This window comes from Luteimonas viscosa (assembly GCF_008244685.1).
GTDB lineage: Bacteria > Pseudomonadota > Gammaproteobacteria > Xanthomonadales > Xanthomonadaceae > Luteimonas > Luteimonas viscosa.
The window spans coordinates 114469-172139 of the sequence record NZ_VTFT01000003.1; the positions used below are offsets into that span (position 1 = coordinate 114469).

The 57671-nt window shown below is 70.7% G+C and carries 47 protein-coding genes, 1 tRNA gene and 2 pseudogenes (2 of these 50 only partly in view); 40 read left to right on the forward strand and 10 right to left on the reverse strand.

Features of this window, described 5'->3' with window-relative positions:
* Positions 1 to 803, reverse strand: the beginning of a protein-coding gene (locus FZO89_RS17565; RefSeq protein WP_149104760.1) for a phosphoglycerol transferase I. 1312 nt of this gene lie to the left of the window's left edge; the window shows 803 of its 2115 coding nt (coding positions 1-803); the start codon lies at positions 801 to 803; its stop codon lies off the left edge, out of view.
* Positions 804 to 1024: 221 nt separating this feature from the next.
* Here FZO89_RS17565 and aspS point away from each other — a divergent pair, with 221 nt between their 5' ends.
* From aspS to FZO89_RS17600, 7 genes are all read left to right on the forward strand, one after another.
* Positions 1025 to 2785, forward strand: coding sequence for an aspartate--tRNA ligase (gene aspS, locus FZO89_RS17570; RefSeq protein ID WP_149104761.1), 1761 nt, complete (start codon positions 1025 to 1027; stop codon positions 2783 to 2785).
* A gap of 179 nt (positions 2786 to 2964) precedes the next feature.
* Positions 2965 to 3483 carry a GNAT family N-acetyltransferase gene (locus tag FZO89_RS17575; RefSeq protein WP_149104762.1) on the forward strand — a complete coding sequence of 173 codons (519 nt, stop codon included), beginning with the start codon at positions 2965 to 2967 and terminating at the stop codon, positions 3481 to 3483.
* Between the two features lie 133 nt (positions 3484 to 3616).
* The gene (locus tag FZO89_RS17580; protein ID WP_149104763.1) at positions 3617 to 4303 is read left to right on the forward strand and encodes an esterase/lipase family protein; all 687 of its coding nucleotides are present in this window, start codon (positions 3617 to 3619) and stop codon (positions 4301 to 4303) included.
* A 32-nt stretch (positions 4304 to 4335) separates the two neighbouring features.
* A complete protein-coding gene (locus tag FZO89_RS17585) occupies positions 4336 to 5058 on the forward strand; it encodes a YebC/PmpR family DNA-binding transcriptional regulator (RefSeq protein ID WP_149104764.1) in 723 nt (240 codons plus the stop codon).
* 83 nt (positions 5059 to 5141) lie between these two features.
* Positions 5142 to 5663, forward strand: coding sequence for a crossover junction endodeoxyribonuclease RuvC (gene ruvC, locus FZO89_RS17590; RefSeq protein WP_149104765.1), 522 nt, complete (start codon positions 5142 to 5144; stop codon positions 5661 to 5663).
* Between the two features lie 124 nt (positions 5664 to 5787).
* Positions 5788 to 6375, forward strand: a complete 588-nt coding sequence (ruvA, locus tag FZO89_RS17595; protein ID WP_149104766.1) for a Holliday junction branch migration protein RuvA — start codon at positions 5788 to 5790, stop codon at positions 6373 to 6375.
* Between the two features lie 32 nt (positions 6376 to 6407).
* Entirely contained in the window at positions 6408 to 8324 is a 1917-nt protein-coding gene (locus tag FZO89_RS17600; protein ID WP_149104767.1) for a potassium transporter Kup, read from the forward strand.
* 6 nt (positions 8325 to 8330) lie between these two features.
* On the opposite strand, the gene FZO89_RS17605 is transcribed toward FZO89_RS17600, so the two are convergent.
* Positions 8331 to 9014 (reverse strand): potassium channel family protein, encoded by a 684-nt coding sequence (locus FZO89_RS17605; protein WP_222928171.1) that lies wholly within the window; start codon positions 9012 to 9014, stop codon positions 8331 to 8333.
* A complete protein-coding gene (locus FZO89_RS17610; protein WP_222928172.1) occupies positions 9007 to 10338 on the reverse strand; it encodes a TrkH family potassium uptake protein in 1332 nt (443 codons plus the stop codon). Before FZO89_RS17610 ends, FZO89_RS17605 begins: the two co-directional genes overlap by 8 nt.
* 251 nt (positions 10339 to 10589) lie before the next feature.
* Between FZO89_RS17610 and FZO89_RS17615 the strand changes: the two genes are divergently transcribed.
* The 17 genes from FZO89_RS17615 (at position 10590) to FZO89_RS17695 (ending at position 24709) form a co-directional block, all read left to right on the forward strand.
* Positions 10590 to 11597, forward strand: coding sequence for an LLM class flavin-dependent oxidoreductase (locus FZO89_RS17615; RefSeq protein ID WP_149104769.1), 1008 nt, complete (start codon positions 10590 to 10592; stop codon positions 11595 to 11597).
* A gap of 243 nt (positions 11598 to 11840) precedes the next feature.
* Complete coding sequence (napE, locus tag FZO89_RS17620; protein WP_149104770.1) at positions 11841 to 12008, forward strand: periplasmic nitrate reductase, NapE protein; 168 nt, start codon at positions 11841 to 11843, stop codon at positions 12006 to 12008.
* A gap of 201 nt (positions 12009 to 12209) precedes the next feature.
* Complete coding sequence (locus tag FZO89_RS17625) at positions 12210 to 12512, forward strand: chaperone NapD (RefSeq protein WP_149104771.1); 303 nt, start codon at positions 12210 to 12212, stop codon at positions 12510 to 12512.
* Positions 12509 to 15010, forward strand: a complete 2502-nt coding sequence (napA, locus tag FZO89_RS17630) for a periplasmic nitrate reductase subunit alpha (protein WP_149104772.1) — start codon at positions 12509 to 12511, stop codon at positions 15008 to 15010. The genes FZO89_RS17625 and napA overlap by 4 nt, the downstream gene beginning before the upstream one ends.
* 1 nt (position 15011) lies before the next feature.
* Positions 15012 to 15524: a nitrate reductase cytochrome c-type subunit gene (locus tag FZO89_RS17635; RefSeq protein ID WP_149104773.1), complete on the forward strand. Its 513-nt coding sequence runs from the start codon at positions 15012 to 15014 to the stop codon at positions 15522 to 15524.
* On the forward strand, positions 15521 to 16162 hold the full coding sequence (locus FZO89_RS17640; protein ID WP_149104774.1) for a NapC/NirT family cytochrome c: 642 nt from the start codon (positions 15521 to 15523) through the stop codon (positions 16160 to 16162). The genes FZO89_RS17635 and FZO89_RS17640 overlap by 4 nt, the downstream gene beginning before the upstream one ends.
* Before the next feature lie 73 nt (positions 16163 to 16235).
* On the forward strand, positions 16236 to 17276 hold the full coding sequence (gene ruvB, locus FZO89_RS17645; RefSeq protein WP_149104775.1) for a Holliday junction branch migration DNA helicase RuvB: 1041 nt from the start codon (positions 16236 to 16238) through the stop codon (positions 17274 to 17276).
* A 49-nt stretch (positions 17277 to 17325) separates the two neighbouring features.
* Complete coding sequence (gene ybgC / locus FZO89_RS17650; protein ID WP_149104776.1) at positions 17326 to 17784, forward strand: tol-pal system-associated acyl-CoA thioesterase; 459 nt, start codon at positions 17326 to 17328, stop codon at positions 17782 to 17784.
* Positions 17781 to 18572, forward strand: coding sequence for a protein TolQ (tolQ, locus tag FZO89_RS17655; RefSeq protein ID WP_149104777.1), 792 nt, complete (start codon positions 17781 to 17783; stop codon positions 18570 to 18572). Before ybgC ends, tolQ begins: the two co-directional genes overlap by 4 nt.
* 12 nt (positions 18573 to 18584) lie before the next feature.
* Positions 18585 to 19028 (forward strand): ExbD/TolR family protein, encoded by a 444-nt coding sequence (locus FZO89_RS17660; protein ID WP_149104778.1) that lies wholly within the window; start codon positions 18585 to 18587, stop codon positions 19026 to 19028.
* Positions 19018 to 20001, forward strand: coding sequence for a TonB C-terminal domain-containing protein (locus tag FZO89_RS17665; RefSeq protein ID WP_149104779.1), 984 nt, complete (start codon positions 19018 to 19020; stop codon positions 19999 to 20001). The genes FZO89_RS17660 and FZO89_RS17665 overlap by 11 nt, the downstream gene beginning before the upstream one ends.
* 220 nt (positions 20002 to 20221) lie before the next feature.
* Positions 20222 to 21541, forward strand: coding sequence for a Tol-Pal system beta propeller repeat protein TolB (gene tolB, locus FZO89_RS17670; RefSeq protein ID WP_149104780.1), 1320 nt, complete (start codon positions 20222 to 20224; stop codon positions 21539 to 21541).
* Between the two features lie 114 nt (positions 21542 to 21655).
* The gene (pal, locus tag FZO89_RS17675) at positions 21656 to 22132 is read left to right on the forward strand and encodes a peptidoglycan-associated lipoprotein Pal (RefSeq protein WP_425480494.1); all 477 of its coding nucleotides are present in this window, start codon (positions 21656 to 21658) and stop codon (positions 22130 to 22132) included.
* Positions 22133 to 22141: 9 nt separating this feature from the next.
* Positions 22142 to 22954 carry a tol-pal system protein YbgF gene (ybgF, locus tag FZO89_RS17680; protein ID WP_149104782.1) on the forward strand — a complete coding sequence of 271 codons (813 nt, stop codon included), beginning with the start codon at positions 22142 to 22144 and terminating at the stop codon, positions 22952 to 22954.
* Between the two features lie 2 nt (positions 22955 to 22956).
* Entirely contained in the window at positions 22957 to 23637 is a 681-nt protein-coding gene (gene queE / locus FZO89_RS17685; RefSeq protein ID WP_149104783.1) for a 7-carboxy-7-deazaguanine synthase QueE, read from the forward strand.
* A gap of 280 nt (positions 23638 to 23917) precedes the next feature.
* The gene (gene queC / locus FZO89_RS17690) at positions 23918 to 24586 is read left to right on the forward strand and encodes a 7-cyano-7-deazaguanine synthase QueC (protein ID WP_149104784.1); all 669 of its coding nucleotides are present in this window, start codon (positions 23918 to 23920) and stop codon (positions 24584 to 24586) included.
* 47 nt (positions 24587 to 24633) lie between these two features.
* A tRNA-Lys gene (locus FZO89_RS17695) sits at positions 24634 to 24709 on the forward strand.
* A 102-nt stretch (positions 24710 to 24811) separates the two neighbouring features.
* Here the strand turns inward: FZO89_RS17695 and recQ are convergent.
* Together recQ and FZO89_RS17705 are read right to left on the reverse strand one after the other, a co-directional pair.
* On the reverse strand, positions 24812 to 26632 hold the full coding sequence (gene recQ, locus FZO89_RS17700) for a DNA helicase RecQ (protein ID WP_149104785.1): 1821 nt from the start codon (positions 26630 to 26632) through the stop codon (positions 24812 to 24814).
* Between the two features lie 135 nt (positions 26633 to 26767).
* The gene (locus FZO89_RS17705) at positions 26768 to 27364 is read right to left on the reverse strand and encodes a Dps family protein (RefSeq protein ID WP_149104786.1); all 597 of its coding nucleotides are present in this window, start codon (positions 27362 to 27364) and stop codon (positions 26768 to 26770) included.
* A gap of 87 nt (positions 27365 to 27451) precedes the next feature.
* On the opposite strand from FZO89_RS17705, the gene hrpA reads away from it, so the two are divergent.
* The 3 genes from hrpA (at position 27452) to FZO89_RS18600 (ending at position 35659) form a co-directional block, all read left to right on the forward strand.
* Positions 27452 to 31543: an ATP-dependent RNA helicase HrpA gene (hrpA, locus tag FZO89_RS17710; protein ID WP_149104787.1), complete on the forward strand. Its 4092-nt coding sequence runs from the start codon at positions 27452 to 27454 to the stop codon at positions 31541 to 31543.
* A 166-nt stretch (positions 31544 to 31709) separates the two neighbouring features.
* Positions 31710 to 33926 carry a RelA/SpoT family protein gene (locus tag FZO89_RS17715; protein WP_149104788.1) on the forward strand — a complete coding sequence of 739 codons (2217 nt, stop codon included), beginning with the start codon at positions 31710 to 31712 and terminating at the stop codon, positions 33924 to 33926.
* A gap of 200 nt (positions 33927 to 34126) precedes the next feature.
* On the forward strand, positions 34127 to 35659 hold the full coding sequence (locus tag FZO89_RS18600) for a hypothetical protein (protein ID WP_222928173.1): 1533 nt from the start codon (positions 34127 to 34129) through the stop codon (positions 35657 to 35659).
* A gap of 3 nt (positions 35660 to 35662) precedes the next feature.
* Here FZO89_RS18600 and FZO89_RS17725 read toward each other — a convergent pair whose 3' ends face one another.
* Both FZO89_RS17725 and FZO89_RS17730 read right to left on the reverse strand, forming a co-directional pair.
* Positions 35663 to 36979: a glycosyltransferase gene (locus FZO89_RS17725; protein WP_149104789.1), complete on the reverse strand. Its 1317-nt coding sequence runs from the start codon at positions 36977 to 36979 to the stop codon at positions 35663 to 35665.
* Complete coding sequence (locus FZO89_RS17730) at positions 36980 to 38179, reverse strand: glycosyltransferase (RefSeq protein ID WP_187471247.1); 1200 nt, start codon at positions 38177 to 38179, stop codon at positions 36980 to 36982.
* A 235-nt stretch (positions 38180 to 38414) separates the two neighbouring features.
* Here FZO89_RS17730 and mrcB point away from each other — a divergent pair, with 235 nt between their 5' ends.
* From mrcB to lepB, 7 genes are all read left to right on the forward strand, one after another.
* The gene (gene mrcB / locus FZO89_RS17735; protein WP_149104791.1) at positions 38415 to 40922 is read left to right on the forward strand and encodes a penicillin-binding protein 1B; all 2508 of its coding nucleotides are present in this window, start codon (positions 38415 to 38417) and stop codon (positions 40920 to 40922) included.
* A gap of 3 nt (positions 40923 to 40925) precedes the next feature.
* On the forward strand, positions 40926 to 41453 hold the full coding sequence (locus FZO89_RS17740; protein ID WP_149104792.1) for a hypothetical protein: 528 nt from the start codon (positions 40926 to 40928) through the stop codon (positions 41451 to 41453).
* 1 nt (position 41454) lies between these two features.
* On the forward strand, positions 41455 to 43575 hold the full coding sequence (gene yoaA, locus FZO89_RS17745) for a DNA repair helicase YoaA (RefSeq protein ID WP_149104793.1): 2121 nt from the start codon (positions 41455 to 41457) through the stop codon (positions 43573 to 43575).
* 64 nt (positions 43576 to 43639) lie between these two features.
* Positions 43640 to 44728, forward strand: coding sequence for an alpha/beta hydrolase (locus FZO89_RS17750; protein ID WP_149104794.1), 1089 nt, complete (start codon positions 43640 to 43642; stop codon positions 44726 to 44728).
* Positions 44729 to 44858: 130 nt separating this feature from the next.
* Entirely contained in the window at positions 44859 to 45302 is a 444-nt protein-coding gene (locus FZO89_RS17755; RefSeq protein WP_149104795.1) for a hypothetical protein, read from the forward strand.
* Between the two features lie 793 nt (positions 45303 to 46095).
* Complete coding sequence (tsaB, locus tag FZO89_RS17760; protein WP_149104796.1) at positions 46096 to 46791, forward strand: tRNA (adenosine(37)-N6)-threonylcarbamoyltransferase complex dimerization subunit type 1 TsaB; 696 nt, start codon at positions 46096 to 46098, stop codon at positions 46789 to 46791.
* A gap of 55 nt (positions 46792 to 46846) precedes the next feature.
* The gene (gene lepB / locus FZO89_RS17765; RefSeq protein WP_149104797.1) at positions 46847 to 47479 is read left to right on the forward strand and encodes a signal peptidase I; all 633 of its coding nucleotides are present in this window, start codon (positions 46847 to 46849) and stop codon (positions 47477 to 47479) included.
* 222 nt (positions 47480 to 47701) lie between these two features.
* Here lepB and FZO89_RS17770 read toward each other — a convergent pair whose 3' ends face one another.
* Together FZO89_RS17770 and gshB are read right to left on the reverse strand one after the other, a co-directional pair.
* A complete protein-coding gene (locus tag FZO89_RS17770) occupies positions 47702 to 48583 on the reverse strand; it encodes an energy transducer TonB (protein WP_149104798.1) in 882 nt (293 codons plus the stop codon).
* A 22-nt stretch (positions 48584 to 48605) separates the two neighbouring features.
* On the reverse strand, positions 48606 to 49556 hold the full coding sequence (gene gshB / locus FZO89_RS17775; protein WP_149104799.1) for a glutathione synthase: 951 nt from the start codon (positions 49554 to 49556) through the stop codon (positions 48606 to 48608).
* A gap of 184 nt (positions 49557 to 49740) precedes the next feature.
* Here gshB and pilG point away from each other — a divergent pair, with 184 nt between their 5' ends.
* The 5 genes and pseudogenes from pilG to FZO89_RS19115 all read left to right on the forward strand — a co-directional run.
* Positions 49741 to 50142, forward strand: a complete 402-nt coding sequence (gene pilG / locus FZO89_RS17780) for a twitching motility response regulator PilG (protein WP_149104800.1) — start codon at positions 49741 to 49743, stop codon at positions 50140 to 50142.
* 12 nt (positions 50143 to 50154) lie between these two features.
* Positions 50155 to 50526 (forward strand): response regulator, encoded by a 372-nt coding sequence (locus tag FZO89_RS17785; protein WP_149104801.1) that lies wholly within the window; start codon positions 50155 to 50157, stop codon positions 50524 to 50526.
* On the forward strand, positions 50523 to 51062 hold the full coding sequence (locus FZO89_RS17790; protein WP_149104802.1) for a chemotaxis protein CheW: 540 nt from the start codon (positions 50523 to 50525) through the stop codon (positions 51060 to 51062). Before FZO89_RS17785 ends, FZO89_RS17790 begins: the two co-directional genes overlap by 4 nt.
* 42 nt (positions 51063 to 51104) lie before the next feature.
* Entirely contained in the window at positions 51105 to 53126 is a 2022-nt protein-coding gene (locus FZO89_RS17795) for a methyl-accepting chemotaxis protein (protein ID WP_149104803.1), read from the forward strand.
* A gap of 295 nt (positions 53127 to 53421) precedes the next feature.
* A pseudogene (locus FZO89_RS19115) lies at positions 53422 to 55383 on the forward strand (FimL-related protein); the annotation flags it as partial.
* Between the two features lie 730 nt (positions 55384 to 56113).
* On the opposite strand, the gene FZO89_RS19095 reads toward FZO89_RS19115, so the two are convergent.
* Positions 56114 to 56968 (reverse strand): pentapeptide repeat-containing protein, encoded by an 855-nt coding sequence (locus FZO89_RS19095; protein WP_425480495.1) that lies wholly within the window; start codon positions 56966 to 56968, stop codon positions 56114 to 56116.
* 146 nt (positions 56969 to 57114) lie between these two features.
* Between FZO89_RS19095 and FZO89_RS19100 the strand changes: the two are divergent.
* Positions 57115 to 57671, forward strand: a pseudogene (locus FZO89_RS19100) (response regulator) (its annotated part continues 1726 nt past the right edge of the window); the annotation flags it as partial.

Genomic DNA, 57671 nt, shown 5'->3' on the forward strand with positions numbered 1-57671 from the left:
AAGCCGGCATCGGCGCCGCCGAGGAACACGTTGCGGTAGCCCTGGGTCCTGAGGTAATCGCCCAGGCAATGCGCGCTGGGCAGGAATTCGCGCATCCTGCCGAGGCTGTTCTCGTCGCCGCGGGCGGTGGTGAGCGGCACCCCGCACATCGAGGCGACGATGCCGGCGATCGTCCAGCCGGAACCTTCCGGCGAGGCGATGTCGCGGAAGTCCAGGCCCTGGCCCGCGAGCCGGGATAGGTTGGGCATCAGGCCGGGAAAGACGGACTGGTCGAGATAGGTGCGTTCCAGGCTCTCGACGTAGATCAGGACGATGTTCCTGCGCTGCGCCAGCGCGCCGACCGGCACCCGGTACTCGGCGGCGACGCGTTCGGCATCCACCGGCGCCAGCTGGCGCTGCAGGCGCTTGGTGTCCGCATACAGCGGGCTGGCGAGGATCGCGGTCACGAAGAGGGCGGCGAAGGTGGCGGTGACCGCCGGTCCCGGATGCCGGCGACGAAAGCCCGCCAGGCGTCCGCGCAGCGCGCCGACCAGGACCAGCGGCAAAAGCGACAGCAGCACCAGGCCGGCGAAGCGCAGCAGGTCACCGCTGAAATCCGCCACGCCCGCACCCTCGATCCCGGCCTGGAGGTGGTACAGGGTCGCCGCGTCGATGCCGTTGCCGCTGAGCCGGTCGACCAGCCACCAGCCGCTCAGCGCGAACAGCAGCAGCGAAAGCAGCGCGGCCTTGGCCCAGGCCAGCCGATCCGCGGCCACCAGCAGGTAGGCCAGCAGCATCAGCGACAGCAGCAGGATCGTCGACATGCGGCGCGGGTCTCGTGCTTGGCGGAGGAAGGGCCCGGTAACGCTGTCGCCCATGCAGCGACCGTATTGACACGTTGCTGTCATATTGCTGAACCGGGCGTCGACGGGGCCATGCAGGTCGGAATCCGCGGCGGGCGGCTGGCCGGGCCTGCGCCTGCCAAACCGTCTAAACTTGCCGGTTTGCCGGCCTGGCCGGCCCGTTTTCCTGGAGTTGGCGTTCCATGCGTACCCATTTCTGCGGCCTGGTCGACGAGGCCCTGGTCGGACAGACCGTGACCCTGTGCGGCTGGGCGGACGTCGCCCGCAACCTGGGCGGCGTGTGCTTCATCGACCTGCGCGACCACGAGGGCATCGTCCAGGTGGTCGCCGAGCCCTCCCAGGCCGACGGCAACGCCGCGGTCGTGGCCGCGGCCGAAAAGGTGGGCTACGAGGACTGCCTGCGCATCACCGGCAGCGTGCGCCGCAGGCAGTCGGTGAACGCGAAGATCCGCACCGGCCAGGTGGAAGTGGTGGCCGAGCGCATCGAGGTGCTGAACAAGGCCGAGCCGCTGCCGTTCCACCACCACGAGAACCCCGGCGAGGAGACGCGGCTCACCTACCGCTACCTCGACCTGCGCCATCCGGAGATGCAGCGCCGCATGCGCACGCGCACGAAGCTGGTCAGCGCGCTGCGCCACTGGCTCGACGCGCGCGGCTTCCAGGACATCGAGACCCCGATCCTGACCAAGGCCACGCCCGAGGGCGCGCGCGACTTCCTGGTGCCGGCGCGCATGCATCCCGGCGAGTTCTACGCGCTGCCGCAAAGCCCGCAGCTGTTCAAGCAGATCCTGATGATGGCCGGCTTCGACCGCTACTACCAGATCGCGCGCTGCTTCCGCGACGAAGCCCTGCGCGCCGACCGCCAGCTGGAATTCACACAGCTCGACATGGAGTTCGCCTGGGTGTCCGAGCGCGACGTGCAGGACACGGTCGAGGCGATGATCCGCGACGTGTTCCGCGAGGTGGCCGATGTCGAACTGGCGGCCGAATTCCCGCGCATGAGCTACGCCGAGGCGATGCGGCGCTATGGCTCGGACAAGCCGGACCTGCGCATCGCGCTGGAACTGGTCGACGTGGCGGAGCTGGTGAAGGACAGCGACTTCGCGGTGTTCAAGGGGCCGGCCAACGACGCCGCAGGGCGCGTCGCGGCGCTGCGCATCCCGGGCGGCGCCTCGCTCTCGCGCAAGCAGATCGACGAATACGCCGCGCATGCCGGCAAGTACGGCGCGAAGGGTCTGGCCTACATCAAGATCGCAGAGACCGGCGAGGTGTCCTCGCCGATCCAGAAGTTCTTCGACGAGGGCGCGTTCGCAGCCCTGGTGGCGCGCGTGGGCGCCGGCAACGGCGACATCGTGTTCTTCGGCGCCGGAAAGTACTCGACCGTCAGTGATTTCATGGGCGCGGTGCGCCTCAAGGCCGGCAGGGACTTCGGCCTGGTCAACGATGGCTGGGCGCCGCTGTGGGTCACCGATTTCCCGATGTTCGAATGGGACGAGGAGGCGCAGCGCTACGTGGCCCTGCACCATCCGTTCACCGCTCCGGCGGTGGACGACGAGGCCCAGTTGCGCGCGGACGCGGCGACCGCCGTGTCGCGCGGCTACGACATGGTGCTCAACGGCAACGAGATCGGCGGCGGTTCGATCCGCATCCACCGCTCCTCGATGCAGTCGGCGGTGTTCGAACTGCTCGGCATCGGCAGGGAGGAAGCGGAACTGAAGTTCGGCTTCCTGCTCGATGCGCTCAGGTACGGCGCGCCGCCGCACGGCGGCATCGCCTTCGGCATCGACCGCATCGCCGCGCTGATGGCGGGCACCGACTCGATCCGCGATGTGATCGCGTTTCCCAAGACCACCTCCGCGCAATGCCTGATGACCGGTGCACCGTCGCCGGTGCCGGACGCGCAACTGGCGGAAGTGCACATCCAGGTCCGACCGAAGGGCTAGCGGGCGATGGCTGGCCGTCGCCGACTCGACTCCTCCCAGACCCCTCCGCGGGCGGGGGAGGGAGCGCAGCGCACCGCCCGGTGTGCGCTTCACCGGGCGAGGCAGACGGCGCGCGCGTCGGGCCTCGAGCGGTACCCCCTCCTCCGCGTGCGGGGGAGGGCCGGGGTGGTGGCGGCCGGATGAGCGTCGCCATCCGCCGCGCCACCGTCGAAGACGCCGCGACCCTCTCGACGCTCGCCGCGCGCACCTTCACCGAAACCTTCGGCCACCTGTATCCGCCGGAGGATCTGGCCACTTTCCTGGGCGACGCCTACGCGGTGGAGAAGCAGCGCATCATCCTTTCGCACCCGGACTATGCGGTGTGGCTGCTGGAACGCGACGGCGAGGCGATCGGCCATGTCGCCGCCGGCCCCTGTGGCCTGCCGCACCCGGAGGTCGCGCCCGGGGACGGCGAGATCAAGCGTCTCTACCTCGTGCGCGGGACCCAGGGCGGCGGGTACGGCCGCCGGCTGATGGATGCGGCGATGGACTGGCTGCTGCGCGAGGGGCCGCGGACGCTGTGGGTCGGGGTCTGGTCGGACAACCTCGGCGCGCAGCGCTTCTACGCACGTTACGGCTTCGACAAGGTCGGCGAATACCTGTTCCAGGTCGGCGCGACCCGGGACCTGGAATTCATCCTGCGTCGGCCGGCCGGGTAGGGCGCTGGCAGCGCGGGTATTGCCGCCCGCACCGATGCCGGAAGGCGGCCGGCTCGGGGACCCGGCCAGGAGCACGCGCAGGCGCGCGGGGTGCCGACTTGCGCAATCCCCGCGGCCACGGCCCAATCCGCGCATGGCATCGCGTCGAGACCCCGCCCCCGCCCCTCCGGCTGCCTCCGCGTCATCGCCGCGTCCGGTGCTGCTGATCCACGGCATCTGGAACGCCGGCTTCTGGCTCTCCCCGCTGGCGGCGAAGCTGCGCGCGGCCGGGTTCGCGCCGCGCATCTGGGCCTACGACAGCGTGCGCGGTGGCGGCGCTGCCGCCGCGCGGGCGCTGGTGGAGCGGCTGCGCGACGGGCCCGAAACCGACATCGTGGGCCACAGCCTCGGTGGACTGGTGGCGCTGGAGGCCCTGCGTCTCGATCCTGGACTCCCGGTACGGCGGGTGGTCTGCCTCGGCTCGCCGCTGCGAGGCAGCGGCACCGCGCGCGCACTGGGGGCGCGACGCTGGGGTCCGCCGATCCTCGGCCGCAGCGCCGACCTGCTGCTGCGCGGTTTCGAACACTGGGACGGGCCGGCCGAGGTGGGCGTGGTCGCCGGCTGCGTGCCGCGGGGGTTGGGCCGCTTCCTGGCGGCGGTGGATCGCGCCTCCGACGGCACCGTCGGCATCGCCGAGACGCAACTGCCGGGCGTGTGCGACCACTGCCTGGTCGACTGCAGCCATACCGGCCTGGTGCTGTCCGCGGATGCCGCTCGCCAGGCCGCGGCGTTCCTGCGCAGCGGGCGCTTCGAGCATGCCGGCGGGCCGCAAAACGTATAATCCGCGGTTTCCGCACGAGACCAGCTGCAGCCATGGGACGCGGTCCTTCCATCGAAGCACGCAAGAACGCCGTCGACGCGCAGCGCGGCAAGATCTTCACCAAGATCATCCGCGAGATCGGCGTCGCCGCCCGCGCCGGCGGCGGCGATCCCGGCGGCAACCCGCGCCTGCGCGCGGCGATCGACAAGGGCCTGTCGGTCAACATGTCCAAGGACGTGATCGAGCGGGCGATCAGGAAGGCGACGGGCGAGCTGGAAGGCGTCGAATACGAGGAGATCCGCTACGAGGGCTATGCGCCGGGCGGCGTCGCGGTGATCGTCGACTGCCTCACCGACAACCGCGTGCGCACCGTGGCCGACGTGCGCCATGCCTTCGGCAAGTTCGGCGGCAACCTGGGCACCGAGGGCTCGGTGGCCTTCATGTTCCGCAAGCTGGGCGTGCTGTCCTACGGCGCCGGCGCGGACGAGGAGAAGATCACCGATGCCGCGATCGAGGCCGGCGCCGAAGACATCGCGGTCTATCCCGAGGACGGCGCCATCGACGTGCTCACCAGTCCCGACGCCTTCGAGGCGGTGAAGCAGGCGATGGCGGACGCGGGGCTGGCGCCGGACCTGGCCGAAATCACGATGCGCGCCGACAACGACGTCGCGGTCGACGGCGAGGCCGCGCAGCAGGTGGTGAAGCTGCTGCGCTGGCTGGAGGAACTCGACGACGTGCAGAACGTCTACTCGAACGCCGAGTTGAGTGATTGGTGATTCGTGATTGGTGATTCGAAGAATCCGGGACATGGCGTCATCGGCTCGAATCCCGAATCCCCAATCCCGACTCCCGGCTTCCCATGACCCGCATCCTCGGCATCGATCCAGGCTCGCAGCGCACCGGTGTCGGGATCATCGACGTCGACGAGGCCGGGCGGGCGACGCACGTGTTCAACGGCGCCCTGCTGCTGCTGGGCGACGGCGATTTCCCGGCGCGGCTGCGGCGGCTGCTGCTCGGGCTGGCCGAGGTGATCGAGACCTGGCAGCCGCAGGAAGTCGCGATCGAGCGCGTGTTCCTGGCGCGCAATCCGGATTCCGCGCTGAAGCTGGGCCAGGCCCGTGGCGCGGCGATCAGCGCGGTGGTGCTGCGCGACCTGCCGGTGCACGAGTACGCGGCCAAGGAAGTGAAGCTGGCGCTGGTGGGCCGGGGCGGGGCGGACAAGACGCAGGTCCAGCACATGGTCGGAATCATGCTGAACCTGCACGGCAAGCTTCAGGCCGACGCCGCCGACGCGCTGGCGATCGCCATCACCCACGCGCACGTGCGCGCCACAGCGAAGCGCCTCGGCGTCAGCACCCAGCAGGCCTGGAGCAGGAAGTGATGGGAGCCGTGATTCGTGATTGGTTGCTGGCAATTCGAAGAAGCGGGCCACGGAGGGACCGGTCTCCCCGCCTTCGCGAATCACCAACCACCAATCACCAATCACCTGCCCGGAGGGCACAGCCATGATCGGTCGCCTCAAGGGCCTCCTCGTGCACAAGCAGCCGCCGTGGCTGGTGGTGGACGTGCATGGCGTGGGCTACGAGCTCGAGGCGCCGATGAGCACGTTCTACGACCTGCCCGAGGCCGGGCGCGAGGTGGCGCTGTTCACCCACTACGCGCAGAAGGAGGACAGCGTGTCGCTGTACGGCTTCCTCACCGACGCCGAGCGACGCCTGTTCCGCGACGTGCAGAAAGTCAGCGGGATCGGCGCGAAGATCGCGCTGGCGGTGCTCTCGGGCGTGGCGGTCGGCGAGTTCGCGAGGCTGGTGCAGACGGGCGACGTCGCCGCGCTGACCCGCATCCCCGGGATCGGCAAGAAGACCGCCGAGCGCATGGTGGTGGAACTGCGCGATCGCGCGGCCGATCTCGCCGCCGGCGCGCTGCCGATGCCCGCCAGCGGCCCCGCCGACCCGTTGTCCGAGGCGATCGTGGCCCTGCAGCAGCTGGGCTACAAGCCCGTGGAGGCGCAGAGGATGGCCAAATCGGCCGCTTCAGACGGTGATCGGGCTGAAATCATCATCCGCAAAGCGTTACAGTCCGCGCTTCGCTGACAGCCCCCACTGTCGCCGGATCCTCCACGAGCATGTCGCAAGTCACCCGCCCGCCGTCCCCGGCACCCGGTTCTCCCGTGCACGGGCACGGCAACATCGGACTCGCCGGACTGGTGGTCGGCGCGCTCGGCGTCGTCTTCGGCGACATCGGCACCAGCCCGCTGTACACCATCCGCGAGGCCTTCTCGCCGCACTACGGCCTGGTCGCCGAGCACGACACGGTGCTCGGCGTGCTGTCGATGATCTTCTGGTCGCTGACGCTGGTGGTGACGGTGAAGTACGTGACCATCATCCTGCGCGCCGACAACGACGGCGAGGGCGGCATCATGGCACTGATGGCGCTGGCACAGCGCTGCCTGCCGAAGGACTCGCGCCTGGCCTACCTGGTGGGCATCTTCGGCATCTTCGGCGCATCTCTGTTCTTCAGCGACGGCGTGATCACGCCGGCGATCTCGGTGCTGTCCGCGGTCGAGGGACTGGAGGTCATCTCGCCGCGCCTGCACAACTGGATCGTGCCGGTGTCGCTGCTGGTACTGGTCAGCCTGTTCGCCAGCCAGCGCTTCGGCACGGCGAAGGTGGGCCGGGTCTTCGGTCCGATCACCTCGCTGTGGTTCCTCGCGCTCGCCGCGCTCGGCGTCGCCAACATCCTGCACGAACCGGAAGTGCTGCACGCGATCAACCCGTACTGGGCCGCGCACTTCTTCGTCGACCATGCCTGGGGCGGGGTCTTCATCCTCGGCGCGGTGGTCCTGGCGGTGACCGGTGGCGAGGCGATCTACACCGACATGGGCCATTTCGGCGCCAGGCCGATCCGCTACGCCTGGTACTTCTTCGTGCTGCCGGCGCTGATGCTCAACTACCTGGGCCAGGGCGCCCTCGTGCTGGAGGACCCGGCCGCGATCCGCAACCCGTTCTACGTCGGCGTGCCGGAATGGGCGCGCTGGCCGATGCTGGTGCTGGCGACCATGGCTACGGTGATCGCCTCGCAGGCGGTGATCACCGGCGGCTTCTCGGTGGTGCGCCAGGCGATGCAGCTGGGCTACATCCCGCGCATGCGGATCAGGCACACCTCCAGCGACACCATCGGCCAGATCTACATCCCGGCGATCAACTGGACCATGATGGCGATCGTCATCGCGCTGGTGCTGGGCTTCCGCAGTTCCTCGGCGCTGGCGACCGCCTACGGCATCTCGGTGTCGATGACGATGCTGATCGACACCCTGCTGCTGGTGATCGTCGCGCGCGCGCTGTGGCCGCGCTGGCGGCGCTGGGTGCTGCCGCTGTGCGCGCTGTTCCTGGTCATCGACGCGGCGTTCGTGGTCGCCAACGGCGCCAAGATCCTGCAGGGCGGCTGGTTCCCGGTGGTGCTGGGCGCGATCGTGTTCACCCTGCTGCGTACCTGGCGGCGCGGGCGCGACATCCTGCGCGAGGAGATCCAGAAGGAAGGCATCCGCCTCGATGCCTTCATCCCCGGCCTGATGCTGGCGCCGCCGGTGCGGGTGGAAGGCACCGCGGTGTTCATGACCAGCGACAAGGGCGTGGTGCCGCACGCGCTGCTGCACAACCTCAAGCACAACAAGGTGCTGCACGAGCGCAACGTGTTCCTGACCGTCGAGACCCTGAGCGTGCCCTACGCGCACCGGCGCCTGAAGGTGGAGGAGATCGGCGACGGATTCCATCGCGTGCTGGTGCGCTTCGGCTTCATGGAGACGCCCGACGTGCCGCGTGCGCTGATGGCGGCCTGCGACGTCAGCGACCTGTGCTTCGATCCGATGGAAACCACCTTCTTCGCCAGCCGCGAGACGATCGTCTCCGGCGCGCACCGCGGCATGCCGGTGTGGCGCGACCGGCTGTTCGCGCTGATGCACCGCAATGCGGCGCCGGCGTCGGGCTTCTTCCGGATCCCGGGCAACCGGCTGGTGGAGCTGGGCACCCAGGTCGAGATCTAGCGCCGCTCAGGAGATCGCGGCGAACTTCTCCACCAGCGTGGTCGGGCCGGAGACGATCAGCACGTCGCCATCCTCGACCAGGGTGTCGGCGCGGGCATAGGCGAAGTCGTTGCGGCCGCGCTTGAGGCCGACGATGGTGATGCCGTAGCGCGTGCGCAGCGCGGACTCGCTCAGGGTCTTGCCCGCGGCCTCGCGCGGCGCCTGGGTCTTGGCGATGGCGAAGCCGTCGTCGAACTCGATGAAGTCGATCATCTTGCCGGTCACCATGTGCGCCACGCGCTCGCCCATCGCCGCTTCCGGGTAGACGACGTGGTGCGCGCCGGTGCGCTCGAGGATCCGGCCGTGCTTGATGCTGGTGGCCTTGGCCCAGATGTCGGGCACGCCCAGCTCCTCGAGCGCGAGCACGGTCAGCACGCTGGCCTCGATGTCGGTGCCGATGCCGACCACCGCGTGCGCGGAATCGTCCAGGCCGAGCTGGCGCAACGCTTCGGTGCTGGTGCTGTCGGCCTGCACCACGTGGGTCAGGCGGTCGGCCCAGCGCTGCACGATATCGGGGTTCTCGTCCACGCCCAGGACTTCGTGCCCCAGGTGCAGGAGCGAGGTGGCGACCGCGCTGCCGAAGCGCCCTAGGCCGATGACCGCGACGCTGCCGCCGTCGCGCCGTGGAACGATGGTCGGGGGACTAGCCAACGATGGGGCGCTCCTCTGGATAGCGGAAGGCTCGCGGACGCCGGCGCATGGCGAGCGCGGTGACCAGGGTGACCGAGCCGACGCGGCCGATGAACATCAATGCGATCAGGATAGCCTGCCCGGCAGGCGGCAGCGTGGCGGTGACCCCGGTCGACAGCCCGACCGTGGCCGAGGCCGAGATCGACTCGAAGATCGCATCCTCGACCGCCAGGTCGGTGACGCTCAGCAGCGCGAGCACGCCGAAGGCCAGCACGGTCAGCGCCATCAGCACCACGGCCAGCGCCAGGCGCAGGGCCTCGTCGGGAACGCGGCGGCGGAACACCACGGTGTCCTGGCTGCCACGCGCCTCCGCCCAGACCGCGTAACCGAGCAGCATGAAGGTCGTGATCTTGATCCCGCCCGCGGTCCCGCCACTGCCGCCGCCGATGAACATCAGCGCCCAGGTCACCGCCTGCGTCTCCAGCTGCATCGCGCCGACGTCGACGGTGTTGAAGCCCGCGGTGCGCGCGGCGATCGAATGGAACATCGCGCCGAGCACCCGCTCCGTGCCCTCCAGCGCGCCGAAGGTCGCGGGGTTGTGCCATTCGTAGGCGGCGATCAGCGTCGCGCCGCCGACCACCAGCAGCGCGGTACCCTGGAGCGTGAGCCGCGTGTGCACGGACCAGCGTCGCCAGTCGAGCGGGCGACGGCGCAGCTCGCTGAGCACCGGGAAACCCAGGCCGCCGAGCAACACCGCCAGGGTGAGCGGAACGATCACCAGCGCATCGCCCGCCCACGTGGTCAGGCTGTCGGAACGGGTCGAGAAGCCCGCGTTGTTGAACGCGGACACGGCATGGAACAAGCCCTCCCACAACGCCTGGCCCCAGGGCGCGCCGTGCGCGAAGTGGAAGCGCAGTGTCAGCGCGAGGGTGGTGGCGCCCTCGACCACGAGGGTGACCAGCACCACGATGCGCAGCACGTCGCGCACGTTGCCGAGCGATACCTCGCGGGTCTCCGCCTGCGCCGCCAGGCGCGATTCCAGTCCCAGCCTGCCGGCCACCAGCAGCCCGAGCAGGGTGGCGCCGGTCATGATGCCGAGGCCGCCGGCCTGGAACAGGCCGAGGATGATCCACTGGCCGAACGTGGACCAGTAGACGGGCGTGTCGACCACCACCAGCCCGGTCACGCAGACCGCGGAGGTGGAGGTGAACAGGGCCGTGAGCAGCGGCGCCCCGACGCCGGCGTTGCGCGCGGCGGGCAGCATCAGCAGCGCCGTGCCGATCGAGATCAGGACCAGGAACCCGAGCGGCACGAGCCGCGCGGGATGGCGAATGCCCTTGCGCAAGGCGGACTCCGGCGCGGGAACGGGCCGCGTCGGCGCGCATTGTGCCACCGACGGTCGCGTGCACGTCGCCACTGGAGGGGTCCGCGCCGTCATCGGCCGCTCGCAGCGTGCCGGCGCATGCTGCTACGTGCGCGCGTGTCGGATGCGACGCCGTCGAGCGCGGGCATCCCGGCCGGACGGGGCCGCCACTGCGACGCGATCTCCAGTCGATCCGCATTGGAAACGGCCGCGGGTTGCCCCATGTCTGGTCCATGACGACCTCCGGACCCGCCCCCGTCCCGTATTCCCTGCTCGACCTCGCGCCGGTCTGCGAAGGCAGCACCCCCGCGCAGGCGTTCGCGAATTCGCTCGATCTCGCGCGCCTGGCCGAGTCGCTCGGCTATACCCGCTACTGGCTGGCCGAGCACCACAACATGCCGGGCATCGCCAGCGCCGCCACGGCGGTGCTGATCGGGCACATCGCCGGGGGCACCTCGACCATCCGGGTCGGATCGGGCGGGGTGATGCTGCCCAACCACGCGCCGCTGCAGGTGGCCGAGCAGTTCGGCACGCTGGCCTCGCTGCATCCGGGCCGCATCGACCTGGGCCTCGGTCGCGCGCCGGGCACCGACCAGCCCACCACGCGCGCGTTGCGCCGCTACTACGCCGGCGCCGACGCGTTTCCGTCGGACGTCGCGGAACTGCTGCGCTATTTCGAACCCGCGCAGCCCGGGCAGCCGGTGCAGGCGGTGCCGGGCGCGGGCGTCGACGTGCCGGTCTGGATCCTCGGTTCGAGCCTGTTCGGCGCGCAGCTCGCTGCGGCGATGGGCCTGCCGTATGCGTTCGCCTCGCATTTCTCGCCGGCGGCGATGACCGAAGCGCTTGCGCTCTACCATCGCGACTTCAAGCCCTCCCGCCGCCTGCGCGCGCCCTACGCGATGTTGGCGCTGAACGTGGTCGCGGCCGACACGCGCGCGCAGGCGCAACGCCTGTTCACCACCCAGCAGCAGAGTTTCGTGCGCCTGCGGCGCGGCGCGCCCGGGCTGATCCCGCCGCCGATCGACGACATCGAGGCGTTCTGGACGCCGCAGGAAAAGGCGATGGTCGAACAGGCGCTTGCGTGTGCGGTCGTCGGCGACGCCGCCGACGTGCGCGAGGGCATCGCGGAATTCGCGGCGCGGCATCGCCCCGACGAACTGATGCTGACCGCCAACATCTTCGACCACGCCGCACGGCGCCATTCGTTCGCGCTCGCGGCCGAAGCGTTCCGGGCCCGCTAGCCGCGCGATGCGATCGTCCACACGTCGCACGGTGTCGCATGCGCGCTGACGGACCGCGCGATGACGCACCGTGCGATGACGCACCGTGCGATGACGCAATGCACGATGGCGGCGGCATGACCGTCGCAGCGTGACCGCCGTCGCTGTCGTGCGTGCCCACCGTCGGCCATGCTTGGACGCGGCGCCTTCGACGGGTTAGGGTAGGCGCCTGCAAGCCAGGTTCTCCACCGGGAGCGGTGCGCCTTGGATCCGAAGGCCGGACAGCCGAGCAAGCGACGGGAACTGATCCTGTTCCTGTTCATCACAGTGGTGCTGTTCCCGCTGCTGGCGGTGATGATCGTCGGCGGCTACGGGTTCGCCGTCTGGATCTGGCAGATGATCGCCGGGCCGCCCGGGCCACCGGGGATCTGAAGGGCGTGGACCTGCCTGCGCCCGTTCGCAACTGTCGGATCGCCCGCCTGGCCTCGCTGCCTCGATGCATGGGTGCCGGTCCGCGGCTGCGCGCGACGCGAACCCCGGCCGAGGTCACGCTGACCGGTGCGCGTGTCGTCCATGCGCCCGGTCGTCCTCCCGATGGCGATTCGTCGGCGACGCGGCCGAAGGCGGCGCCCGATGCCTGATACCGCGCGCGAATGGCATGTCGCCAGCCTGGTGGTCCGCCACCGGCCCGATGCGATCGCCGCGCTCGCGACCACCATCGGTGCGGCCGAGGGGCTCGAACTGGCGCTGCAGGACCAGACCCGCAGCGTGCTCGTGCAGGAAAGCGACGGCACCGCCGGACTGATGCGCAGCATCGACCTGCTCAACGCCGTGCCCGGCGTGTACGCCGTCAACCTCGTCTACCACCACGTCGAGCCGCAGGCGCCGCCAGGCCCGGCCGTCGCGCCGCCCGAACCACAGGAACCGCCACGATGAGCACCAGCCGCCGCGATTTCATCCGCAACAGTGCCATCGCCAGTGCCGCCGTCGCCGCGGGACTGCCGCTGCCCGCGCAGGTCGCCGACGCGGTGGTGGAAGGCGAGGGGCAGCTCAAGTGGAGCAAGGCGCCGTGCCGCTACTGCGGCACCGGCTGCGGCATCAACGTCGCGGTCCACAACGGCCGCGTCGTGGCCACGCATGGCGACGTGCATGCCGAGGTCAACCGCGGCCTCAACTGCGTCAAGGGCTATTTCCTGTCGAAGGTGATGTACGGGGTGGACCGCCTGACCACGCCGCTGCTGCGCAAGAAGGACGGCGTCTACGACAAGCAGGGCGACTTCACCCCGGTGAGCTGGAACGAGGCCTTCGACGTGATGGCGGAGAAGTTCCGGGCCGTGCTCAAGGCCAAGGGCGGCGACGGCATCGGCATGTTCGGTTCCGGCCAGTGGACGGTGTGGGAGGGTTATGCGGCGAACAAGCTGATGAAGGCCGGGTTCCGCAGCAACCACATCGATCCCAACGCACGCCACTGCATGGCATCCGCCGTCACCGGCTTCATGCGCACCTTCGGCATGGACGAACCGATGGGCTGCTACGACGACATCGAGGCGGCGGACGCGTTCGTGCTCTGGGGCTCGAACATGGCCGAGATGCACCCGATCCTGTGGACCCGGGTCACCGACCGGCGGCTGTCGCATCCGCACGTCAAGGTCGCGGTGCTGTCCACGTTCGAGCACCGCAGCTTCGACCTGGCCGACATCCCGATGGTCTTCAGGCCGCAGACCGACCTGGTGATCCTCAACTACATCGCCAACCACATCATCCGCACGGGCAGGGTCAATCGCGAGTTCGTCGACAGGCACACCAGCTTCAAGCGCGGCAACGACGACATCGGCTACGGCCTGCGCCCGGAGCACCCGCTGCAGGTCCAGGCGAAGAATGCCGACGACCCCAATGGCGGCACGCCGATCGACTTCGACGCGTTCGCGCGCTTCGTCGCGCCGTACACGCTCGAGCGCGCGGTGGAGATGACGGGCGTGGAGCGCGGCTGGCTGGAGAAGCTGGCCGAGCTCTACGCGGATCCGAAGGTCAAGGTGATGTCCTTCTGGACCATGGGCTTCAACCAGCACACGCGCGGCACCTGGGCCAACAACATGGTCTACAACATCCACCTGCTGACCGGGAAGATCGCAACGCCAGGCAACAGCCCGTTCTCGCTGACCGGGCAGCCCTCGGCCTGCGGCACCGCGCGCGAGGTCGGCACCTTCAGCCACCGCCTGCCGGCGGACATGGTGGTGACCAATCCCAGGCACCGCGCCATGGCCGAGGAGATCTGGAAGGTCCCGCCCGGCACCATCAAGGACAAGATCGGCTATCACGCGGTCGAGCAGAACCGTGCGCTCAAGGACGGCAAGCTCAACGCCTACTGGGTGCAGGTCAACAACAACATGCAGGCGGCGGCGAACATGCTGGAGGAGGGGTATCCGGGCTACCGAAACCCCGACAACTTCATCGTCGTCTCCGATGCCTACCCCACGGTGACCTGCCAGGCCGCCGACCTGATCCTGCCGACGGCGATGTGGGTGGAGAAGGAGGGCGCCTACGGCAATGCCGAACGGCGCACGCATTTCTGGCACCAGCTGGTCGATGCCCCCGGCGAAGCGAAATCGGACCTGTGGCAGCTGATGGAGTTCTCCAAGCGCTTCACCACCGACGAGTGCTGGCCCGCCGAGACGCTGGCGGCCCATCCCGATTTCAGGGGCAAGACCCTGTTCGAGGTGCTGTTCCGCAACGGCAAGGTCGATGCGTTCGGCGTGGACCAGATCGAGGCCGGCTACGCCAACCACGAGGCGGACGCCTTCGGGTTCTACGTGCAGAAGGGCCTGTTCGAGGAGTACGCCGAGTTCGGCCGCGGCCACGCCCACGACCTGGCGCCGTTCGACACCTACCACCAGGTCCGCGGCCTGCGCTGGCCGGTGGTGGACGGCAAGGAGACCCTGTGGCGCTACCGCGAGGGCGCCGACCCCTACGTCAAGCCCGGCACCGGCTTCGAGTTCTACGGCTATCCGGACGGCCGGGCGGTGATCTGGGCCTTGCCCTACGAACCGCCGGCCGAGTCGCCGGACGACGAGTACGACCTGTGGCTGGTCACTGGCCGCGTGCTCGAGCACTGGCATTCGGGCTCGATGACCGGGCGCATCCCCGAGCTCTACCGCAGCTTCCCCTCGGCGGTGGTGTTCATGCATCCGGACGATGCGCGTGAGCGCGGCTTCAAGCGAGGCGACGAGGTGTCGGTGGCCTCGCGCCGCGGCGCGATGCGCACGCGGGTGGAGACGCGCGGCCGCAACCGCATGCCGCGCGGCGTGATCTTCGTGCCCTGGTTCGACGCCGCGCAGCTGATCAACAAGGTGACGCTCGACGCGACCGATCCCATCTCCAAGCAGACCGACTTCAAGAAATGCGCCGCGCGGGTCGTGGCGGTGGGAGGGGCCTGACATGCGCGCGATCCTGCTGCTGTTGCTCCTGCCCGTGCTGCTGGCCTGCGGCCGCGATCGGGATCCGCGTCCGCAGGTGGTGGCGCCGGCGCCCGAGGTCGGCGCGCGCGGCAATCCGGCGCAGGACATCGACGGGCTGCGCCGGCATGTGCCGATCACCAGCGAGATCACGCCGCTGCCGATGGCCAACCCCGAGAACTTCGACATCCGTCGCGGCCGCGCCTATCCGATGCAGCCGCCGACGATCCCGCACAGCATCGACGGCTACCAGGTCGACCTCAACTCGAACCGCTGCATGCTCTGCCACGCGCGCAGCACCGCCGCCCAGTTCCAGGCGCCGGAGGTCAGCGTGACCCACTACATGGACCGCAACGACCAGTTCCTGGCCGAGATCTCGCCGCGACGCTACTTCTGCGTGCAGTGCCACGTGGTGCAGACCAACGCGCAGCCGCTGGTGGCCAACGGCTTCCGCGACATCGACAGCCTGCTGCGGTCGGAGCGCGAGCTGCAATGAGGCTCTTGCGCCGTATCGCGGACGTGCTGCGCACCTTCTGGCGCCAGTTCAACGCGCCGGCGCGGTACCTGAGCCTGGGCTTCCTGACGCTCGGCGGGTTCCTGGCCGGCGTCATGTTCTGGGGCGGCTTCAACACCGCGCTGGAGATCACCAACACCGAGGAGTTCTGCACCAGCTGCCACGAGATGCGCGACAACGTGTTCGAGGAACTCAAGACCACGATCCACTACAGCAACCGCTCGGGCGTGCGCGCGACCTGTCCCGACTGCCACGTGCCGCACGACTGGACCGACAAGATCGCGCGCAAGATGCAGGCGTCCAAGGAGGTCTGGGGCAACATCTTCGGCACCATCAACACCCGCGAGAAGTTCCTCGACCAGCGCCTGGTGCTGGCCACCCACGAATGGTCGCGGCTCAAGGCCAACGACTCGCTGGAATGCCGCAACTGCCACGACTACGACTCGATGGACCTGACCCGACAGGCCAGTCGGGCCGCCAGGACCCACCGCACCTTCCTGGCCACGGGCGAGGCGACCTGCATCGACTGCCACAAGGGCATCGCCCACAGGCTGCCGGACATGACCGGGGTGCCCCAGGGCGTGCAGGCGCTGCCGGCCGAGGACGCCGCGACCCACTGATGCCGCTGTGACGGCCCCGCCCGGCGCGTCCGTCGACGGTGCGCCGGCCGGGGTGCCATGCGACCATAGCGGCATGGAAGAGCAACGCATCATCGCCGCCGGCGCGACCCGCGAGGACGACGCCATCGAGGCGAGCATCCGGCCCCGGCGGCTCGACGAGTACCTCGGCCAGCAGCCGGTGCGCGAGCAGATGTCGATCTACATCGAGGCCGCCAGGGGCCGGGCCGAAGCGCTCGACCACGTGCTGATCTTCGGCCCGCCGGGCCTGGGCAAGACCACGCTCAGCCACGTGATCGCCAACGAGCTGGGGGTGAACCTGCGGGTGACCTCGGGGCCGGTGATCGAGAAGGCCGGCGACCTCGCCGCGCTGCTCACCAACCTGCAGCCGCACGACGTGCTGTTCATCGACGAGATCCACCGCCTCTCGCCGGTGGTCGAGGAGGTGCTGTACCCGGCGATGGAGGATTTCCAGCTCGACATCATGATCGGCGAGGGTCCCGCCGCGCGTTCGATCAAGATCGACCTGCCGCCCTTCACCCTGATCGGCGCCACCACCCGCGCCGGCCTGCTGACCGCGCCGCTGCGCGACCGCTTCGGCATCGTCCAGCGGCTGGAGTTCTACAGCGCCGAGGAGCTGGCGCGGATCGTGCGCCGCGCCGCGCGGATCCTCGGCATCGACTGCGTCGACGAGGGCGCGGTGGAGATCGCGCGGCGTTCGCGCGGCACGCCACGCATCGCCAACCGCCTGCTGCGGCGGGTCCGCGACTACGCCCAGGTCCGGGCCGAGGGACGCATCGACCTCGCGATCGCCGATGCCGCGATGAAGATGCTCAAGGTCGACCCGGAAGGCTTCGACGAGCTCGACCGGCGCCTGCTCAACCTCATCATCGAGAACTTCGACGGCGGCCCGGTGGGCGTCGATTCGTTGGCCGCGGCCCTGAGCGAGGAGCGCGGCACGCTCGAGGACGTGATCGAGCCCTACCTGATCCAGCAGGGCTTCCTGGTCCGCACCGCGCGCGGCCGGATGGCGACGGTCAAGGCCTGGCGGCACCTCGGGCTGAAGCCCAGGCGGGATTCGGAATTGGGGATTGGGGATCCGGAGGGGTTGTTCTGATGCGCGGCCAAGCTTCGACGCGGGCGTCGGACTCGCGAAGGCAGCGCTCTTGAGTTCCGAATCCCCCATCCCGAATCCCGAATCCCGTGCGTTCAGCATCCCGACAAGGGTCTACTGGGAAGATACCGACGCCGGTGGTGTGGTCTATCACGCGCAGTACGTGGCGTTCCTCGAGCGCGCGCGCACCGAATGGGTGCGTGCGCTGGGGTACGGCCAGGACATGCTGCGCCTGTCGCACGATCTGGTGTTCGCGGTGCGGGCGATGCGGATCGATTTCCGCAGGCCCGCGCGGCTGGACGACGCGCTGCAGGTGACGGTGTCGCTGCGCCGCTGCCGTCATGCCAGCGTCGTCTTCGCGCAGTCGATCCTGCGCGACGGCGAACGCCTGCTCGACGCGGAGGTGCGGTGCGCGGCGCTGGACGCCTCGACGTTCCGTCCGCGCGCGATCCCCGAACCGCTGTACCAGCAATTGAACCGCCTCGTCGAACCCGGAGCCGAAGACGAATGACCCCCCTCGCGATGCTGCTGCAGGCCACCCAGATCGAGCCGCTGCCGGAAGAGGCCGCCGCGACCACCACGGCCCTGGCCGAGGGCGCGGACGCCGCGGCCGTCGCCGCCCACTCGGGCATCAACTACATCGACCTGATGCTCAAGGCCAGCCTGCCGGTGCAGTTGATCGTGCTGCTGCTGCTGGTCGGCTCGCTGATCAGCTGGGTGATCATCTTCCGCAAGGCGCGCATCTTCAAGCTCGCCAACCGCGAGGCCGACGAGTTCGAGAGCCGGTTCTGGTCCGGCGCCGACCTCGGCAAGCTGTATTCGGCCGCCACCGACCGCAACCGCCGCGTCAGCGGCCTGGAGGCGATCTTCGAGGCGGGCTTCCGCGAGTACGCGCGGCTGCGCGAGAAGCGCGGGTTCGACGGCCGCGCCCAGCTCGAGGGGGCGCAACGCGCGATGCGGGTCAGCTACACGCGCGAGGTCGACCAGCTCGAACGCAACCTGGAGCTGCTCGCCAACATCGGTTCCACCGCGCCCTACGTCGGCCTGGTCGGCACGGTCTTCGGGATCATGGTCACCATGCACGACATGCTCAACAGCGGCGAGCAGACCGGCATCGCCGCGGTCGCCCCGGGCATTTCCGAGGCGCTGTTCGCGACCGCCATCGGCCTGTTCGTCGCGATCCCCGCGGTGTGGGCCTACAACCGCTTCACCATGCGCGTCGAGCGCCTCGCGGTGCGCTACGAGAGCTTCGCCGAGGAGTTCAGCACCATCCTGCAGCGCCAGGGTTCGATCGAGTAGTCGGAGCGCCCCATGGCCGGAAGCATCATCCACCGCAAGCGGCGCAAGCTGAAGTCCGAGATCAACGTCGTGCCGTACATCGACGTGATGCTGGTGCTGCTGATCATCTTCATGGTGACCGCGCCGCTGCTCACCTTGAGCGTCGACGTCAAGCTGCCTTCCTCGACCGCGCGGGCGATGCAGGACCGCGAGGAGCCGGTGATCGTCATCGCCTATCCCGACGGCCGGCTGGGGCTGCAACTGCCCGGCGACGACAACCCGCGCGTGATCGACCGCGCGCAGATGGAGGCGATGCTGGCCCCGATCCGCGCCCAGCGCGGCAGCGATTTCCGGGTGATGGTCGCGGCACAGGGCGATGCCCCCTACCAGCGCGTGATCGACGCGATGGACGTGCTGCGCCGCGCGAACGTCAGCAACGTGGGCCTGTGGACCGACGCGGGGAGCGATGCACGCTGACGCCTTCCCGCGTCCCGCCCCGGCGCAGGACGAAGGGCTGGGCCGGGCGATCGCCTGGGCCGTCGTCGTGCACGTGCTGGTGGTGGCGATCCTGCTGCTCTCGCCGCTGCTGAGCTGGGACCCGGACCGGATCAGCGTCGCCGGCGCGCCGTCGATGGAGGCGGTGCTGGACGTGTCGAGCACCGAACAGCAGGCGGTGGAACGCGCGCTGTCGCTGGAACCCGAACCGTTGCCGGCCCCGGTCGTGGAGCCGCTGCCGGAACCGCTGGAGGAGGAAGTGTTCCCGCCGCCACCGCAACCGATCCCGGAACCGGTGCCCGACGAGGCGCCGGTCGAGCGCCAGCCGACGCCGCAGGAGCGCGTGCCGGAACCCGAGCCGGTGAACCAGGACGAGGTGCGCCGCGACGCCGAGGCCGAGCGCGCGCGGGTCGATCGCGAGCAGGAGGAGAAGCGCCGCCAGGAGCAGATCGACCTGACCGAGCGCCAACGCCAGGAAGAAGCCGAACAGAAGCGTCGCCTCGCGCAGCAGCAACTGGAGAAGATCCGCGCCGAGCGCGCGCGCGAAGAGCGGCAGGCGCGACTCGCCGAAGAGCGGCTCAAGCAACTCGCCGACCGCGAGGCGCGGCAGGCCTCGCAGCAGGCGGCAGCGGCCAGCGCCCCGCCGCCACCCGGCAACCAGGGCGTGGATGCGGGCCTGTCGGCGCGCTACGCCGCGGCGATCCAGGACGCGATCCTGCGCAACTGGACGCGTCCGGAAACGGTGCCGCTCGGCCAGCGCTGCCGCATCGTCATCCGCCAGATCCCGGGCGGCGAGGTGGTCTCGGCCGAGGTCGATCCGTCCTGTCCCTACGACGAATTGGGCCGACGCTCGGTCGAGGCGGCGGTGCTCAAGGCGCAGCCGCTGCCGTACGTGGGCTTCGAGTCGGTGTTCCAGCGTACGCTGCTGCTCAACTTCGCCGCGCAGGATCGCTGACACGGCTCCGGCCCTCTCAACGCCTTCACGCCTGGCCCGATATGAGTCTGTCCCGGTGCGGGGCGCCGTTCTGCGTGGCGGGCAGTCGTGGATGCACGGCTTGCGCCGGCTGCGGCCGGTCGTCGCGATGTCGCGGAGTCCACCTCCGTTCATCTTCGCGTACCGATTCGCGGCCAAGCTGTGGCCCGCTTCCTTTCCGACCGTGTCCAGGAACCTACCGATGACCTTTGCCAAACGTTGTCTGCTCGCCATGCTCGCCGTGTTGCTGCCGTTCGCAGCGGCCGCGCAGCAGCAGGGGCTGGAGATCGACATCATCGGTGGCAACGCCTCGGCGCTGCCGATCGCGGTCGTGCCGATGCCCTACCAGGGCGGGGCGACCGCACCCGAGACCGACGTGGCGGCGGTGGTCCGTGCCGACCTCGAGCGCTCCGGCCAGTTCCGCACGCTGCCCGAACGCGACATGGCCAGCCGCCCGACCACCGGCGCCGAAGTCGACTACCCGGCCTGGCGGGCGCTGCGCCAGGACTTCCTGGTCATCGGCCGCGTGGTCGATGCGGCCGAGGGCAGCTACCGGGTCGAATACGAGCTGTTCGACGTCGCCAAGCAGCAGCGGCTGCTCGGGCTGGCGATGACGGCGCGCTCGAGCGCGATGCGCGACGTCGCCCACCAGATGGCCGACGCGATCTACGAGAAGATCCTCGGCGTGCGCGGCGCGTTCTGGACCCGGATCGCCTACGTCACCGCCACCGGGGCCGGGCAGGGCAGCCGCTACGCGCTGATGGTCGCCGACGCCGACGGCTACAACCCGCAGACCGTGGTGCGCTCGAACGAGCCCCTGCTGTCCCCGGCATGGAGCCCGGACGGCCGCAAGCTGGCGTATGTCAGCTTCGAACGCGGCAACTCCTCGATCTACATCCAGGACATCACCACCGGCAGCCGCGAACTGGTCTCCAGCTTCCGCGGCATCAACAGCGGCCCGGCATTTTCCCCGGACGGCAGCCGCCTGGCGCTCACCCTCTCGCGCAGCGGCAACCCCGAGATCTACGTGATGAACCTGGGCAGCAAGGCCCTGACCCAGATCACCAACCAGTTCGGCATCGACACCGCGCCGGCCTGGAGTCCGGACGGCAACAGCCTGTACTTCACCTCCGACCGCGGGGGGCGGCCGCAGATCTACCAGACGCCGGCTTCGGGCGGTGGCGCCACCCGGGTGACCTTCGAGGGCAACTACAACGCCGACCCGAGCATCTCCTGGGACGGCCAGAAGATCGCCGTGGCACAGGGCGCCGGCAACACCTACCGGATCGCGGTGATGGACCGCAGCCTGGGTTCGCCCCGCTGGTCGACCCTCTCGCCGGGCTCGCTGGACGAGTCGCCCAGCTTCGCCCCGAACGCCAGCATGCTGCTCTACGCGGCGCGTGAAGGCCGACGGGGCGTCCTGTATGCTGTCTCGGCCGATGGACGCGTCCGTCAGCGCCTTGTCCTTGCGGACGGCGACGTACGCGAACCGGCCTGGGGTCCGTATCGCTCGCAGCGCTGACATTTTCTGCACAGCCTGTCCATCAACCTGAACGTCCGTAACAAAGCCCGAGGATCGACGAGAATGAACACCAACAAGCCCGCCGTGCTTGGCAAGGCCCTGCTGATCGCGGTGATGTGCGTCGCCGCAGCCGCCTGTTCCAAGAAGGTCAAGGAAGTCCCGCCCGACACCGGCCCGTCCACCGGCGGCGTCACCGATCCGGCCCCGACCACGCCGGGTGCGTACGGTCCGTCCGACCTCGATACCGATGCCTGCCTGCGCCAGCGCGTGGTCTACTTCGACCTGGACCAGGACGCGCTGCGTCCGGAGTTCCAGGCCGCGATGGCCTGCCACGCCAAGTACCTGCGTGACCGTCCGTCCTCGCGCATCACCCTCGAAGGCAACGCCGACGAGCGCGGCAGCCGCGAGTACAACCTCGGCCTGGGCGAGCGTCGCGGCAATGCCGTGTCGTCGGCCCTGCAGGCCAACGGTGGTTCCGGCGCCCAGCTGACCGTGGTCAGCTATGGCGAGGAGCGTCCGACCTGCACCGAGTCCGGCGAGGACTGCTGGGCCCGCAACCGTCGCGTCGAGATCGTGTACACGGCGAAGTAAGCGGCACAGATGCGCGCCATCATCGTTCCAATCGCGTTCGCGGCGGCCCTGGTGGCCGCCGCGCCCGCGTTCGCCCAGCGGGCCAGCCTGGCCGATCGCGTGGCCGCGCTCGAGTTGCGTGCCGCCGACAACCAGGGCAACGTCGATCTGCTCAACCAGCTGACCGCCCTGCGTTCGGAAGTGCAGGCGTTGCGGGCGCAGATCGAGGAACTGCAGCAAACCAACGAACAACTCAGGTCGACCGGTCGCAGCCAGTATCTCGACCTCGACGGCCGCCTCAACCGGCTCGAGGGCGGCATGCAGCAGCCGGTGCAGCCCGGGCAGGAGGGGGAGGCCCCGGTCGGTTCGCCGACGGCACCCGCTGCCACGACCGGGCCGAGCGACGCCCCGCCGTCGGTCCACGGCGATCCCGGCCTGCTCGCCAACAGCGCCGACGAGCGCGGCGCCTACGAGACCGCGTTCGACGCGCTCAAGGGCGGCAACTACGCGGAGTCCGCGCAGTTGTTCCAGGCGTTCCTGCAGGCGCACCCGGAGGGCGTGTACGCGCCGAACGCCCGCTACTGGCTGGGCGAAAGCTATTACGTGACCCAGAACTACGATCTTGCGCGCGAACAGTTCCAGGCGCTCGTGGATCGCTATCCCACCCACGACAAGGCGCCCGGCGCACTGTTGAAGGTCGGCCTGTCGCAGTACGGACTGCGCGACCTCGATGGGGCGGAGGACACCCTGTCCCTGGTCGCGAACCGGTTCCCGGGAACAGACGCGGCGCGCACCGCCGAGGATCGGCTGCACGCGATCCAGCTGGCGCGGGCGACGCGCTAGCCGTGTCCGCGGTCGCGCCCGACGCGGCTGCCGCGTCGGCGGCGGATCGGCTCCGGATCACCGAGATCTTCCTGTCGCTGCAGGGCGAGGCCCGCGACGCCGGCTGGCCGACCGTCTTCGTGCGCCTGACCGGCTGCCCGCTGCGCTGCACCTACTGCGATACCGCCTACGCCTTCCACGGTGGCGAGTGGCGGGATGTCGACGCCATCCTCGCGGAAGTCGCCCGCCACGGCGTGCGGCATGTCTGCGTCACCGGGGGCGAGCCGCTTGCGCAGAAGCGTTGCCTGGGACTGCTGTCGCGGCTGTGCGATGCCGGCCATGCCGTGTCGCTTGAAACCTCCGGTGCGATCGACATCTCCGGTGTCGACGCGCGCGTGTCGCGGGTGCTCGACGTCAAGACCCCAGCCTCGGGGGAGGTCGGGCGGAACCTCTGGGAGAACCTCGCCCTGCTGACCGCGCATGACCAGGTGAAGTTCGTGGTGTGCGACCGCGCAGACTACGAATGGGCGCGCGGTGTGGTGCTGGAGCGCGCGCTGCATGCGCGCTGCGACGTGCTGTTCTCGCCGAGCAAGTCCGAACTGTCCGCGACCGAGCTGGCCGACTGGATCGTCGCCGATCGCCTGCCGGTGCGCTTCCAGATGCAGTTGCACAAGCTGCTGTGGAACGACGCGCCGGGGCGATGACGAGGCGCCAGGGCGGTGCGGCGACGCGCCAGGACGGTGCGAGGCGGCGTTCGCAGGCGCTTGTCGTGCGGATGCACAGGGCGCCCTCGTTGCAGGCCCACGCGGTCCCGAGTGGTTTCGATACCGCCTGGGTGTCATCCCGAGCGCAGCGAGGGATCTGCGTTTCGCAGCGGCGCCAGGATCCCTCGCCGCGCTCGGGATGACAAGGCTTTAGTCTTTCCCGATTCCCGATTCCCGATTCCCGATTCCCGATTCCCGATTCCCGATTCCCGATTCCGAAATGAAAAAAGCAGTCGTCCTCGTTTCCGGCGGCATGGATTCCGCCGTCGTGCTCGCGATCGCGCGCGAGCAGGGCCTTGCGCTTCACGCCCTCAGCGTCAGCTACGGCCAGCGCCACACCTCCGAACTCGACGCCGCCAGACGCGTGGCGCAGGCGCTCGGAGCTGTCGAGCACAAGACCGTGACGGTCGACCTGCGCGCATTCGGCGGATCCGCGCTGACCGACGACATCGAGGTGCCCGACGCCGGCGGCCCGGGCATCCCCGTGACCTACGTGCCCGCGCGCAACACGATCATGCTGTCGCTGGCGCTCGGCTGGGCCGAGGTGCTGGGTGCGAACGACCTGTTCTGCGGGGTCAACGCCGTCGATTACTCCGGCTATCCAGACTGTCGCCCGGAGTTCATCGATGCCTTCGAGCGCCTCGCCAACCTCGCCACGAAGGCGGGCGTCGAAGGCGCCGGCATCCGTGTGCACGCGCCCCTGTTGCGCATGGGCAAGGCCGACATCGTGCGCGAGGGTCAGAGGCTCGGCGTGGACTTCGCGCAGACCGTATCGTGCTACCGCGCCGACGGCGACGGGCGCGCCTGCGGCCACTGCGACGCCTGCCGGCTGCGCGCCGAGGGGTTCGCCGCCGCCGGGGTCGTCGATCCGACGCGCTACGTCGGCTGAAGGCGATGCGATAGAATGCGGTTCCCGGCGCAAGTCCGGTACGTGACGGGCCGTTAGCTCAGTCGGTAGAGCATCGGACTTTTAATCCGCTGGTCGATGGTTCGAATCCATCACGGCCCACCAGCTTTCCCGCCCCACGATCATCGGTGCCCGGCCGGGATGCCCGGTGGGGGTGACCGTCGCCATGGCGTTCGCGGCAGTCGTATGTCGCCACGCGCAGCTCGGCTAATGCGCCGATGCGACGGTCGCGTCCGCGTCACGCAGTACCTCCAGCACCGCGTCGGCGTAACGCTCGAGCTTGGCCGCGCCGATCCCCTCGACGCGCCCGAGCGCGTCGCGGTCGGTCGGCCGCTCGCGGGCGATCGCGCGCAGCGTGCTGTCGTGGAACACGACATAGGCGGGCACGTTCTGTTCGCGCGCCAGGCGCGCGCGCAGCTCGCGCAGGGCCTCGAACGCGGCCACGTCGGCGGGGGCGAGGTCGGCAACGGCCTCGCCACGCGTCGTGCCCGCCCGGGCCCGGCGCGCGACCGGCTTGCGCAGCATCACCGGCTGTTCGCCACGCAGCACCGCGCGGCTGGCCTCGGCCAGGCGCAGGCCGCCATGGCCTTCGGCATCGACCTCGAGCAGGCCGTGCGCGACCAGTTGCCGGAACACGCCGCGCCAGGTGCGCGCATCGAGCTCGGTGCCGATGCCGTGGACGCCCAGGCGGTCGTGGCCGAACTGGCGCACGCGCTCGCCGTCGCCGCCGCGCAGCACGTCGATCAGGTGCGCGGCGCCGAAGCGCTGGCCGGTGCGGTAGACGCAGCTGAGCGCCTTGCGCGCCGGCTCGGTGGCGTCCCAGGCCTCGGGCGGCTGCAGGCAGTTGTCGCAGTTGCCGCACGCGCCCGGGTGCGATTCGCCGAAGTTCGCCAGCAGGCCCTGCCGGCGGCAGCGCATCGACTCGCAGTATCCGACCAGCGCATCGAGCTTGCGGTGCTCCAGGCGCTTGCGCTCGGGCCCCGACTCGGACTGCTCGATCATCTGCCGCAGCAGCACCAGGTCGCCGAGCCCGTAGCACATCCACGCGTCCGAAGGTTCGCCGTCGCGACCGGCGCGGCCGGTTTCCTGGTAGTAGCCCTCGATCGACTTGGGCAGGTCGACGTGAGCGACGAAGCGCACGTCGGGCTTGTCGATGCCCATCCCGAAGGCGATCGTGGCCACCATCACCACGCCTTCCTCGCGCAGGAAGCGGCGCTGGTTCGCGGCGCGCGTAGCCGCGTCCAGGCCGGCGTGGTAGGGCAGGGCGTCGATGCCCTGCGCGGCGAGGAACTGCGCGGTCTCGTCGACCTTGCGACGGGACAGGCAGTACACGATCCCGGCGGCGCCGGGATGGGCCTGCAGGAAATCGAGCAGCTGGCGCTTCGCGTTCTCCTTGTGCACCACCGTGTAGCGGATGTTGGGGCGGTCGAAGGAGTTGACGAAGCGGCGCGCGTCCTGCAGTTGCAGGCGCTCGGCGATCTCGCGCTGGGTGGGCGGGTCGGCGGTGGCGGTGAGCGCGATGCGCGGCACGTCGGGCCAGCGCTCGTGCAGCACGGTCAGTTCGCGGTACTCGGGCCGGAAGTCGTGTCCCCACTGCGACACGCAGTGCGCCTCGTCGATCGCGAACAGGGCCAGCCGCGCGCGGTCGAGCAGCGACATGAAGCGGGCCGTGAGCAGGCGTTCGGGTGCGACGTACAGCAGGTCGAGCTCGCCGGCCAGCAGCTGGCGCTCGACGGCCTGGGCCGCCTCGGCGTCGAGCGTGGAATTGAGGCAGGCCGCGCGCACGCCGAGCTGGCGCAGCGCGTCCACCTGGTCCTGCATCAGCGCGATCAGCGGCGAGACCACGATCGCCGTGCCCTCGCGCAGCAGCGCCGGCAGCTGGTAGCACAGCGACTTGCCGCCGCCGGTGGGCATCAGCACCAGCGCATCCTGGCCGCCGGCGATGTGGTCGACGATCGCCGCCTGCTCGCCGCGGAACGCGGCGTGGCCGAAGACGCGGCGCAGCAGCGCCTCGGGTGATTCCTTCATGTGCTCAGGATACCGTCGCCTGCGCCCGCCGCCGTCAGAAAACCGGCCGCGGCCGTGTCGGCGCAGGTCGCGCGAATTCGCTCCGTGCGACCGGCCGGAGCGCCCCCGTGGGCGGGCGCTCCGGCGTCGGCGTGCCTACTGCAGCAGGGAACGCAACATCCAGGCGTACTTCTCGTGGGTCTGCAGGCGCTGGGTGAGCAGGTCCTCGGTCGGAGCGTCGTCGGCGTCGTCCGCTACGTCGAGCGCCTTGCGCGCGGTGCGGCAGACCGCCTCGTTGCCGACCACCAGCTGGCGCACCATCTCGCGCCATTCCGGGGCCTCGGTGGCGCCGGCCTCCTCGGTGATCGAGGACAGCTTGACGAACTCGGCATACGAGCCCGGCGCGTTGAAGCCCAGGGCACGGATGCGCTCGGCGATGTCGTCCAGCGCAGTCCACTGCTCGGTGTACTGGGCCTCGAACATGTTGTGCAGGGCGTTGAACATCGGCCCGGTCACGTTCCAGTGGAAGTTGTGCGTCTTCAGGTACAGGGTGTAGCTGTCGGCCAGGAACTTCGACAGCTCCTTCGCGATCTGCCTGCGATCCTTGTCGGAAATGCCGATGTCAATGGCCGGGCCGGTACCGCCGGTGGCGGGCGAAGCCGCGGGCGAGATGGCGACGGCCGGCTTGGCGTCCTTGGACTGTTTCGCCGCCTTCGCGGTCTTGGCGGGCTTCGCGGGCTTGGTCTTCGACATGGGGACCTCGGAATCGGTTGGATTTTGGCGACAATACGCCGATGCGGAACGAATATGAGACTTGCCGGCGCCTTTGCAAGGGTGGCGATGGATTCTAGGCGCGCTCCCGCGACGGCTGCGTTAAAGCAGGCCCGTCGCGCGATCGAGTCTGGCCTGTCGCGCGACCGGGGCAGGCTGCTCGGGCTGTGGTCGCGATGGAACGCGAATCCTTCGCAGGTCGCGGCGCAGGAAGCGTTCGCCTCGGCGCTGCAGGCCTCGCTCGCGGCGCGCGAGGCGAAGGCCGCGCGCATCCCGGCCTCGACGGCCGCCCCCGAACTGCCGATCGCGGCGCACGCCGAACGCATCGTCGAACTGGTGCGGGCGCACCAGGTGGTGGTGGTGGCCGGCGAGACCGGATCCGGCAAGACCACGCAGTTGCCGAAGCTGTGCCTGCAGGCCGGCCGCGGCGTGGCCGGGATGATCGGCTGCACCCAGCCGCGCCGGATCGCCGCGCGCGCGGTCGCGCGCCGGGTGGCGGAGGAACTGCAGGTGCCGCTGGGCGGGCTGGTCGGCTTCCAGGTGCGCTTCAGCGACCAGGTCGGCGAGGACACCGCGATCAAGTTCATGACCGACGGCATCCTGCTGGCCGAGATCGCGTCCGACCGCTGGCTCTCGCGCTACGACACGATCATCGTCGACGAGGCGCACGAGCGCAGCCTCAACATCGACTTCCTGCTCGGCTACCTCAAGCAGCTGCTGCGCAAGCGCCGCGACCTGAAGCTGATCGTCACCTCGGCGACGATCGATACCGAACGCTTCTCGGCGCATTTCGACGATGCGCCGGTGGTGGACGTCGAGGGTCGCGGGTATCCCGTGGAAGTGCGCTACCGGCCGCTGGAGCCGGGAACGGAAAATGGGGAATCGGGAATGTCGGGGTCGCCGGTTTCCGCTGGTGGAACATCGCGGCCAGCACCGATTCCCGATTCCCGATTCCCGATTCCCGGCATTTCCATGCTCGACGGCATCGTCGCCGCCTGCGACGAGATCATGGGCGAGCGCGGCACCGGCGACACCCTGGTGTTCCTGCCCGGCGAGCGCGAGATCCGCGAGGCGCACCAGGCGCTGGAACGGCGCAAGTACCGGCATACCGAAGTGGTGCCGCTCTACGCGAGGCTGTCCGCGCGCGACCAGGACCGGGTCTTCAACCCGGGTCCGCAACGCCGCATCGTGCTGGCCACCAACGTCGCCGAAACCTCGCTGACGGTGCCGCGCATCCACTACGTGGTGGATCCCGGCGTGGCCCGGATCAAGCGCTACAGCCCGCGGCAGAAGCTCGACCGCCTGCACATCGAGCCGGTGTCGCAGGCCAGCGCCGACCAGCGCAAGGGACGTTGCGGCCGCATCGCGCCCGGCACCTGCATCCGCCTCTACTCGGAAGCCGAGTTCCAGTCGCGCCCGGCCTACACCGACCCGGAGATCCGCCGCGCCGCGCTGGCGGGCGTGATCCTGCGCATGCTGTTCCTGGGGCTGGGCGACATCGACGCCTTTCCCTTCGTCGAACCGCCCGACCCGCGCGCGGTCGCGGACGGCTGGCAGCACCTGGCCGAACTCGGCGCCATCGACGGCCAGCGCCGGCTCACCGACATCGGCCGTACGATGGCGAGGCTGCCGGTCGACGTGAAGCTGGCGCGGATGCTGGTGGCCGCGAAGGCGCACGGCTGCCTGCACGGGATGCTGGCGATCGCGGCGTTCCTGGGCAACCAGGATCCGCGCGAGCGTCCGGCCGACCAGCGCGCCGCGGCCGACAACGCGCATGCGCTGTTCGCCGATCCTAAGTCGGAGTTCGTCGGCATCCTGCGGCTGTGGGAGGCGTATCGCGAGGCGCACGAGGAACTCACCCAGTCGCAGCTGCGCAAGTGGTGCGAGAAACACTTCCTGGGGTTCCTGCGCATGCGCGAATGGCGCGAGCTGCATCGCCAGCTCAAGCTGCAGTGCGAGGAACTCGGGTGGTCGACGCAACCTGCGGCATCGGAAAACGAACCGGGCTCCCCGCGCGTCGGGACCACGCCGCCGGGACCGACGCTCGCCGGCGACGCCAACCCCGCGCCGGTCGCGCTGACGCCACGGGCCTACGCCGCGCTGCACCGCGCGCTCATCGCCGGATTGCCGACCCAGATCGGCCACCTCGGCGAGCGCGGCATCTTCGAGGGCCCTCGCGGGCGCCGGTTCCAGCTGTTCCCCGGCTCGCCGCTGGCGCGCAAGCCGCCGCCGTGGGTGCTGTCGGCGACGCTGCTGGACACCGAGAAGGTCTGGGCGATGACCAATGCCGCGATCGAGCCGGACTGGGCGATCGCCGAACTGCCGCACCTGCTGGCCCGGCGCCACCACGATCCGCGCTGGTCGCGCGCGCAGGGACGCGTGCTCGGCAGCGAACAGGTGAGCCTGTTCGGCCTGGTGCTGGCGCCGAAGCGACCGGTCGACTACGGCCGCCTGTATCCGCTCGAGGCGCGCGAACTGTTCCTGCGCGATGGCCTGGTGAGCGGCGAGATCAACCTGCGCAGCCCGTTCCTCGCGCGCAACCTCGAGACGCTGGAGGACGCGCGCGAGGAGGAAGCCAAGCAGCGCCGGGCCGGCCTGGTCGTCGACGAGGACTGGATGCAGCGCTGGTACGCCGACCGGATCCCCGCTGAGATCGTCGACGCGCGTTCGCTGGACGCCTGGCATGGCAAACAGTCGGCGGAAGCCCGCCGGGCGCTGGCCTGGTCGAAGGACGACCTGCTGATGGGCGAGGGCGCCGATGCGGTGCGCTTCCCCGCCTTCATCGCCCTCGGCGACGCGCGGCTCGCGGTGCGCTACCGGTTCGAACCCGGCGCGCCGGACGACGGCATGACCGTTTCGGTACCGCTGCACCTGCTCAACGCGCTGGACCCGGTGCGCCTGTCGTGGCTGGCGCCGGGTTTCGTCGCCGACAAGGCGGCGGCGCTGATCCGCGGCCTGCCCAAGGCGCTGCGGCGCAACTTCGTCCCCGCGCCGGACTTCGCGCGCGCCTTCGCGCAGGCCCATCGTGGCGAGGAGCCCGACGCGTTCACCGGCACCCTCGCGCGCTTTCTCGCGCGCATGACCGGCGTGCAGGTGGCGCCTACGGATTTCGACGAATCGGCGCTCGAGCCGCACCTGCGCGCGAACCTGCGGCTGGTCGATCCCGAGGCGCGCGGAGGCGCGCAGGTGCTCGCCGAATCGCGCGACCTCGACGAATTGCGCGAGCGCTTCGGGGCGCGCGCGGCCGAGGCGTTTTCCGCGCGCGCCTCGGAGGGGCTGGCGCAGTCGGGCCTGCGCGAATTTCCCGCGACGCCGATCCCCGAATCGGTTCCCGGCGCGGGCGGCGTGCGCGCCTGGCCGGCGCTGGAGGACGCAGGCGACAGCGCGGTCCTGGGCGTGCACGCCGATCGCGCGCACGCCGCGCGGCTGCATCCGCAAGGCGTGCGAAGGCTGCTCGTCATCGCGTTGCAGGACCGGGTGAAGCAGGCGCGCAAGCAGCTTCCGGTGCCCGCGAAGACCGCCCTGCTGTATGCGGCGATCGAATCGACCGGCGACGTGGCGCGCACCGGGCGCGGTGGCGACAGGCTACGTGAGGATCTCGTCGATGGCGCGCTGTCCGCCTTGCTGGCCGACGGCCTCGACGCGATCCGCGATGCAGACGCCTTCGGCGCCCGCCGCGATGCGGTCGCCCGCGCGCTGTTCGGCGAGGCCATGCGCTGCCTGGCGCAGGCCGAGACGATCCTGGCGCTGGTGGCGGAGATCCGTGTGAAGCTGGAATCGCGGCTGATCGGCTGGGCCAGGGCCAACCTGGACGACATGCAGGCCCAGCTCGCCGCGCTGGCGCACCCCGGCTTCCTGCGCGACGTGCCCGCGACGGCGCTGGAGGGATATCCGCGCTACCTCAAGGCGCTGGCGATCCGCGCCGAGCGCGCCCAGCGCGACCCGCTGCGCGACCAGCAGCGGATGCTCGACCTGCAACCGCTGGTCGACGCGCTCGCCGACGCCGAGGCCTCAGGCCGCGTCGACCCGGCCGGACACGGTGCGCTGCGCTGGGAACTCGAAGAACTGCGGGTGTCGACCTACGCCCAGGAACTGGCCGCGCGCGGCGCCCCGACGGCGAAGAAACTGGCTGCGCGGATCGCGGCGCTGGGAGGCGAGTGAGGACGCGCATCCATGCGAACCGTCCCGCATGCTGCAGCGGCATGCATGCGTCTTCGCCATTCGATGCGCTGAACCTGGACCCGAGTGGCGCGCCACAGGAACCGAGCGTCCCCATGGCTGTTCCTTCTGGCGCGACGCGGATAGTGTTAGGGCTTCTTTCCCGCGGATGACGTTCGTGCAGGCTGCCGTGCCGACCGGCCTCGAGAGCTGGCTCGCATTGCCCGCGGCGTCGGCCATCGCGCCGGCGCTGCGCGATGCGCTGCGCCAGGCCGCGCAGGTGGACGGGGCCGGCGGGGAGGCCGCGGTGCCGGCCGATCCGGCGTCGCCGGCGATCCTGCGCGACACGCTCGCCTCGCTGGCCCTGCTCGGCGCCGACGGCGACACGGTGGCGGCCGCCCTGCTGTTCGAGCTGCCGGTCCTGGCCGAACGGGTGGAGGCTGCGCTGCCTCCGCGCCATGCCGCGATCGCGGCCCTGCTCGAGGGACAGCGCGCCGCCAACCAGGTCTGGACCCTGCACGCGCAGGCGACCGGCCCAGGCAACACCGAAGGCCTGCGCCGGCTGCTGCTGGCGATCGTGCGCGACCTGCGCGTGGTGCCGATCCTGCTGGCGCGCCAGCTGGCGCGCATGCGCCATGCGGCCCCGCTGCCGGACGACGAGCGCCGCGCCCTCGCACAGCTCACCCGCGACATCCACGCGCCGCTGGCCAACCGGCTCGGCATCTGGCAGCTCAAGTGGGAGCTCGAGGACCTCGCGTTCCGTTACCTGGAACCCGACACCTACCGCCGTATCGCCGCCCTGCTCGACGACAAGCGCGCGGGCCGCGAACGCTACATCGAACAGGTCAAGGCGCAGCTGGACGAGGCGCTGCGCGCGCAGGGCGTGGCGGCCGAGATCGCCGGGCGCCCCAAGCACATCTACAGCATCTGGAAGAAGATGCGGAAGAAGGACGTGCCGATCGGCGAACTGTACGACCTGCGCGCGGTGCGGGTGCTGGTCGACGACATCCCGGCCTGCTATGCCGCGCTGGGGGTGGTGCATGCGTTGTGGGCGCCGGTGCCGGGCGAGTTCGACGACTACATCGCGCGGCCCAAGCACAACGACTACCGCTCGCTGCACACCGCGGTCATGGGGCCGGAGGGCAAGACCCTGGAGGTGCAGATCCGCACCCGCGAGATGCACCAGCTGGCCGAGCTCGGCGTCGCCGCGCACTGGCGCTACAAGGAACAGGCCTACGACGGCCGCGGCGGCCCGCAGCGTTCGGCGGCCGGCAATGCCGCGCTCGAACGCAAGATCGAATGGATGCGGCGCCTGCTCGAGACGCACGGCGAGGGCGATGACGAGGCGGCGCTGGCGCGCGGCTTCGACACCGAGCTGGTCGAGGACCGGATCTACGTGCTCACCCCGGCCGGCGAGGTGGTGGACCTGCCGCGCGACGCCACGCCGCTGGATTTCGCCTACCACGTGCACACCATGGTCGGGCACCGCTGCCGCGGCGCCAAGGTCGACGGGCGCATCGTGCCGCTCGACCACAAGCTGCACAGCGGCGACCGGGTCGAGATCCTCACGGCGAAGGAGCCCGAGCCGCGGCGCGACTGGCTGGTGGCCGCCAACGGCTTCCTCGCCAGTCCGCGCGCGCGGGAGAAGGTGCGCAGCTGGTTCCACCGGCTCGACCGCGAGCGCAACCTGCAGGCCGGCCGCGAGATGCTCGACCGCGAACTGCGGCGCATGGGCCTGCTGCATGCGGAGCTGCAGCCGGTGCTGGCGAAGTTCAACGTGACTGCGGTCGACGAGCTGCTGGTGCTGGTCGCGCTCGGCGACGTCGGCCCGCACCAGGTCGGACGGGCGCTGCAGGACCACGAGCGGGCGCAGGCGCGACCGGAGGAAGCGCCGGCGACGTCGACGCTCGTGCCACGCCAGCCGCGGCGGGCGCCGAAGGCCGGCTCATCCGGGGTCACGGTGGTCGGCGTCGACAACCTGCTGGTGCAGGTCGCCCGCTGCTGCCACCCGCTGCCCGGCGAGCCGATCGCCGGCTACCTCACCCGCACCCGCGGGGTCAGCGTGCACCGCGCCGACTGCGCCGCGTTCCTGCGGCTGGCGGCGGCGCAACCGCAGCGCGTGCTGCCGGTCGACTGGGGGCGCCAGGGCGGCCTGCACGAGGCCACGGCGGTGGTCGACGCGGTCGACCGCCGGCACCTGCTCAAGGACGTCAGCAACCTGATCGCGCAGGAGGACGCGCACGTCCTCGCGATCCACAGCGAAGCCGGCCGCCACGGACGCATGCGGCTGCGGCTGCGGCTGCGCGTGGACGGCTACGAGCAGCTCTCGCGCCTCCTGGCGCGCCTCGACGGCCTGCCCGGGGTGGAGCAGGCCAGGCGGGAATAGCGACGCCTGCGTCGCGCGTTCCTGCCGCGTTCCCTGGCGTTGCCACGCGGCAGCCAGGCATGAACCGTCCGGCCCATGCACTCGTGCAGGTGCGCGCACGCTTCACGCAAGGGTTCAGCCCGCGTCGTTAAGCTGCGCCGGTGACTAGGCAATCCACTCCGGGGGGCGATGACGCGCGGCCTCGCGGCCGTCGGGAGCCCGTGGTCGGCGATCTGCGCGGTTTGCGGTTCGAGACACGCGATCGCACGCCTGCTGCGGGCCCCCGACCGTCTCCCACGCGATGGTGGTGGATCGCCGGCTTCGCCCTGCTTTCTTTGCTGGCGCTGGCGACCGTGCTGCTGCGCGGGCCGATGGGCGAGCGACTATGGCCGCAGGCGCGGGTGCACACGCTCACCGGCGAGGCCGCGCAGGCGCTCGCGCGCGGCCACCTGACCGCCGCCGACGGCAGCGGCGCGCGCGAACTTTACGAGGCGGCCATGGCGATCGATCCCGATCGCGTCGAACCCCGCGCCGGGCTGGGGCGCGTGGCCGAGGCGGCGCTGGCGCAGGCGGCCGCAGCCGAGCGGCAGGGCCGCTTCGAGCAGGCGCACGCGCACCTGCGGCTGGCGCGCGAGCTGTCGATTCCGCGCGCGCGCGCCGACGCCGTCGCGGAGCGGCTGCGCACGCGCGAAGCCGCGGCCGCGGGGCTCGATGGCCTGGTCTCCCGGGCGGAGGCCGCCCGCGTCGCCGGACGCCTGGAAGGAGGAGACCAAGCGGCCCTGCCGCTCTATGCGCGCGTACTGGACCTCGACCCCGGGCGTGCCGATGCACTGCGTGGACGCGAGGATGCCCTGAGCGCGCTGCTCGAACAGGCCCGGCGCGACCTGCGCCAGGGCGACATCGCCGCAGCCGCCGCCTCGATCGCGACCACGCGCCGTTACGACGCCGGGCATGTCGATCTCCCGGACACCCAGGCGCGTTTCACCGAGGAACTCGATGCACTGCGGCGCCGTGCGGACGCCGACCTCGAGGCGGGCCGCGTCGACACGGCCGTCGGTGCCTGGCAGCGCCTGCTTCAGTACGACCCGGACGACGCCAGCGCGAGCGAAGGACTGGCGCGCGCCGCGGCGGCCCTGGCCGGAAGGGCGCAGCGGTTGGCGGCCGACTTCCGCTTCGACGATGCCGAGGCGGCGCTCGCGAAGGCGCGCGCGCTGGCGCCGGACGGGGCCGCAGCGGCGTCGGCGCAGGCGGCGGTCGATCGCGCGCGACGCCGGCATGCGCAACTGCAGGCGGCCGGGTCCGGGGGCGATCGCGCGGGGCGCGTGCCGGAACTGCTGCGCCAGGCGGCCGCGGCCGAGGCGCGCGGCGACCTGCTGACCCCGCCGGGAGAGAGCGCCTACGACAGCCTGCGCATGGCCCAGGCCATCGCCCCCCGCGATGCCACCGTGCGCCGTGCGGTCGAGCGCCTGTTGCCCTCGGCACGCGACTGCTTCGAACGCCAGCTCAGCGCGAACGACCTCGCCCGTGCGCGCCGCTGCCTGGAGGCGCGCGACGCGCTCGGCGACGAGGCCGGCGCGCTCGCCCAGTCGCGAAGGCGCCTGGCGCAGCGCTGGCTGGCGATCGGCGACGAACGGCTTGGCGCCGGTGAACTGGAGTCGGCGTCCGCCGCGCTCGCGTCGGCGCTTGCACTCGATCCGGCAAGCCCGGGCATCGAGGCATTCAGGCAGCGGTTGCGCGTGGCGTCGCGCGAGTAGGCACTACTCGTGCAGGTTCCTGTTCCACTGGCGAAGAACGTTCTGGATCAGCGCGTCGAGCTGGCTGGCGATATGCGGCCAACTGTGTGCGCGCACGTCGCCGGGGTGGAGCGAGATGCCGGCGTCAAGGCGACCGGCGGCCTTCGCCCCGACCAGATCGACCAGTAGTCCGGCAATGGCCGACGCGTCGTTGGGACGGCTCCAGCCGCGCCGCAGTTCGGTGATCCGGGTGGCTACGAGATCGGGGTCGTCCGCCAGGTGCAGGATCGGCCGCGCGGCACCGAGATACTCGTAGAATTTGCCTGGTATCTGCGCCGGGTCGTCGTTGGCGATGTTGATCAGCACATCCGCGCGACGCTGGATGGCGAGAGCATGGCGGTGAGGCAGGAATCCGAGAAGTCGCAGTTGCTCCGGCATGGCTTTCGACGCCGCCAGGATCGTCTCCGGCACGGTGACCGAAGCGATGCTGAGCCGGATGCGCGGCTCGGCCCGCAGCGCCTCCAACAGGGCATCGATGCGACGGAACGCGTAGAGGCTACCCGTGTAGAGCAGCTCCAGTCTGCGCGGATCGAAGGGTTCCGCGGCCAGAGCGGGCTGCTCCGACGCTGCAGGATCGAAGCCCTGGGTGAGCACCGTCATCGGCATATCGCTTCCGTGCCGGTTGCGCATCTGTTCCAGCGCATTGGGGTTGGTGACGATCACGTGGGCGGCATGGCGAAAAACGGCCTGCTCCAGGCGTAGTGCGCGCGCGCGCCAGCGGCTGGGGGTGTAAGGGGCAAGCACCGGATCACCCAGATCCACGATCCACGGCACGCGGCTACCGCGCAAGGTCAGGCCGAGTTCGAGGGTGGTGGCCGGCTCATGCGAGCTGATCACGACGTCCGGCTGCAGGGTCATGACCAGACGCCCCAGCTCGCGTTTCCCGTGGCGCCGCCATTCGCCCCTGATGTCCGGGAAATGCAGCAGCCCGGCGACGCCCTGCACCGCCTCGGAAATCCTCTGCTTCCAGTTTCGTGGCGGACGCAGCGCATCGCCCCCCCCCTCCGGCCTGGTCGACTCCGGGCCCGGCGGCTTGCGCGGGTGACGCATCCGGTATTCACGGTGCAACGCCAATGCGCCACGGAGGAAGCCGGGGAAGGTTCGGTGGATTCGCACGCTGTCGGGCAGCGCCGGCAGTCCTGGCGTTTCCCCGCCGAGATCGACCGTCAGGACGTGCACTTCATGACCCAGTGCGGCGAGCTCGCGTACCAGGTACGTCCAGCGCAGCGATTGCGGTGAAGGACTCGGCGGGAACTCGTAGGCGATAAGGAGCAGGCGCATCTAACGTCCAACGGCGCATGTTGCGGCGAGCGCGCGTCTCGCCACATCGAAGGAGAAGTGTTGCTGAACGTGCCGCAAGCCGTTTGCCGACAACCGTTGCCAGAGTGCTTGGTCCTGATAGGCGCGGATCGCTGCGGTAGCCAGTGCGTCGGCATCGTCGGCGAGCAGTACGTCCCCATCGTGCTCGAGGTGCATGCCTTCCGCCGCGCACGTGGTGGCGACGACCGGCATCCCGTGGGCCATGCATATGTTCATCTTGCCCTTGACTCCGGCGCCGTAGCGCAGCGGCGCCAGGCCGACCCGGCAGGCGTCCAGCAACGGTTCCAGCCGGGGAACGTGGTCGTGGACCACCACGCCGGGGCCTGCTCGTCGTACCGACGGCAATCGGGAGAGTCCTTCGCCCACCAGGTGCAGGGCGCAATCGGGCAGTGTGAGCCTGATCCGCGGGAAGATCTCTCCAAGCAGCCAGTCCACCGCGTCGACATTGGGCGGGTGCCGCGCCCCGCCGATGAACAGCAGCCCCTGGCGCGAGCCGAATCCGGCCGACGTGGCGACGGCTTCGTGGATGTTGGGCAGTACCTCGACTCGCACGCCCGGAAGTGCCCGCTGCAGCAGGTCGCGTTCCACGTGGCTGACCACCCACACGACGTGCGCGGCGGAAACCGCTGCAAGTTCCCGGCGCCGCGTGGACCGTGCCAGTCTTCTCAGCGTACTGTCGTCGCGCAGTTCCGCCTCACGCTGTTCGCGCAGATGATGGAGGTCCACCGTGTCGAGGATCACGCAAGTCTCGGGGGCCACACGCCTGGCGAGGGGGGTCAGGAACTCCGCCAGGTGGTAGCGACTGATGACAAGCATGTCGAAGCGGGCCAGGTGGTGGGCGAACCATTGCGGGTACGGGGCGCGATCCCGGCCCTGGTGCACGACCACGCCCATTTCACGCAGCGCCTCGGCATAGCCGCCTGCCTCTTCGCGTCGATCGGGCAGGAACTCGACGGCGTCTCCCTCCGCCCGCAGCAGGCGGATCAGGTTGTAGGCTCGCAGCGAGCCGGAGTCACGGTCCGGACGCGGAACGGCGACGTCGATCAGGAGCCAGCGGCGCGGCCTGGAAACGGAGAACCCGGAATCGGAGGCGATCGCTGGCAGCGTCGATGACGGCGCAGCGGGCGCCTGGTCCACGGTTGCGAGGGGCGGAGCGAACATTCGTCTCAGCAGCGCTCTCCAACCGCTTACTCGAAGGGCGATCCGCATCCGGTGGAGGCGCGAGCCGAGGCGGCGCAGGTGGTACGACAGAAGGGCTGGCACGGTCCGCTAGTGGCTCCTGCAGTCTGAACGGACGATCACTCGCAACGGCGGTGCAAATCGGGCGCTGCGCTAGACTCGACGAGGCGACATTCTCGCATCCCCGGCAGCCCGCAGGGGCAGGTCCGAGGAGCTTATGGCCCGCATCGAGTACGACGAAGACGAGCACGACGGCGACCGCGCCGGCGCTTCCGGCGGCGACTGGCGGCGCAGGCTGGTCACCTGGGCGCTGGCGCTGGCCGGGCTGGGAATCGGCTTCCTCGTCCCCTACACCCTGTACCTGAACCACCAGATCAGCGAGCGCTTCGGCGAACTGCGCTGGCAGGTGCCCACGCGCGTGTACGCGCGCCCGCTGCGGCTGGCGCCCGGGCTGGCGATGGACGCGCAGACGCTCAAGACCGAGCTCGACGCGGCCTCGTACCGCGCGGGCGACGGCACGCGCGCCGGCACCTACCTGCGCGAGGAAGGACGCTGGACCATCGCCAGCCGCGGATTCCGCGATGTCGACGGCGTGGTCGGTCCCAGCCGGGTCGAGGCGCGCCTGTCCGGTGGACGCGTCGCGTCGCTGAAGGACCTGGGCACCGGCAGGGCGATCAAGGCCGCGCGCCTGGACGCGGCGCGCATCGCCACGCTCTACGGCCAGCAGCAGGAGGAGCGCCGGCTGGTGCGCGTGGAAGACGTGCCGCCGCTGGTGACCGATACCCTGCAGGCGGTCGAGGACCGCGACTTCGCCCACCACCACGGCATCGATCTCGGCGGCATGGCGCGCGCGGCCTGGGTCAACCTGCGCTCGGGCGCGAAGAGACAGGGCGCCAGCACGCTGACCCAGCAGCTCGCGCGCAGCGGCCTGCTGGGAATCGGCCGCGAGCAGACCTGGAGCCGCAAGTTCAACGAGATCCTGTACGCGCTGCTGATGGAGGCGCGCTACGACAAGAGCACCATCCTCGAGGCCTACCTCAACCAGGTCTACCTCGGCCAGCGCGGCGCGCAGGCGATCCACGGCATGGCCGCCGGTGCCGAGTTCTGGTTCGGGCGGCGGCTGGAGGACCTCGACACCGAGCACGTCGCGCTGCTCGTGGGCATGGTCCGCGGCCCGTCCTGGTACGATCCGCGGCGGCATCCGGAGCGGGCGAAGGCGCGCCGCGACTTCGTGCTGGCGAACATGCTCGAGACCGGGCTGATCGACCAGCCGGCGCACGACCGAGCAGTGGAGGCGCCGCTCGGCGTGACCCGTTCGCCCGGCAGCGTCGCCGCCAACCGCTTCCCCGCCTATGTCGACCTGGTGCGCCGGCAACTGGCGCGCGACTATCCGGCCGATGCGCTGCAGGGCGCGGGCCTGAGCGTGATGACGGGCATGTCGCCCTCCGCGCAGGCGTATGCGGAAGCCTCGGTGACGGGCACCTTCGAGTCCTTGCAGACCGGCAAGCGCCCGCCACTGGAAACCGGTCTGGTGCTGACCGACGTGCACGACGGCGAGGTGGTCGCGGTGGTCGGCAGCCGCCGGCCCACGGTCCACGGCTTCAACCGGGCGGTCGAGGCGCAACGTCCGGTGGGTTCGCTGCTCAAGCCCTTCGTCTACCTGCTGGCGCTGGCCAGCCCGCGCGACTGGTCGCTCGCCACCTGGGTCGACGATTCGCCGGTGACGGTCACGCTGGAGAACGGCAAGCGCTGGTCGCCGGGCAATTCGGACGGGCGCAGCCACGGCACCGTGCGCGCGATCGACGCGCTCGCGCAGTCCTACAACCAGGCCACGGTGCGCATCGGCATGCAGGTACGGCCGGAACGGCTGGCGGACCTGGTGAAGACGCTGGCGGGGATCGAGGCACCGGGCAATCCGTCGCTGATCCTGGGATCGGTCGACCAGAGCCCGTACGCGATGGCGCAGCTCTACCAGTTCCTCGCCTCCGGCGGCGAAATCCAGCCACTGCATGCGGTGCGCGGCGTGCTCGATCCGGAAGGCCGGGTGGTCAAGCGCTACGACAAGGAGCCGGCGCCGGCCACCGAAGGCGATGCGATCGCGGCCCGGCTGGTGACGCTGGCGCTGCAGCACGCGGTGACCTCGGGCACCGGGCGTCGGCTGGTGAACGACGGCCTCGGCCGCCTCGGCGCCGCCGGCAAGACCGGCACCAGCAACGACGGCCGCGACAGCTGGTTCGCCGGCTGGACCGGCGACCACCTCGCGGTGGTCTGGGTCGGCAACGACCAGAACGAGCAGACCGGCCTGGTCGGCGCGACCGGGGCGATGCGGGTGTGGTCCGGGATCTTCGCCCACCTGCCCAGCGCGCCGCTGCGGGTCGGCAACGAGGGCCTGGACTGGCAGTGGGTGCTGCAGTCCAACACCACCGACGCGCAATGCCCGGGCGCGCGCCGCTTCGCCTTCGTTGCCGGGTTCGCGCCGCCGTACGCGTCCTGCTCCTCGCTGCTGCCGCCCGATCCCTATGGTGCGGATCCGTACGGTGAGGATCCCTACGGGGACGCGCAGGGGTCGCCCGAAGCGCAGGAGACGCGTTCGCGCGGCTGGCGCGACTGGTTCGGATTCGGCCGTCGCGAACCGCAGGCCGACCCGCCGCCGGCTCCTGCCCCCGCGCCTGTTCCCGCGCCGGCCCCGGCACCGGCATCCCCCGCGCCCGTCCCCACCGAGTAAGCCATGAGATCGAACGTCGTCCCCGCGATCGCGGCCCTGGCCGCCGCCCTGTCTGTCGCCGCCTGCAGCACCACGCCTCCGGCGTCGCAACCGGCGGCGCTCACCTCCGCCTCGCCGGAACAGATGGTCGCCGCGATCGACGCCGCCGCCGGCAGCGGCGAGGGCGAACTGGCGGTGCAGCCGCTGCGCGACCCGATGGTCGAGGACCTGCGCGCGCAGGCGCAACAGGCCCGTGCGCAGGGGAACTACGACGAGGCGGCCGCCGCGCTCGACCGCGCGCTGGCGATCGTCGCCGACGACCCGGCGCTGCTGCAGGAACGCGCCGAAACCGCGCTGCTGCAGCGCGACTTCGAGCGCGCCGGCACCCTGGCCGAACGCGCGTTCGCGCTCGGCGCGCAGGTGGGGCCGCTGTGCCGGCGCCACTGGGCGACGATCGAACAGGTGCGCCTGGTTGCTGGCGATGCCGCGGGCGCGGCATCCGCCAGGCACCAGGTCCAGGGCTGCAAGGTCGCGGGGCCGAACCGGTTCTGAGATGACGGCAGCCGCATCCACGGAAGGCGCGGACACGCTCGCCGCACGCAGTTCCGCCGCGCTGTCGGAAGGCGGCCTGCTGGCGCAGCGGATCCCGGCCTTCGCCGCGCGCGAGGCCCAGCAGCGGCTCGCGGCGGCGGTGGCGGACACGCTCGGCGGCCGCGAGACCCTGCTCGCCGAGGCCGGTACCGGCACCGGCAAGACCTTCGCCTACCTGGTGCCGCTGCTGCTGTCGGGGCAGAAGGCGATCGTCTCCACCGGCACCCGCGCACTGCAGGACCAGCTCTACCACCGCGACCTGCCGCGCGTGCGCGACGCGCTCGGCACCGGCCTCAAGACCGCGCTGCTCAAGGGCCGCGCCAACTACCTGTGCCGCTACCGGCTCGAACGCGCCAAGGGCGAACCGCGCTTCACCTCGCGCGAGCAGATCGCGCAGTTCCAGCGCATCGTCGCCTGGAGCGGGCGCACGAAGATGGGCGACCTGGCCGAGGTCGAGGCGCTCGCCGAGGATTCGCCGCTGCTGCCGATGGTCACCTCGACCGCAGACAACTGCCTGGGCAGCGAGTGCCCGATGTGGAGCGAGTGCTTCGTGGTGCAGGCGAGGCAGCGGGCGCAGTCGGCCGACCTCGTGGTGGTCAACCACCACCTGCTGCTGGCGGATCTTGCGCTCAAGCAGGAAGGCTTCGGCGAGATCCTGCCAGGCGCGCAGGCGTTCGTGGTCGACGAGGCGCACCAGTTGCCGGAACTCGCGGCGCAGTTCTTCGGCGAGGGCCTGTCGGCACGGCCGCTGGTGGAACTGGCGCGCGACGCGCTGGGCGAGAGCAAGGACGTGCCGGGCTCGCTGGCGATCGTGCAGGCGCCGTCGCGCGAACTCGAACAGGCCACGCGCGCGCTGCGCGCGACCATGGAGGGCCTGCCGATGCGCGGCACCCAGGCGCGCGCGCTGCAGTCGCCCGCGTTCGCCGACGGCCTGCGCGCGCTGGGCGATGCGGTGGCCGCGCTGCGCGACGCGCTGGCGCCGCTGCGCGAAGCCTCGCCGGGTTTCGATGCCTGCCACGCGCGGGCGCAGGAGATGATGTCGCGGCTCGGGCGCTGGACGAAGACGGCCCCGGAGCCGGCTTCCGGCAGGGCCGTCGAAGGACCTCGCGAACCGGGGGAGCAGGGCGACTCCGGATCCGATTCCCCCGGCAGCGTCGACGACGACGTGCGCTGGTTCGAACTCTCGCCGCGCGGCTTCCGCCTGCAACGCACGCCGCTGGACGTGTCCGGCCCGCTGCGCACGCATCGCGAACAGTCGCGCGCGGCCTGGATCTTCACTTCGGCCACGCTCGCCGTGGACGATTCCTTCGCGCACATCGCCACCCGGCTCGGCCTGGAGCAGCCCGCCACGCTGCTCGTCCCCAGCCCGTTCCACTGGCCCTCGCAGGCGCTGTGCTACCTGCCCATGCGCATGCCGCAGCCGGCCGACCGCGATTACACCTGGGCCGTGATCGAGAGCATCCGGCCGGTGCTGCAGGCCTCCGCCGGCCGCGCCTTCGTACTGTTCGCCTCGCACCGCGCGCTGCGCGAGGCGGCCGAGCTGCTGCGCGAGGAAGGCGAGTGGCCGCTGTTCGTCCAGGGCGAGGCGCCGCGCCACGTGCTGCTGCAGCGCTTCCGCGAATCCGGCAACGGTGTGCTGCTGGGCGCGGCGAGTTTCCGCGAAGGCGTCGACGTCGCGGGCGCCGCCTTGAGCGTGGTGGTCGTCGACAAGCTGCCGTTCGCGGCGCCCGACGATCCGGTGTTCGAGGCGCGGCTGGACGCGATCCGCCGCGCCGGCGGCAACCCCTTCCGCGACGAGCAGCTGCCGCAGGCGGTGATCGCGCTCAAGCAGGGCGTGGGCCGCCTGATCCGCACCGAGACCGACCGGGGCGTGCTGGTGCTGTGCGACCCGCGGCTGACACAGAAATCCTACGGCGCGCTGTTCCTCGATTCGCTGCCGCCGTTCGCGAGCACGCGCGACGTGCGCGACGTGCACGCCTTCTTCGCCCGGGATCCGGTGGCGGCTGCGGACCACGCGCCTGCCGTGGCGGCTGCAGGCGTGGCGGGCACCGACGTGGCAGGGGCGGGCAAGGGTACGCCCTAGCTGGCCCGGGGCCCCGGCGGGAGGCAGGCTTCGACCATCGTCATCCTGCGAGTCGGAGCCCGTGATGAGCCCCACCATCGGATCGGTTGCGACCCAGCTCGACCTGCCGCCACCGGTCGCGTGTCCCGCGGGGGCGCCACCCGCCGGCAGTGCGCAGGAGAACGCGCAGTGGTGGAGCGGGCTGTCGGCCCAGGAGCAGTCGAACCATCTCTCCAGCTACGGCTCGCAGCTCGGCGACATGGACGGCCTGCCCGCGGAGGTGCGGCACGAGGCCAACATGGCCGTGCTGCGGCACGACGCCGCCAACGGCGAGGACCGCCAGGCCTCGCAGGCGCTGCTCGACCGCATCGAGGCCTCGCAGTCCGGCCCGGCGTCCGATCGCCTGCTGCTGCTCGGGTTCGATCCGAAGAGCGGGGATTCCGACGCGCGCGCGATCGTCGCCATCAGCAACCCCGATACCGCCGACAACGTCGCGATCTTCGTGCCCGGCACCGGCACCGATGTCGGCAGCCTCGGCGGCAACATCGACCGCATGGCCGACCTGCAGGCGCAGGCCGAGACGATCCCCGGCTCCGGCGAGACATCGACCATCGTCTGGCTCGGCTACGACGCGCCCGACCACATCCCGGCCGCGGTGCTGGCCGGCTACGCCAACGACGGCGCGCCGGCGCTGCGCGACTTCACGATCGGCCTGCGCGAGGCCCACCAGGGGCCGGACGCGCGCGTGACCGTCATCGGCCATTCCTACGGATCGACCGTGGTCGGCAGCGCCGATGCCATGGCCGGCGAGGGGCTGGCGGTGGACGACATCATCGCCATGGGCAGCCCGGGCATGGGCTACGAGGCCGAGGAACGCCGTCCCGGCTGGGGCCCGTTCCGGATCGACAGCCCGCTGGTGGACGACGTCAGCGACATGCACATCGACAGCGACCATTTCTGGGCCGGCGCCGCCAGCGACGATGTCGTGAGCTACACGGAAGTGCACGGCAACAGCCCGGTCGACTGGAGCTTCGGCGGCCAGCGCATCACCACCGAGGGCGCGTCCGGGCACAGCGACTACTGGAAGCCCGGCACCGAATCGCTGCGCAACCAGGCCTACATCCTGACCGGCAACTACGACCAGGTGGACACGGTCGGCCGCCGTCTCGGCTGATCCGCCGCCCGGCGCTATGCTGTCGGGCATGGAGACCCCACGCGAACGCAGCCCCCGGCGTCTCCCCATCGCCGGCACGCTTGCGTGCCTGCTGTTCGCCGGATGCGCCGGCGCCGAGGACCCCGACCCCATGCAGACGCGAACCCCGCACCAGGCCGCCACCGAGTTCCTGCCGCAGGTGGAGGACGTGCTGGCCGGGCTGTCGGTGGAGCGCGAGTCGTTCGAGGTGCGCGCCAATCGCTGCGAGGGCGCGCAGGGCGAGACCCGCGACGACCTGTTCTACATCTGGGTCGGCCTGCGCGGGCTGGCCCCCGGCAACGACATCGCCGCCCAGATCGAGGCCACGCACGCGCGCTGGCAGGCGCAGGGCTGGGAGATGACCCGCTTCCGCAAGCTCGACAGCGGCGGCGTGAACCTCACCGCCACCGACCCGGCCAGCGGCAACACCTACACCCTCGACTCGGGTTTCAAGCCCGCGCCCGAGGCGTATCTCGCGGCGTTCTTCAACACCCCGTGCTTCCAGTCGCCCGAGGGCCAGGTCGCGTTCGGCCCGCTGCAGGTGCCGGGGTTCTGAGCGACGGCGTTTGGCCCGTCGCCGCTCGCGACGTCCGTGCGAAGTCCTGGAAACTACCTCTCGTCGCGGATCAGTTCTTCCTCCACATGCAAGGAGCCGCTGATTTTGCCGGCTTCGGGCCGGGGTCGTTCCGGGCCGGAGGTTGCTACTCGGCTCGGACCGCCCTGACCGAGCGGAGAGCGATCCCCGGGCGCCAGGACGTGGCGTCGGTCCGACGTCCCGACACAGATGCTTAATCGCGGATCGGCTCTTCCCCGACAGGCGGAGAGCCCCCAGACCTTGCCGGGCTTCGCGACGGACCGCGCAGCGACCCTGTCCGAGCGGAGAGCGATTCCCCGGCGGCAGGGCTCGGTGACGGTCCGAAAGCCAGACACCGCTCTTCACCGTGGGTCAGCTCTTCCTCGACAGGGGAGAAGGCACTTGATCCCGCCGGCGGGACGGGCTTTGGAGGCCCGCGAGCGCATAGATTTGTCGGAGCTCCGGCTTCCGAGGTCCGCGTTCGGGCAAATCTTGCCCGTGCTCCGATTTCCGAGACTCACCCTCGGGCAGATTCTGTCGGCGCACCGGCTTTCGAGGCCTATGCTTGGGCGAATTTTGCTGGCGCTCCGACTTCCGAGGTCCGCGCGAGGGCAGAATCTGCCCGCGCGCCGGCTTCCTGACCCGGCACGCCAGGCTTGTCTCCCGGCGGCCGGGCCTGGTTTCCCGGTCGCTGGACAAATTTTGTCCAGACGGCGCCCCGCCCGAGGGCGGAGGCGCAGCCACGGCGCGGCGGTGGGCCCGCTACCATGGCCGGATGAGACTGCTCGCTTTCGAAACCGCCACCGAAGCCTGTTCCGTCGCCCTGCTGGTCGATGGCGAGGTGCAGGAACGCTTCGAGATCGCGCCGCGGCGCCACGCCGAGCTGGCGCTGCCCTGGGCCGGCGAGCTGCTGGCGCAGGCCGGCGTGGCGAAATCGCAGCTCGACGCGATCGCGGTGGGCCGCGGACCCGGCGCGTTCACCGGCGTGCGCCTGGCGGTGGCGCTGGCACAGGGCATCGCACTGGCGCTGGACCGCCCGGTGGTCGGGGTGTCGACGCTGGCGGCGCTGGCCGCGCGCGCGCAAGGCGACCGCGTGCTCGCGGCGATCGATGCGCGGATGGGCGAGGTGTACCTGGGCGCGTTCGTGCGCGTGGACGGCGGGTTGCAGGCGCTCGGCGCCGAGACCGTGGTGCCGCCGGCCCAGGCCGAGCTCCCGGAAGGTCGCGAATGGCAGGGCGTCGGCACCGGCTTCGACGCGGCCGAGGGAGCCTTGCGCAAGCGCCTGGCCGGGGCGCTGGCATCGGCGGACGGAACGGCATTGCCGCACGCGGCCGATGTCGCGCGCCTGGGCGCGCGGGCGTTCGCGCGCGGCGAGGCGATCGCGCCGGAACGCCTGCAGCCGGCCTACCTGCGCGACAACGTGGCGCTGACCCTGGTACAGCAGCAGGCGCAGCGCGCCGCCCGCGCCTGAGCGGGAACCAACCGCCGCCGCGGGTGGTCCAGCGCAGACCACACGGGAGACGGTCATGACGAAGGCAGTTACGTATCACCCCGACGACGGCGGCCGGGAGCGCGGCTGGCTGCGCCGCGAACTGCCGTCGCTGCTGCTGACGATCGCGCTGCTGGTGGTCGCGCGTTCGTCGTTCGCCAACCACTACCACGTGCCCAGCGGTTCGATGGAACCGACCCTGCTGCCGGGCGACCGCGTGGTGGTCGACATGAGCGCCTACGGACTGCGCGTGCCGTTCACCGCGATCGAGCTGCTGGCGCGCGGCGAGCCCGCGCCCGGCGAGGTCGTGGTGTTCCGCTCGCCGGTGGACGGCACCCGGCTGATCAAGCGGGTGGTCGCCGTGGGCGGCCAGCGTGTGGCGCTGGTGGACGGGCGCCTGCGCATCGACGGCCAGCCGCTCCAGCCCGACGGCTCGGCCGACGCCGAGCGCTTCGGCGACCGCCTCGTGCGGCTCGACCTGGCCGACGGCGGCGGACCGGACATCGCGCCTTTCACCATCCCCGATGACATGGTGCTGGTCCTGGGCGACCACCGGGGGCGCAGCGCCGACGGACGCTACTTCGGCCTGGTCCCGCGGCAGGCGTTCTACGGCAAGGCGCTCGGCGTGTACTGGCGCCGCGGCGAAGGCCCGCTCTGGCAGCGGCTGTAGAGCGGGCCCTGGGCCGCCCACGCGTCACCGTGCACGCCCGCAATGCCGGGCAGCTCCGCTTACCTCCATGGTCATGCCAGTCGCCACCGCGGCCGCTGGTCATGCCGGTCGTCCCTGTGGGCGCCGGCACCGGCGTAGGGCGGGCCCGGGTCCGCCATCCGTCACCGCGTGCGCCCGCAGGGCGCATCCGCTCGGCCCGCGTCCGCGCCCCCGCGTGGCCACTCAATCGTCGATCAGCTCCCCGCCCGGCAGGAACTGCCAGGTGCGGGTGACGTGCAGGATGTCGATCTCCTCCTCGGTCCGCGGCAGCGGCGAATAGGGTTCGGCCAGCCTGGCGATGCGCAGCGCCGCATCGTCGAGCAGGCGGCTGCCACTGGAGCGGATGATGTCGGCGCGCTCGACCGAACCATCGCGGCGGATCGCCACGCTGATCACCAGTTCGCCGGACAGCCGGCGCCGGCGCGCCTCGTCGGGGTAGTTGAGGTTGCCCACGCGCTGGACCCGGTCGACCCAGTCGCGCAGGTAGCTGGCGTAGGCCCATTCCTGGGTGCTGGCGGAGACGAACTTGCGCTTCGGGCGCTTGGCGTAGCGCTCCGATCGCAGGTGGATCTCGGCCGCCAGCCGCGCCATCGCCAGGTCGCGTTCGACCCGTTCGGGTCCGCGCGGCAGGGCGCTGTCGTCGGCCTGCGGGCGGGCGTCGGGCGTGGGCAATGGCGTCTCGCCGCGCTGGCTGGCGACCACGCGCGCCTGCGGCGGCGGCTGCGCGCTGGGCGACTGCGCGCGCATCTCGATCGGCGCCACGCCCGGTTCGGCCTGCGCCACCAGCCCGGCCTGGTCGTCGCGCGGGCGGGTGCTGCGCTCGTGCTCGCCACCGCCCTGGTTGCTGGCCTGGGCCAGGAAGTCGGCCTGCGCCTGGGTCAGCGGGCTGGTGGTCTCGGTCAGGATCACGTCGAGCGTGGGCCGCAGCGGCGCGGCCTCGTCCAGGGCGAAGCCCACGCCCAGCACCAGCATCCCGTGCAGCAGCAGCGACAGCACCAGGGTGGCGCTGAGGCGTTCGCGTTCGCCGATGCGCGGCGGGGCGGGGGGCAGGGCGAGGGTGGACATCGTCCGGCTCAGCGACTCGCGCTCATCGGCCGGGGCCGGCTTCGATCGCGTCGAACAGCAGCCCCGCGATGTTGATCCCGAACTGCGCATCGAGCTCGCGGATGCAGGTCGGGCTGGTGACGTTGACCTCGGTCAGCCAGTCGCCGATCACGTCGAGGCCGACGAAGCGCATGCCGCGGCGCTTCACTTCCGGACCGACCTGGGCGGCGATCCAGCGGTCGCGCTCGCTCAGCGGCCGGCCCTCGCCGCGGCCGCCGGCGGCGAGGTTGCCGCGGAACTCGTCGCCCTGCGGGATCCGCGCCAGGCACCAGTCCACCGGCTCGCCGTCGATCAGCAGGATGCGCTTGTCGCCGTCGACGATCTCCGGCAGGTAGCGCTGCGCCATCGCCAGGTGGCGGCCGCCGTCGGTCAGCGTCTCCAGGATCACGTTGAGGTTGGCGTCGCCGGCCCTGGCGCGGAAGATCGAACGGCCCCCCATGCCGTCCAGCGGCTTGAGCACCGCGTCGCCGTGGTCGGCGACGAAGGCCTTGAGCGTGGCGGCATCGCGCGCGACCACCGTGGGCGGGCAGCATTGCGGGAACTCGAGCGCGGCCAGCTTCTCGTTCATGTCGCGCAGGCCCCGCGGATCGTTGACCACCTGCGCGCCCTGGCGCTGGGCGGCGCCCAGGATCAGGGTGTCGTGCAGGTAATCGGCGTCCACCGGCGGGTCGCGGCGCATCAGCACGAGGTCGCCGGCCTCCAGCGCACGTTGTGACGGCTGTCCCAGTTCGAACCAGCCTGCCGGATCGTCGCGCACGCGCAGCGGCGCGAGCCGCGCGCGGGCCACGCCATGATCCATGCCAAGCCCGCCTGGCAGCACGTAATGCAGCGCATGGCCGCGGCGCTGCGCTTCCAGCAGCATCGCGAAGGTCGAATCCTTGGCGATCCGGATCGACTCGATCGGATCCATGACGACCACGACATTCAGGGGCATGTGAACCACCAGTGGCACTTTCTGACAAATGTTAGCAGCCGGCGTGCGTCACTTTCGTCCGTGGCGGCCACGACTTGCGCAAACTTCTTCATGGACGCTTGACAGTCCCGCACGAGGCTGGAATATACGGCGATCGCGGCAATGCGGGCATCGGACCTGCGTTGCGTGCCGGGGGAACCGAAGAATGACGCAAGACGACAGCCGCGCCGCCAGTCTCGATGGCCTGCGGGTGATGGTGATCGATGACTCGAAGACCATCCGCCGAACCGCCGAGACCCTGCTCAAGCGCGAGGGCGCCGAGGTGGTGACCGCCGTCGACGGCTTCGAGGCGCTCGCCAAGATCGCCGACCAGAAGCCGCAGATCATCTTCGTCGACATCATGATGCCGCGCCTGGATGGCTACCAGACCTGCGCGCTGATCAAGAACAACCAGATGTTCAAGAGCACGCCGGTGATCATGCTGTCCTCCAAGGACGGCCTGTTCGACAAGGCGCGCGGCCGCATCGTCGGCTCCGAGCAGTACGTCACCAAGCCATTCACGCGCGAGGAACTCCTCGACGCGATCCGTACCCATGTCAAGGCGTAAAGGGGAGTCGCCGTGGCCCGCATCCTGATCATCGAGGACTCACCGACCGATACGGCGGTGCTGACCCAGTTGCTTGAACGCCATGGCCACGAGGTGCTGGCGTCGACCAGCGCCGAGGACGGCATCGAGGCGTGCAGGCGCGAGAAGCCCGCCCTGGTGCTGATGGACGTCGTGCTCCCGGGCATGAACGGCTTCCAGGCCACGCGCGCGCTGGCGCGCGACGCCGACACCAAGCACATCCCGGTGCTGATCGTGAGCACCAAGGGCATGGAGACCGACCAGGCCTGGGGCATGCGCCAGGGCGCCAAGGGCTACCTGGTCAAGCCGCCGCGCGAGGACGTGCTGATCGGCGAGATCGACCGCTTGCTGGGGTCTGCGGGATGACCCAGCGTCGCGACCCGTTCGCGATGCTGCTCGATTTCGAGCAGCGCAGCCTCGCGCACGTCGCGGGCCTGCCGGAACAGTTCGACGCGCCCGGGCTGTGGCGCGGGATCGGATACCGGGTCGGCGAGCGTCGCCTGGCTTCGGCGTTCGACGACGTGCTGGAAATCGTGCCGATGCCGCCGGTCACCCCGGTGCCGGGCGCGCAGGCGTGGATGCTCGGGGTCGGCAACGTCCGCGGCAACCTGCTGCCGATCGTCGACCTCAAGCAGTTCCTCGAAGGCGAGCGCACCGTACTGCACGAGACCCAGCGCGTGCTGATCGTGCGCCAGCCCGACGGCGACGTCGCCGTCACCATCGACGAACTTTTCGGCCAGCGCAGCTTCCACGATGAACAGCAGGTGGAGCCGGACGTGGTCGGGGAGGGGCGCTACGGGCATTTCGTCGAGCGGGCCTACCGGCTCGCCGACCAGACGTGGGGCGTGTTCAGCCTGGGGCGGCTGGCGCGGACGCCGGAATTCAGACAAGCCGCGGCCTGACGGTCGCGTCCAGCAGGAAAGAGCAGGGACAGGGGTAAGCGCATGAGCACAGTAGTCGATTCGATCGCCGGCAAGGGGCGCGGACTGGGAAGCAATTTCTGGATCGCGGCGCTGGTCACCACGCTGGTGATCTTCGGCGCCAACACCGGCTATGCCGGCTGGAAGGCGGCGCGGCTGGGTGGCGCGAGCACCTCCGCCTCGAGCCTGCAGGTGAACTCGCAGCGCCTGGCCAACCAGGGCCGGGAGGCGGTGGCCGGCGACGCGGCCGCGTTCGCCGCGTTCAAGGACACCAAGGCGCAGATCGACCAGGACGTGCAGCAGCTCAACGCCAACTTCGGCGATACGGCGGGCGTGTCGGGTCCGATCCAGACGGTGACCGAGACCTGGACGCCGCTGGCCGCCAGCGCCGAGCAGGTCGCCGCGAGCGAGCAGGCGGTGAGCGGTTTCGCCGCCAACGCCGCCCGTTTCAACCAGGCGGTGCCGCAACTGCAGGCGCAGCTCGATGAACTGGTGCGCGCGATGTCCTCGAGCGGTTCGCCCGCCTCGCAGGTCTACATCGCCCTGCGCCAGAACGTGCTGGCCGGCAACATGGCGCGGCGCGTCGCGGAGATCCAGGCCGGCGGCGCCGGCGCCTCGATCGCGGGCGATGCGCTGGCGCGCGACGTCGGCGTGTTCGAGCAGGTGCTCGAGGGCCTGCGTGCGGGCGACGAGGCGATGAACGTGCAGCCGCTGGCGAACGGCGGCGCGGTCGCTGCGCTGACCCAGGCGGGCACGCGCTGGACCGCGATGAAGCAGGACCTCGACGCGATCATCGCCAGTGCGCCGGCGCTGTTCCAGGCGCAGGCCGCGTCCGCGGCGCTGACCACCGGCTCCGACGAACTGCTGTCCGACAGCCAGGACCTGTTCTCCGCGTTCACCGCCTTCGGCTCGCTCGAGGACACCAGCCTGTTCGGCAACGTCTGGATCAGCATCATCAGCGGCCTGCTGGCGCTGGTCTCGCTGGCCGGCCTGCTGTGGTCGTTGAACCGCGCCCAGCGCAAGCGCTACGAAGACACCATGGAGCTCAACAACCGCAACCAGGAGGCGATCATGCGCCTGCTGGACGAGATCGGCGCGCTCGCCGAGAACGACCTGACGGTGAAGGCGACGGTGACCGAGGACATGACCGGCGCGATCGCCGACTCGATCAACTTCGCGGTCGAGAACCTGCGCGACCTGGTCGGCACGATCAACGACACCTCGGCGCAGGTGGCGTCCAGCGCGCAGGAGACGCAGGCCACCGCCATGCACCTGGCCGAGGCCGCGGAGCACCAGGCGCAGGAGATCAACTCCGCCTCCAGCCGCATCAACGAGATCGCTTCGAGCATCGACCAGGTGTCGAAGAACTCCGCCGAATCGGCCGACGTGGCGCAGCGCTCGGTGCAGATCGCGACCAAGGGCGCGGGCGTGGTGCGCGAGACGATCGCCGGCATGGACTCGATCCGCGACCAGATCCAGGAGACCTCCAAGCGCATCAAGCGCCTGGGCGAGAGCTCCCAGGAAATCGGCTCGATCGTGGAACTGATCAACGACATCTCCGAGCAGACCAACATCCTGGCGCTCAACGCGGCCATCCAGGCCGCATCGGCGGGCGAGGCGGGCCGCGGGTTCGCGGTGGTGGCCGACGAAGTGCAGCGACTGGCCGAACGCGCGTCCAACGCGACCAAGCGGATCGAGGCGCTGGTGCAGACCATCCAGAGCGATACCAACGAGGCGGTCAGCTCGATGGAACAGACGACCTCGGAAGTGGTCGCCGGTGCGCGGCTGGCCGAGGACGCCGGCACCGCGCTGGGCGAGATCGAAAGCGTGTCGAGCAACCTCGCCGGCCTGATTCTCGGCATCTCCTCCGCGGCCAAGCAGCAGTCCGCGGCGGCGAGCAACATCACCGAGACCATGAACACGATCCAGTCGATCACCGCGCAGACCTCGCAAGGCGCGAACCAGACGGCGCAGTCGATCGGCAACCTCGCGCAGCTGGCCGCCAACCTGCGTCGTTCGGTCGCCGACTTCAAGCTGCCGGCCTGAGCAGGGAGCCCGGGACCCGGATGAACGCGACGACGACCTGTCGCAGGCGGATGCACGCCGGCACGTGCGGGGGCGGGCGATGACAGCGCTGCGCGAAGCCCTCGAACACACCGCGCTCGGCTGGATCAAGCCCGAGCTCGACGAAACGCTGCGCCTGGCCAAGGAGGAACTCGAGGACTACGTCGAGGATTCCGCCGACGTCGGCCGTATGCGGCTGTGCGCGGGCTACCTGCACCAAGTGCAGGGCACCCTGCGGATGGTCGAGCTGTACGCGCCGGCGATGGTGGCCGAGGAGATGGAGCAGGTCGCGCAGGCGCTGCACGCCGGGACCATCGCCGACCGCGACGGAGCCTGCAGCACGCTGTTGCGCGGGATCGTCCTGCTGCCCGACTACCTCGAGCGCCTGCAGAGCGGCCATCGCGACATCCCGATCGTGCTGCTGCCGCTGCTCAACGAGCTGCGCGCCGCGCGCGGCGAGAGCGGACTCAGCGAAAGCGTGCTGTTCTCGCCCGACCTGGAACGACCACTGCCCGGTGCGATCCCGGCCGGCGTCGATACCCCGGCGTCCAACGACGACCTCCAGCCGTTGCTGGAAGCGCTGCAGCAGGCCATCGCCGGCTGGCAGGGAGATGGCGCGCCGGCTTCGCTGGCACCGGCGATCGACGCCCTGCTGCCGCAGGTGCGGCAGGTGCCGGTGCGACGGATGCTGTGGGTGGCCTCGAACGTCGCCCGCGCGCTCGCCGACGGCGCATTGCCCGCTACGCCGGGACTGCGCAAGGTGTTCGCCGGAGTCGAGCGCGAGGCACGTCGCGGTCTGCTCGACAACGACGGCTTCGCCGAGGTACGCGGCGAAGCGGCGCAGGAGCCGACCCGGCAACTGCTCTACCACGTCGCCCACCACGAGGATGGCGGCCACGCCGCGCTGCAGGAACTGAAGCGGGTCTTCGAGCTCGACGCGGCCCTGCCCACGCAGTCGGAACTCGAACACGCGCGCGGCAGCATCAGCGGACGCAACCGCGCCCTGCTCGATACCGTGTCGGCGGCGGTGAAGGACGACCTGCTGCACGTCAAGGATGCGCTCGACCTGCACCTGCGCACCGGCGCCAGCGACCTGACCGCGCTGCAGCCGCACGCGGAAACCCTGGCCCGGGTCGCCGACACGCTCGGCATGCTCGGGCTGGGTGTCGCCCGCAAGGTGGTCCAGCAGCAGCGCGACGCGATGCAGGCGATCCTCGACGGCACGGTCGCGGCCAACGAGGACGCGCTGCTGGATGTCGCCGGCGCGCTGCTGTACGTCGACGCGACCCTGGACGACCAGGTGGCGCGGCTGGGCTCGGCCGAACAGGCGGGCGGCGACGCCGAGAACGAACTGTTCGCCGGGGAAACGCGGCAGGTGGTCGACACCATCGTGCGCGAGGCGATCGCCAACTTCGTGCAGGCGCGCCAGGCGCTGGTGGCCTTCGTCGAGACCAGCTGGCAGCACGAACAGCTGTCCGAGGTGCCGCGCCTGCTCGACGAGGTGTCGGGCGCGTTGCGGATGATGGAACTTCCGCTGCCCGCCGACTACCTGCTCGCGGTCAGCCGCTACACCGAATACGAACTCATCAGCCGCCAGCGCGTGCCCAACGGCCGCCAGCTGGACACGCTGGCCGACGCCCTCGCCAGCCTCGAGTACTACCTCGAGGCGCTGCGCGAGCAGCGCGGCAACCGCGAGGAAATCCTCGACATCGCCCGCAACAGCCTCGAATCCCTGGGCTACTGGCCGTTGCCGCAGCAGCGCGAGAAGCCGCAGGCGGCCGCGCCGGCGGTGCAGGCGCCAGCGGCCGAAGTCGTGGCGGACGAGCCCGCGGCCGCGGCCGCGGCCCGGGAGCCCGGAGCCACGGAGCAGCCTGCGGAAACCACCGTGGAGGCGGCCGCACCGGCCGCCGGGGGACCCACCCGGCAGACCGGGCCGATCGTGGGCGGGTTCGAGTCCGTCGGCGAGGAAATCGACGAGGAGATCCGCGAGGTCTTCCTCGAGGAGTTCGCCGAGGAGATCGACAACCTCGACGGACTGCTGCCGCAGTGGCGCGCGGCGCCCGCGGACATGGAGAAGCTGCGGCCCATCAGACGCGTGTTCCATACCCTGAAGGGCAGCGGCCGCCTTGTCGGTGCGCGCGTGCTGGGCGAGTTCAGCTGGAAAATCGAGAACATGCTCAACCGCGTGCTCGACGGATCGCGTCCGCCGAGTGCTGCGGTGGTCGCGATGGTCGACCGGGCGTTCTACACGCTGCCCGAGCTGCAGGCCGCCCTGCGCGGCGAAAGCAGCCTGGTGACCGACCTGCAACCGCTGCAGGACGCGGCCGAGCGGATCGCCGGCGGCGACGAGGGCATGCCGCCCGAGATCGTGGCGCCCGCCGCGCCGATGCCGGAAGACACGCAGGCGCCTGCCGGCGTCGCGCTTGCCGAAGCCGGCGCGACGCTCGAGGCGATCCCGGCGAAGATCGACGCACTGTTGCTGGAAATCCTCGACGCCGAGGTCGATGGCCACCTGCAGACGATCGACGCATGGCTGGCACGGGCGCGCGAAGGCGAAGCCCAGGGCAGCGACGCGCTGCTCCGCGCGCTGCATACCATGAACGGCGCGTTCGCGATGACGGAAGTGCCCGTCATCAACAGCGTGCTCGGCCCGGCGGAACACTACGCGCGCCGGCTGCTGGCCTCGCACGCGACGGCGACGACCGAGGGCATCGCCGCGATCGCGGACCTGTCGCGCACGGTTCGCGACACCGTCGACACGCTCAAGCAACCCGCTCCCGCGCTGGCGACGCAGGATGCGCTCGCGTCCCGGCTGGTCGCCCTGCGCGACAGCCTGCCGGAAGCGTCGAGCGGACTGGCTGCGCTGGTGGATGCGCAGTGGCTGGAAGAGGCCGCGTCGGGTGGGGATTCGGCGGCCGCAGCGGACGAAGTCGCGCTGACCACGGTCGACATGAGCGCCTATGGCGGGTTCATCGAAACCGGCCCGCCTGCCGACGTCGTCGATTCCGAAGCCGAACGCCTCGAAGCCGAGCGCCTCGAGGCCGAACGCCTCGAGGCCGAACGCCTCGAAGCCGAACGCCTCGAAGCCGAACGCCTCGAAGCCGAGCGCCTCGAGGCCGAACGCCTCGAAGCCGAACGCCTCGAAGCCGAGCGCGTTGAAGCCGAGCGCCTCGAAGCCGAGCGCCTCGAAGCCGAACGCGTCGAAGCCGAACGCGTCGAAGCCGAACGCGTCGAAGCCGAACGCGTCGAAGCCGAGCGCCTCGAAGCCGAGCGCCTCGAAGCCGAACGCGTCGAAGCCGAAAGCGTCGAAGCCGAACGCCTAGAAGCAGAGCTCCCCGAAACCCAGTCTCTCGAGGGCCAGGCCCTGGAGTCGGGCATCTCCGAAGCGGAGCGCCTCGAAGCCGAACGAGCCGAAGCCGCACGCCTGGAAGCAGAGCTGCTCGAAGCCGAGCGTATCGAAGCCGAGCGCCTCGAAGCCGAACGCGTCGAAGCCGAACGCGTCGAAGCCGAACGCGTCGAAGCCGAACGCGTCGAAGCCGAACGCGTCGAAGCCGAACGTGTCGAAGCCGAACGTGTCGAAGCCGAACGCGTCGAAGCCGAACGTGTCGAAGCCGAACGTGTCGAAGCCGAACGTGTCGAAGCCGAACGTGTCGAAGCCGAACGTGTCGAAGCCGAACGCCTCGAAGCCGAACGCCTCGAAGCCGAACGCCTCGAAGCCGAGCGTGTCGAAGCCGAACGCCTCGAAGCCGAACGTCTCGAAGCCGAACGTCTCGAAGCCGAGCGTCTCGAAGCCGAGCGCCCTGAAGTCCAGGAAGAAGCCGCACCGGCGCGGGCCACGGCCGACCACGGGGACGAGGACGCCGACGCCCCGGTCGATAGTGCGGTGGCCGCGCTGCTTGCGCGGGTGCTGGCCAACGACGACCCGGACGAGGCGTTCGACACCTCCAGGATCGATACCGAACTGCTCGACATCTTCATCGAGGAAAGCGGCGACCTGCTCGATCACTCGGACGGCCTGCTGGCGCAGTTGCGGGAATCGCCGGACGCGCGCGAGCCGGTGATCGGCCTGCAGCGCGACCTGCATACCCTCAAGGGTGGCGCGCGCATGGCCGGCGTGTTCACCATCGGCGAGCTCGGCCACGCCATGGAATCGCTGCTCGAGGCCGTGGTCGAACAGCGCTGCGAACTCGATCGCACCGGCATCGGCCTGCTCGAGGGCGGCTTCGACCGCCTGCACGCGATGGTGACGCGCGTCGCCGACCGGCGCGCGATCGTGATGCCGCACGCGCTGATCGATGCCTTCAATGCGCTGGCCCGCGGGCGAGCGCTGCTGTCGGAGGAAGAGATCGCGGCCGATGCCGCGCCGGCGCAGCCGAAGGTGGAGCTGGCGCCGCTGTCGGGCCCGATCGCCGATGGAGGCGAGGAGGACGCCGCCATCCGCGCGCCGCAGGAGCAGGTGCGCATCCGTGCCGACCTGCTCGACCGGCTGGTGAACTACGCCGGCGAGGTGGCGATCTACCGCGCCCG

Excerpts from the sequence above, each read along its gene's own strand:
- napA (WP_149104772.1), top strand. The coding sequence starts at position 12,509 with ATGAGCACCAGCCGCCGCGATTTCATCCGCAACAGTGCCATCGCCAGT.
- tolB (WP_149104780.1), top strand. The coding sequence starts at position 20,222 with ATGACCTTTGCCAAACGTTGTCTGCTCGCCATGCTCGCCGTGTTGCTG.
- pilG (WP_149104800.1), top strand. The coding sequence starts at position 49,741 with ATGACGCAAGACGACAGCCGCGCCGCCAGTCTCGATGGCCTGCGGGTG.
- aspS (WP_149104761.1), top strand. The coding sequence starts at position 1,025 with ATGCGTACCCATTTCTGCGGCCTGGTCGACGAGGCCCTGGTCGGACAG.
- FZO89_RS17730 (WP_187471247.1), bottom strand. The coding sequence starts at position 38,179 with ATGTTCGCTCCGCCCCTCGCAACCGTGGACCAGGCGCCCGCTGCGCCG.
- ruvA (WP_149104766.1), top strand. The coding sequence starts at position 5,788 with ATGATCGGTCGCCTCAAGGGCCTCCTCGTGCACAAGCAGCCGCCGTGG.
- FZO89_RS17600 (WP_149104767.1), top strand. The coding sequence starts at position 6,408 with ATGTCGCAAGTCACCCGCCCGCCGTCCCCGGCACCCGGTTCTCCCGTG.
- FZO89_RS17640 (WP_149104774.1), top strand. The coding sequence starts at position 15,521 with ATGAGGCTCTTGCGCCGTATCGCGGACGTGCTGCGCACCTTCTGGCGC.
- pal (WP_425480494.1), top strand. The coding sequence starts at position 21,656 with ATGTGCGTCGCCGCAGCCGCCTGTTCCAAGAAGGTCAAGGAAGTCCCG.
- FZO89_RS17715 (WP_149104788.1), top strand. The coding sequence starts at position 31,710 with ATGACGTTCGTGCAGGCTGCCGTGCCGACCGGCCTCGAGAGCTGGCTC.
- FZO89_RS17635 (WP_149104773.1), top strand. The coding sequence starts at position 15,012 with ATGCGCGCGATCCTGCTGCTGTTGCTCCTGCCCGTGCTGCTGGCCTGC.
- FZO89_RS17625 (WP_149104771.1), top strand. The coding sequence starts at position 12,210 with ATGCCTGATACCGCGCGCGAATGGCATGTCGCCAGCCTGGTGGTCCGC.
- FZO89_RS17755 (WP_149104795.1), top strand. The coding sequence starts at position 44,859 with ATGCAGACGCGAACCCCGCACCAGGCCGCCACCGAGTTCCTGCCGCAG.
- ybgF (WP_149104782.1), top strand. The coding sequence starts at position 22,142 with ATGCGCGCCATCATCGTTCCAATCGCGTTCGCGGCGGCCCTGGTGGCC.
- FZO89_RS17660 (WP_149104778.1), top strand. The coding sequence starts at position 18,585 with ATGGCCGGAAGCATCATCCACCGCAAGCGGCGCAAGCTGAAGTCCGAG.
- recQ (WP_149104785.1), bottom strand. The coding sequence starts at position 26,632 with ATGAAGGAATCACCCGAGGCGCTGCTGCGCCGCGTCTTCGGCCACGCC.
- FZO89_RS17575 (WP_149104762.1), top strand. The coding sequence starts at position 2,965 with ATGAGCGTCGCCATCCGCCGCGCCACCGTCGAAGACGCCGCGACCCTC.
- ruvB (WP_149104775.1), top strand. The coding sequence starts at position 16,236 with ATGGAAGAGCAACGCATCATCGCCGCCGGCGCGACCCGCGAGGACGAC.
- FZO89_RS17750 (WP_149104794.1), top strand. The coding sequence starts at position 43,640 with ATGAGCCCCACCATCGGATCGGTTGCGACCCAGCTCGACCTGCCGCCA.
- FZO89_RS17705 (WP_149104786.1), bottom strand. The coding sequence starts at position 27,364 with ATGTCGAAGACCAAGCCCGCGAAGCCCGCCAAGACCGCGAAGGCGGCG.
- FZO89_RS17795 (WP_149104803.1), top strand. The coding sequence starts at position 51,105 with ATGAGCACAGTAGTCGATTCGATCGCCGGCAAGGGGCGCGGACTGGGA.
- mrcB (WP_149104791.1), top strand. The coding sequence starts at position 38,415 with ATGGCCCGCATCGAGTACGACGAAGACGAGCACGACGGCGACCGCGCC.
- FZO89_RS17585 (WP_149104764.1), top strand. The coding sequence starts at position 4,336 with ATGGGACGCGGTCCTTCCATCGAAGCACGCAAGAACGCCGTCGACGCG.
- FZO89_RS17615 (WP_149104769.1), top strand. The coding sequence starts at position 10,590 with ATGACGACCTCCGGACCCGCCCCCGTCCCGTATTCCCTGCTCGACCTC.
- FZO89_RS17790 (WP_149104802.1), top strand. The coding sequence starts at position 50,523 with ATGACCCAGCGTCGCGACCCGTTCGCGATGCTGCTCGATTTCGAGCAG.
- FZO89_RS17665 (WP_149104779.1), top strand. The coding sequence starts at position 19,018 with ATGCACGCTGACGCCTTCCCGCGTCCCGCCCCGGCGCAGGACGAAGGG.
- FZO89_RS17725 (WP_149104789.1), bottom strand. The coding sequence starts at position 36,979 with ATGCGCCTGCTCCTTATCGCCTACGAGTTCCCGCCGAGTCCTTCACCG.
- hrpA (WP_149104787.1), top strand. The coding sequence starts at position 27,452 with ATGGATTCTAGGCGCGCTCCCGCGACGGCTGCGTTAAAGCAGGCCCGT.
- tsaB (WP_149104796.1), top strand. The coding sequence starts at position 46,096 with ATGAGACTGCTCGCTTTCGAAACCGCCACCGAAGCCTGTTCCGTCGCC.
- ruvC (WP_149104765.1), top strand. The coding sequence starts at position 5,142 with ATGACCCGCATCCTCGGCATCGATCCAGGCTCGCAGCGCACCGGTGTC.
- lepB (WP_149104797.1), top strand. The coding sequence starts at position 46,847 with ATGACGAAGGCAGTTACGTATCACCCCGACGACGGCGGCCGGGAGCGC.
- yoaA (WP_149104793.1), top strand. The coding sequence starts at position 41,455 with ATGACGGCAGCCGCATCCACGGAAGGCGCGGACACGCTCGCCGCACGC.
- tolQ (WP_149104777.1), top strand. The coding sequence starts at position 17,781 with ATGACCCCCCTCGCGATGCTGCTGCAGGCCACCCAGATCGAGCCGCTG.
- FZO89_RS17770 (WP_149104798.1), bottom strand. The coding sequence starts at position 48,583 with ATGTCCACCCTCGCCCTGCCCCCCGCCCCGCCGCGCATCGGCGAACGC.
- FZO89_RS17740 (WP_149104792.1), top strand. The coding sequence starts at position 40,926 with ATGAGATCGAACGTCGTCCCCGCGATCGCGGCCCTGGCCGCCGCCCTG.
- queC (WP_149104784.1), top strand. The coding sequence starts at position 23,918 with ATGAAAAAAGCAGTCGTCCTCGTTTCCGGCGGCATGGATTCCGCCGTC.
- FZO89_RS17580 (WP_149104763.1), top strand. The coding sequence starts at position 3,617 with ATGGCATCGCGTCGAGACCCCGCCCCCGCCCCTCCGGCTGCCTCCGCG.
- gshB (WP_149104799.1), bottom strand. The coding sequence starts at position 49,556 with ATGCCCCTGAATGTCGTGGTCGTCATGGATCCGATCGAGTCGATCCGG.